The organism is Anabaena lutea FACHB-196, assembly GCF_014698305.1.
Lineage (GTDB): Bacteria > Cyanobacteriota > Cyanobacteriia > Cyanobacteriales > Nostocaceae > Anabaena > Anabaena lutea.
Genome location: NZ_JACJST010000023.1, coordinates 57,672 through 104,826, shown reverse-complemented (window position 1 = coordinate 104,826; position 47,155 = coordinate 57,672). Strand labels below are relative to the sequence as shown.

Annotated in this window: 42 protein-coding genes, 1 tRNA gene and 2 pseudogenes (1 of these 45 running past the window's edge); 18 read left to right on the top strand and 27 right to left on the bottom strand. The window is 39.0% G+C overall.

Annotated elements, in window-relative coordinates:
• Window positions 1–378 precede the first annotated feature (378 nt).
• A complete protein-coding gene (locus H6G59_RS21295; protein ID WP_190718093.1) occupies window positions 379–570 on the top strand; it encodes a DUF4089 domain-containing protein in 192 nt (63 codons plus the stop codon).
• A 7-nt stretch (window positions 571–577) separates the two neighbouring features.
• Window positions 578–1,635 (top strand): annotated as a pseudogene (locus tag H6G59_RS21290) (amidase family protein).
• Between the two features lie 3 nt (window positions 1,636–1,638).
• Here H6G59_RS21290 and H6G59_RS21285 read toward each other — a convergent pair.
• Window positions 1,639–2,145 carry a GNAT family N-acetyltransferase gene (locus H6G59_RS21285; RefSeq protein ID WP_190718074.1) on the bottom strand — a complete coding sequence of 169 codons (507 nt, stop codon included), beginning with the start codon at window positions 2,143–2,145 and terminating at the stop codon, window positions 1,639–1,641.
• A gap of 53 nt (window positions 2,146–2,198) precedes the next feature.
• On the opposite strand from H6G59_RS21285, the gene H6G59_RS21280 reads away from it, so the two are divergent.
• Window positions 2,199–3,368, top strand: coding sequence for an NAD(P)/FAD-dependent oxidoreductase (locus tag H6G59_RS21280; RefSeq protein WP_190718071.1), 1,170 nt, complete (start codon window positions 2,199–2,201; stop codon window positions 3,366–3,368).
• Here H6G59_RS21280 and H6G59_RS21275 read toward each other — a convergent pair.
• The 5 genes from H6G59_RS21275 to ilvD form a co-directional block, all read right to left on the bottom strand.
• Window positions 3,337–3,864, bottom strand: coding sequence for a hypothetical protein (locus tag H6G59_RS21275; RefSeq protein ID WP_190718068.1), 528 nt, complete (start codon window positions 3,862–3,864; stop codon window positions 3,337–3,339). The two genes, H6G59_RS21280 and H6G59_RS21275, sit on opposite strands and share 32 nt — an antisense overlap.
• Before the next feature lie 23 nt (window positions 3,865–3,887).
• Complete coding sequence (locus tag H6G59_RS21270; protein WP_190718064.1) at window positions 3,888–5,651, bottom strand: putative bifunctional diguanylate cyclase/phosphodiesterase; 1,764 nt, start codon at window positions 5,649–5,651, stop codon at window positions 3,888–3,890.
• A gap of 14 nt (window positions 5,652–5,665) precedes the next feature.
• The gene (locus tag H6G59_RS21265; RefSeq protein WP_190718061.1) at window positions 5,666–6,097 is read right to left on the bottom strand and encodes a response regulator; all 432 of its coding nucleotides are present in this window, start codon (window positions 6,095–6,097) and stop codon (window positions 5,666–5,668) included.
• 196 nt (window positions 6,098–6,293) lie between these two features.
• Window positions 6,294–9,164 (bottom strand): PAS domain-containing protein, encoded by a 2,871-nt coding sequence (locus H6G59_RS21260; RefSeq protein ID WP_190718058.1) that lies wholly within the window; start codon window positions 9,162–9,164, stop codon window positions 6,294–6,296.
• A gap of 603 nt (window positions 9,165–9,767) precedes the next feature.
• A complete protein-coding gene (gene ilvD, locus H6G59_RS21255; RefSeq protein ID WP_190718091.1) occupies window positions 9,768–11,459 on the bottom strand; it encodes a dihydroxy-acid dehydratase in 1,692 nt (563 codons plus the stop codon).
• Window positions 11,460–11,578: 119 nt separating this feature from the next.
• Between ilvD and H6G59_RS21250 the strand changes: the two genes are divergently transcribed.
• Window positions 11,579–12,460 carry a LysR family transcriptional regulator gene (locus H6G59_RS21250; RefSeq protein WP_190718054.1) on the top strand — a complete coding sequence of 294 codons (882 nt, stop codon included), beginning with the start codon at window positions 11,579–11,581 and terminating at the stop codon, window positions 12,458–12,460.
• Window positions 12,461–12,583: 123 nt separating this feature from the next.
• On the opposite strand, the gene H6G59_RS21245 is transcribed toward H6G59_RS21250, so the two are convergent.
• Window positions 12,584–13,354, bottom strand: coding sequence for a pentapeptide repeat-containing protein (locus H6G59_RS21245; protein ID WP_190718051.1), 771 nt, complete (start codon window positions 13,352–13,354; stop codon window positions 12,584–12,586).
• Between the two features lie 1,050 nt (window positions 13,355–14,404).
• Here H6G59_RS21245 and H6G59_RS21235 point away from each other — a divergent pair.
• The 4 genes from H6G59_RS21235 to H6G59_RS21220 all read left to right on the top strand — a co-directional run bounded on the left by H6G59_RS21235 (window position 14,405) and on the right by H6G59_RS21220 (window position 17,955).
• The gene (locus H6G59_RS21235) at window positions 14,405–15,640 is read left to right on the top strand and encodes a general stress protein (RefSeq protein ID WP_190718042.1); all 1,236 of its coding nucleotides are present in this window, start codon (window positions 14,405–14,407) and stop codon (window positions 15,638–15,640) included.
• Window positions 15,641–15,744: 104 nt separating this feature from the next.
• Window positions 15,745–16,209 carry a BON domain-containing protein gene (locus tag H6G59_RS21230; RefSeq protein WP_190718039.1) on the top strand — a complete coding sequence of 155 codons (465 nt, stop codon included), beginning with the start codon at window positions 15,745–15,747 and terminating at the stop codon, window positions 16,207–16,209.
• 247 nt (window positions 16,210–16,456) lie between these two features.
• A complete protein-coding gene (locus tag H6G59_RS21225) occupies window positions 16,457–16,900 on the top strand; it encodes a CAAD domain-containing protein (protein ID WP_242038942.1) in 444 nt (147 codons plus the stop codon).
• Window positions 16,901–17,466: 566 nt separating this feature from the next.
• Window positions 17,467–17,955: a CRR6 family NdhI maturation factor gene (locus H6G59_RS21220; protein ID WP_190718037.1), complete on the top strand. Its 489-nt coding sequence runs from the start codon at window positions 17,467–17,469 to the stop codon at window positions 17,953–17,955.
• 122 nt (window positions 17,956–18,077) lie between these two features.
• Here H6G59_RS21220 and H6G59_RS21215 read toward each other — a convergent pair whose 3' ends face one another.
• Window positions 18,078–19,061 (bottom strand): glycosyltransferase family 9 protein, encoded by a 984-nt coding sequence (locus H6G59_RS21215; protein WP_190718034.1) that lies wholly within the window; start codon window positions 19,059–19,061, stop codon window positions 18,078–18,080.
• A gap of 199 nt (window positions 19,062–19,260) precedes the next feature.
• Here H6G59_RS21215 and ispD point away from each other — a divergent pair, with 199 nt between their 5' ends.
• Window positions 19,261–19,938, top strand: coding sequence for a 2-C-methyl-D-erythritol 4-phosphate cytidylyltransferase (gene ispD / locus H6G59_RS21210; protein WP_190718030.1), 678 nt, complete (start codon window positions 19,261–19,263; stop codon window positions 19,936–19,938).
• A 153-nt stretch (window positions 19,939–20,091) separates the two neighbouring features.
• On the top strand, window positions 20,092–20,613 hold the full coding sequence (gene scpB, locus H6G59_RS21205; RefSeq protein ID WP_190718087.1) for an SMC-Scp complex subunit ScpB: 522 nt from the start codon (window positions 20,092–20,094) through the stop codon (window positions 20,611–20,613).
• A gap of 280 nt (window positions 20,614–20,893) precedes the next feature.
• Here the strand turns inward: scpB and H6G59_RS21200 are convergent.
• Window positions 20,894–20,975 (bottom strand) — tRNA-Leu (locus H6G59_RS21200).
• A 99-nt stretch (window positions 20,976–21,074) separates the two neighbouring features.
• Complete coding sequence (alr, locus tag H6G59_RS21195) at window positions 21,075–22,262, bottom strand: alanine racemase (RefSeq protein WP_190718025.1); 1,188 nt, start codon at window positions 22,260–22,262, stop codon at window positions 21,075–21,077.
• 663 nt (window positions 22,263–22,925) lie between these two features.
• Between alr and H6G59_RS21190 the strand changes: the two genes are divergently transcribed.
• The 3 genes from H6G59_RS21190 (at window position 22,926) to H6G59_RS21180 (ending at window position 26,537) form a co-directional block, all read left to right on the top strand.
• Window positions 22,926–23,423: an HNH endonuclease gene (locus H6G59_RS21190; protein WP_190718022.1), complete on the top strand. Its 498-nt coding sequence runs from the start codon at window positions 22,926–22,928 to the stop codon at window positions 23,421–23,423.
• An 835-nt stretch (window positions 23,424–24,258) separates the two neighbouring features.
• On the top strand, window positions 24,259–25,539 hold the full coding sequence (locus H6G59_RS21185) for a DHH family phosphoesterase (protein ID WP_190718020.1): 1,281 nt from the start codon (window positions 24,259–24,261) through the stop codon (window positions 25,537–25,539).
• A 218-nt stretch (window positions 25,540–25,757) separates the two neighbouring features.
• A complete protein-coding gene (locus H6G59_RS21180; RefSeq protein WP_190718016.1) occupies window positions 25,758–26,537 on the top strand; it encodes an ABC transporter ATP-binding protein in 780 nt (259 codons plus the stop codon).
• A 103-nt stretch (window positions 26,538–26,640) separates the two neighbouring features.
• On the opposite strand, the gene H6G59_RS21175 is transcribed toward H6G59_RS21180, so the two are convergent.
• A complete protein-coding gene (locus H6G59_RS21175; RefSeq protein WP_071187879.1) occupies window positions 26,641–27,411 on the bottom strand; it encodes a response regulator transcription factor in 771 nt (256 codons plus the stop codon).
• Window positions 27,412–28,056: 645 nt separating this feature from the next.
• Between H6G59_RS21175 and H6G59_RS21170 the strand changes: the two genes are divergently transcribed.
• The 3 genes from H6G59_RS21170 (at window position 28,057) to H6G59_RS21160 (ending at window position 31,858) form a co-directional block, all read left to right on the top strand.
• Window positions 28,057–28,311 carry a DUF6761 family protein gene (locus tag H6G59_RS21170; protein WP_190718013.1) on the top strand — a complete coding sequence of 85 codons (255 nt, stop codon included), beginning with the start codon at window positions 28,057–28,059 and terminating at the stop codon, window positions 28,309–28,311.
• Window positions 28,312–29,082: 771 nt separating this feature from the next.
• Entirely contained in the window at window positions 29,083–30,267 is a 1,185-nt protein-coding gene (locus tag H6G59_RS21165; protein WP_190718010.1) for a LeuA family protein, read from the top strand.
• A gap of 91 nt (window positions 30,268–30,358) precedes the next feature.
• Window positions 30,359–31,858: an MFS transporter gene (locus H6G59_RS21160; protein WP_190718007.1), complete on the top strand. Its 1,500-nt coding sequence runs from the start codon at window positions 30,359–30,361 to the stop codon at window positions 31,856–31,858.
• A gap of 262 nt (window positions 31,859–32,120) precedes the next feature.
• Here the strand turns inward: H6G59_RS21160 and grxD are convergent, their stop codons facing one another.
• From grxD to H6G59_RS21145, 3 genes are all read right to left on the bottom strand, one after another.
• Complete coding sequence (gene grxD, locus H6G59_RS21155) at window positions 32,121–32,444, bottom strand: Grx4 family monothiol glutaredoxin (RefSeq protein ID WP_190718004.1); 324 nt, start codon at window positions 32,442–32,444, stop codon at window positions 32,121–32,123.
• 108 nt (window positions 32,445–32,552) lie between these two features.
• Complete coding sequence (locus tag H6G59_RS21150) at window positions 32,553–32,789, bottom strand: BolA family protein (protein WP_190718001.1); 237 nt, start codon at window positions 32,787–32,789, stop codon at window positions 32,553–32,555.
• Window positions 32,790–32,951: 162 nt separating this feature from the next.
• Complete coding sequence (locus tag H6G59_RS21145) at window positions 32,952–33,533, bottom strand: hypothetical protein (protein ID WP_190717998.1); 582 nt, start codon at window positions 33,531–33,533, stop codon at window positions 32,952–32,954.
• Window positions 33,534–33,703: 170 nt separating this feature from the next.
• Between H6G59_RS21145 and H6G59_RS21140 the strand changes: the two genes are divergently transcribed.
• Window positions 33,704–35,821 carry a S8 family serine peptidase gene (locus H6G59_RS21140; protein WP_190717995.1) on the top strand — a complete coding sequence of 706 codons (2,118 nt, stop codon included), beginning with the start codon at window positions 33,704–33,706 and terminating at the stop codon, window positions 35,819–35,821.
• 20 nt (window positions 35,822–35,841) lie between these two features.
• Here the strand turns inward: H6G59_RS21140 and H6G59_RS21135 are convergent.
• Window positions 35,842–36,072: pseudogene (locus tag H6G59_RS21135) on the bottom strand (hypothetical protein); the annotation flags it as partial.
• Between the two features lie 217 nt (window positions 36,073–36,289).
• Here H6G59_RS21135 and H6G59_RS21130 point away from each other — a divergent pair.
• On the top strand, window positions 36,290–36,820 hold the full coding sequence (locus H6G59_RS21130) for an orange carotenoid protein N-terminal domain-containing protein (protein ID WP_190717992.1): 531 nt from the start codon (window positions 36,290–36,292) through the stop codon (window positions 36,818–36,820).
• A 134-nt stretch (window positions 36,821–36,954) separates the two neighbouring features.
• Here the strand turns inward: H6G59_RS21130 and arfB are convergent, their stop codons facing one another.
• The 12 genes from arfB to H6G59_RS21075 form a co-directional block, all read right to left on the bottom strand.
• Entirely contained in the window at window positions 36,955–37,368 is a 414-nt protein-coding gene (gene arfB / locus H6G59_RS21125) for an alternative ribosome rescue aminoacyl-tRNA hydrolase ArfB (RefSeq protein WP_190717989.1), read from the bottom strand.
• Between the two features lie 74 nt (window positions 37,369–37,442).
• Window positions 37,443–38,207: an ABC transporter ATP-binding protein gene (locus H6G59_RS21120; RefSeq protein ID WP_339327991.1), complete on the bottom strand. Its 765-nt coding sequence runs from the start codon at window positions 38,205–38,207 to the stop codon at window positions 37,443–37,445.
• Window positions 38,208–38,325: 118 nt separating this feature from the next.
• Window positions 38,326–38,646, bottom strand: coding sequence for a Txe/YoeB family addiction module toxin (locus H6G59_RS21115; RefSeq protein WP_190717986.1), 321 nt, complete (start codon window positions 38,644–38,646; stop codon window positions 38,326–38,328).
• Window positions 38,636–38,920, bottom strand: a complete 285-nt coding sequence (locus H6G59_RS21110; protein WP_190717983.1) for a type II toxin-antitoxin system Phd/YefM family antitoxin — start codon at window positions 38,918–38,920, stop codon at window positions 38,636–38,638. Before H6G59_RS21110 ends, H6G59_RS21115 begins: the two co-directional genes overlap by 11 nt.
• A gap of 91 nt (window positions 38,921–39,011) precedes the next feature.
• Window positions 39,012–40,229: an ABC transporter permease gene (locus H6G59_RS21105; RefSeq protein ID WP_190717980.1), complete on the bottom strand. Its 1,218-nt coding sequence runs from the start codon at window positions 40,227–40,229 to the stop codon at window positions 39,012–39,014.
• Window positions 40,229–41,698 carry an efflux RND transporter periplasmic adaptor subunit gene (locus H6G59_RS21100; RefSeq protein WP_190717977.1) on the bottom strand — a complete coding sequence of 490 codons (1,470 nt, stop codon included), beginning with the start codon at window positions 41,696–41,698 and terminating at the stop codon, window positions 40,229–40,231. Before H6G59_RS21100 ends, H6G59_RS21105 begins: the two co-directional genes overlap by 1 nt.
• Window positions 41,699–41,870: 172 nt before the next feature.
• Window positions 41,871–42,488 carry a CPBP family intramembrane glutamic endopeptidase gene (locus H6G59_RS21095; protein WP_242038941.1) on the bottom strand — a complete coding sequence of 206 codons (618 nt, stop codon included), beginning with the start codon at window positions 42,486–42,488 and terminating at the stop codon, window positions 41,871–41,873.
• Complete coding sequence (locus tag H6G59_RS27455) at window positions 42,467–42,664, bottom strand: hypothetical protein (RefSeq protein WP_242038940.1); 198 nt, start codon at window positions 42,662–42,664, stop codon at window positions 42,467–42,469. The genes H6G59_RS21095 and H6G59_RS27455 overlap by 22 nt, the downstream gene beginning before the upstream one ends.
• A 166-nt stretch (window positions 42,665–42,830) precedes the next feature.
• Window positions 42,831–43,424: a TetR/AcrR family transcriptional regulator gene (locus H6G59_RS21090; protein WP_190718082.1), complete on the bottom strand. Its 594-nt coding sequence runs from the start codon at window positions 43,422–43,424 to the stop codon at window positions 42,831–42,833.
• Window positions 43,425–43,660: 236 nt separating this feature from the next.
• On the bottom strand, window positions 43,661–45,013 hold the full coding sequence (locus H6G59_RS21085) for a TolC family protein (protein ID WP_190717974.1): 1,353 nt from the start codon (window positions 45,011–45,013) through the stop codon (window positions 43,661–43,663).
• Window positions 45,014–45,125: 112 nt separating this feature from the next.
• Window positions 45,126–45,797, bottom strand: a complete 672-nt coding sequence (locus H6G59_RS21080) for an ABC transporter ATP-binding protein (RefSeq protein WP_015214796.1) — start codon at window positions 45,795–45,797, stop codon at window positions 45,126–45,128.
• 102 nt (window positions 45,798–45,899) lie between these two features.
• Window positions 45,900–47,155, bottom strand: the 3' portion of a protein-coding gene (locus H6G59_RS21075) for an ABC transporter permease (RefSeq protein WP_190717971.1). 22 nt of this gene lie beyond the right edge of the window; 1,256 of the gene's 1,278 nt are visible here — the last part of the coding sequence; its start codon lies beyond the right edge, outside the window; the stop codon is at window positions 45,900–45,902.

The following is a 47,155-nucleotide window of genomic DNA, read 5'->3' as shown; positions in this document are numbered from 1 at the left end:
TAACAATTATATGATTCGAGTTCTCAGTTCCTGTTTCATTGACTCTACATTAGATTCCTCTCATCCCTTATGTCAAGCCTAATTGAGATGCTCTTACCCTGCCTAGTATGTGTTTTCCTGAAAATGTTTAATTTGCGTAACTTTACTGTTTTACAAATAAACCCAAATGCTATATTTATTATGGTTTATTTTAATTGAAGAGTATAAATATCAGGATGTTTATAGTTGTAAATGGGGTTGTAGTTGCGATGCTAAAGAGGTAAAAATTCCTGATTTTAAAGATATTGAAAAAATGGTTGGGGAGTAGTCAATTTAAGTTTTAATATAATTGAAGTGCATACTATTAATATATTGGTGGGCAATGCCCACCCTACTAAGATGGAAAATCAAGATTTTAATGTTCAAGAATATGTTAAACAAATGTTGATTTTATTGGATTTAGAAATAAAGAAGGATGAATATCAAGATGGTGTAATTGCGAATTTTGAAAGAATCAAATCAATAGCAGAATTAGTAAATAACTTTACTTTACCAGAATCAATAGAAATTGCACCCACTTTTGAACCATAAATAAACCATGAATGATGCTGTATCTATAGCCGAAAATGTGTTATCAGGTAAAGTTAGCGCAGTAGATATTACCCAAGCTGCATTAACCAGAATTGCTGCTAGAAATGATGAATTAAATTGTTTTACAACTATTACCGCAGAAACAGCTTTACAAGATGCAGCACGTATTGATAGAGAAATTGCTGAAGGTAAAAATTCCGGTGTTTTAGCTGGTGTACCTTTTGCAGTTAAAAACCTTTTTGATATTGCTGGTTTAACAACATTAGCAGGTGCAAAAATCAACGCCGAAAATCCGACTGCTACCCAAGACGCAACCGCAATTACTAAATTAAAACAAGCTGGTGCGGTGCTAATTGGTGCGTTAAATATGGATGAATATGCTTATGGATTTGTGACAGAAAATGCCCATTATGGTGCAACTCATAATCCCCATGATTTAAATCGTGTTGCGGGGGGTTCTTCGGGTGGTTCTGCTGCTGCGGTTGCTGGGGGGTTAGTTCCTTAGCAGCAGTACAGAAAGTGGCTGAAGCCTTAAATATCACAGAATATGTCACAATACCAGAAGCAAAAATTGCCAGGGCTGCGGCTTTCATAATTACAGCTTGTGAAGGTGCAAATTTACATTTAGATAAATTAAAAACCCGTCCCCAAGACTTTGATTTTGCTACGCGAGATCGGTTTTTGGCAGGTGCATTAATTCCTAATCATTGGTATATCCAAGCCCAACGATTTAGAAGCTGGTATAGAGATAAAGTTAGAGAAATATTTCAAAATGTAGATATAATTATCGCCCCTACAACACCAATTCCAGCCCCATTAATTGGTCAACAAACTATGATATTAGAGGATGAAGAAATTCTCGTTCGTCCTCATCTGGGTTTATTTACTCAACCATTATCTTTTATTGGTTTACCCGTTTTATCAATTCCTATAAATCAAGAAAATTATTTACCTTTAGGAGTACAATTGATAGCTGCACCCTATAATGAAGCATTAATCTTACGAGTGGCAGCAGTATTAGAAAAACAGGGTATAATTTTCAGTAATGTCATGAGTTTAATTTGAATATCAAACCCCATTAAAGGCAGGTGGATAAACAACTTTACCCTGATATTTTTTTTCATAACTTGACAATGTTTTCACCATAAAAAATTCATCCGCTACTGGAAAAGGAGACTCAATTTGATAATGAACTGATGGCTGAAAACCTAAACGGCTATAGAAAGCAGGATGACCAAGTACAATAACTATAGCGTCTCCTCTGGTATCTGCTATTTCTAAACTGGCTTTTACTAATGTGCTACCAATTTCTTGTTTTTGAAATTCTGGATGAACTGCTAAAGGTGCTAAACCAAGAACCGGTAGAATTTCTTCATTCACTAAATCAATATAGCTGTAAAGAATATGACCCACTATCTTACCTTGAATTTCTGCAACTAAGGATAATTCGGGAATATATCTGTCGGAAGAACGAATTTTTTCAATAAGTTTAGCTTCAGTTTCACCCTGAAAAGCTAGGGTATTTACCTCAGCTATTGCTGAATAGTCTAACAGAGTTTCACAACGGATGTTCATAATATAATTCCCACTTTTCAAGTATTAGATTCAAATATTAGATTCAAAAACCTATGAAAACTTACGATTGGATTGTTGTTGGTGCGGGAATTACAGGTGCAGCACTTGCTTATGAATTAGCAAAAAAAGGCTTTTCTGTACTTTTGTTAGAACAACAAACAACACCACAAAATGCAACTCGCTATAGTTATGGTGGAATTTCTTATTGGGCAGCAACTACACCAATTACACACCAACTATATCAAGAAAGTATAGCCCGTCACCGTATTTTATCTCAAGAATTAGATGCTGATACTGAATTTTATGAATTAGATTTACTACTAACTATTCCTACTAATGCAAACCCAGAAGCAACAGCTACATCCTATGCACAGGTTAGTATTCCACCACGTTTACTCAGTATTCAAGAAGCTTGTGAATTGGAACCACTGCTAAATAAAGATGCAATATCTGGTGCTTTAACTGTTAAACACGGACATATCAACCCAGAAAAAACAGCACAAGCATACATTCAAGGTATGTTGCGTCTTGGGGGAGAAATGGAGATTTCCCAAGTATTAGAATTTTTAAATACAAAGACAGGAAAATTTACAGGTGTAAAGACAACTACTGGAATCTTCCAAACTGCTAATATTGCTATTTGTGCCGGTGGAATTAGCCGCAAATTACTAAAATCATCTGGGATTTCTATCAAGCTGTATTTTTCTCATGCAGAAATCATTGAAATACCACCTATAGAACTACGGTTAAATACTTTAGTAATGCCAGCTAATGTGCAGAGATTTCAATTGGATACTGAATCAACTCAAGTTGATGAATTATGGGATGAAGTTGGTAACGAGATAGTACCACCTATTTTAGATGCGGGTGCAGTGCAGTTTGTTGATGGTAGTTTACGTTTAGGTCAAATTAGTCGTGTTCTCACAGATCCTCATGCCCAAGTTAACTCAGAAGCAAGTGAAAGATGGTTGAGAACAAGTATCACACAAATTTTACCAGCTTTGGGAAATTTACCAGGAATTTGGCATCATTGTTTAGTGGCATTTAGCAAGGATAAATTGCCTTTGATTGGTGCTATTCCCGAATTTGAGGGAATTCATATTTTCTCAGGTTTTAGTAGTCCTTTAGTTCTTGTACTGCCATTAGCAGAACGTTTTGCTAAATTTGTATCTGGTCAGGAAGATGACATTATTAGCCAGTTATCTCCAAGTCGCTGGAATTAGCAATGATTTGATTTAATTGTAATTCTTGGATTTTGATCCCCGTTGTTTCTGAAGCTATTAGTTCGGCTGCTTCTTGCAAGAGTTGCTGTTGTTCTTCTTGAATGGTTTCTAGACGACGATAAATTTCTGTTAATCTTTGTTGTTTATGTTGATGATGAATTTTTAGAGAATTGACAGCAATTGATTCTGAATTATTATTGTTACCTGTAATAGTTTTCCAGGTAAAATTAGTCACTTTGATCAAAGATTGAATTAATTTTAATGGAAATTTCAATATTGACCAACTAGCTGTTTCAATTAAACGCACGATTCCTTTGATGATGATCCAAAGAATAGCTATCACAAAAAGCAGTATTACTAAACTGATAATGGGATGATTAACTGCCCAACCCAGTATTTGTAAAAGCCGTAAAAATATTGGTTCTTCTGTGGCAAACTTATGTAAGTAAGAGGTAATTGTATTTTGAATATATTCACCAGTTAGCCAACTATACATACAGAGATTAGATATAGATTTTATTAGGCTTTGAGGCTTAATCTACTATTATTAGGGATAATAGGTACTAAAGAAACACTGAGTTCTCTTGTGATTCTTTGAAGCCATTCCTTGACTTGAGATGCTGGCATAGGTTTAGAGAATAAATAGCCTTGTCCATAATTGCAGCCTAGCGATCGCAATTTATCACGTTGTTCAACTGTCTCTATTCCTTCGGCAACTATATCTAAGTCTAAAGTGTGGGCTAAGGTAATTATCGCTTGCAAGATTCCCAAATTTCGCTCATTTTTTTGGATACGAGATACAAAAGAGCGATCAATTTTTACAGTATTGATGGGCAAACCATGCAAATAAGATAAGGAAGAATAACCAGTACCAAAATCATCAAGGCTAATCTGAATACCCGCCGCTTGAAATGCTTCCAAACTGGAAATGATTGTTTGTGTATTATTCATCAACGTACTTTCTGTAATTTCCAGTTTCAGTTTTAGCTGATGCAGATTCAGCGATTGATATTGATGGATAATTTTTGGTACTAATTCTGGTTCATTTAATTGAACTCCTGATAAATTTACTGCCACACTCAAAGGTAGATAATCTGCTAACTGACTTTGCCAGATAGTCAACTGCCGACAAGCTGCTTCTAAAATCCAATCACCCAGGGGAATAATTAGCCCCGTTTGTTCTGCTAAGGGAATAAATTCATCGGGTGAAATCCATCCTTTTTCAGGGTGTTTCCAGCGTATTAGTGCTTCAAAACCGGCTAATTTATAAGGGTTTAGGGACAAAATTGGCTGATAGAAAAGTTGTAACTCCTGATTGCTAATCGCTTTTCTTAAATCAGTTTCCATCTGTAACCGGTTTGATGCTTCCGTTTGCATACTGCGATTGTACACAACTGTGGGATATTTTAATCCCTGTTCCTTGGCTGTGTAGTTAGCAATTTCTGCTGCTCGCAAAAATTCTTCTGCTTCTTTAAAATCCATTGAAGAATGGACTATACCAATAGTAATTGAGGCATAAATTAAGAAGCCTTCCAACTCGAAAGGAGGATCAAGTACTTGATGTATTTCGTTTCCTATGGTTTCTGCCTCGCTGACATGACTGAAATTTTTTAGCAGTAGTGCAAATTCATCTTTTCCTATTCGTGCTAAATAATCACCAGGACGTAAAGTCTCTTGCAGACGTTTTCCTACTTCAATGAGTAGTTGTTCACTTTTATTATGCCCAAAGCCATATTTAATCTTTCGATATTGGTCAATATCTAAAAAAACTACTGCAAATATATGATCATCCTGAATATATTCTTGTAATGTATTTAAGAAAGCATGGCGATTAGGTAAGTTAGTTAATTCATCATAAAAAGCCAAAAATTTGACCTTTTCCAATGCTTGCTTGTGTTCACTTCGCATTTGGGCTTCTCGCAATTCACGAGTAATAGCTGGAATCAGTCGATTTAAACTTTGCTTGAGTAAATAATCGTGCGCTCCAGATATCATTAAATCAATGGCTGTTTCCTCACCAATGGAACCAGAAACTACAATAAAAGGAATATCAAGTTGACGCTGCTTGACTAGTTCAAGTGCCTGGTTCGCACTAAATAGAGGCATGGAATAATCTGTGAGAATGACATCCCATTCATGAGTATCAAGAGCTTCTGCCATTGCTTCATATGTGTCAACCTGTTGATAGACTACTTCGTAATTTGCACGTTCCAACTCTAATACAAGCAGTTCGGCATCATCTCGGTTGTCTTCAACAATCAGAGCTTTGATTTTATTATTCATAATAATTAAGTTTATTAGGTATTGGGAGGAGGACTGTTTAAAACTAACCAGTACTTTCCTAGCTGTTGTATGACATTTACAAATTCATCATAATCAACAGGTTTGCGGATATAACTGTTGCAACCCAAACCATAGCCTTGAAGCCGATCACTCTCTTCATGAGAGGTCGTCAAAATCACAATAGGTAACAATCGAGTTCGAGAATGAGATCGAATTTGTCGGAGAACTTCCAAGCCATTGATTCGAGGTAGTTGCAAATCTAACAAAATCAAATCTGGTAAGGGATCTGCACTTGAATCATTTGAAAATAGATAGTTGATTGCTTCAACCCCATCTCTAGCAATGACAATATTTTCTTGGAGTACTGATTTTTCAAATGCTAGTAGTGTTAACTCTACATCATCAGGGTTGTCCTCAACAATAAGTAGTGTATTTGTTGCTGTCATGTTCTTTTGGATTATATCTTATGTTTTCTATTAATTCTAGAATTCACTCATTATTTTTACTCAGAGAACTACAACTGATGATTGGTAAAAAAGATTAATTGCAGTTCCATAAGCGATAAATTCGCTCAATTGAAAGGCATTAATTGAAAAAATTTCTTGAGTTTATAACTGTGATCAGGATTCTAAAACATTAAGGTTAAGGATGTAGTGTAAAGTAAAAAGTTGCTCCTTCCCCAACCAAACTTTCTGCCCATACATCACCTCTGTGACGGTGAACAATTCTTTGCACAGTTGCTAAACCGATGCCTGTGCCAGGAAATTCTTCCACCGTATGGAGACGTTGAAATGGTTGAAATAGCTTGTTAGCATAAGCGGCATCAAAGCCAACTCCATTATCACGGACAAAATAGGCTAATAAAGAAGTATTGTTTCTGTGACAGTTCATACAACTTAGCTCTATGTTTGACTGAATTTTGACTGAGGTAAATTTCCAGGCATTATTGAGGAGGTTTTCCAGAATAATCTTTAAAAGTTGATAATCGCCGCTGACAATCAAATCGGGGGAAATGAGCCAATTTACTTGGCGTTCTGGATTGCTTTCGCTGAGTTCTTGGGCGATTTCGTGAGCGATCGCACTCAGATTAACTTGAGTAAGTCGCATCTGACTACGAGTTACCCGTGAGAGTTGCAGCAAATTATCAATCAGTTCTCCCATTCGCTGTGTTCCACTACGGATACGAGTTAGATAATGCTTGCCTTTCTCATCTAATTGATCTTGGTATCGCTCTAGTAAGGCCTTGCTAAAACCATCAATACCGCGTAGAGGTGAACGTAAATCATGGGAAACAGAGTAAGAAAATGATTCTAGTTCTTTGTTAGCAGCGGTAAGTTCTGCGGTGCGTTGCTGGACTCGCATCTCTAATTGCTGATTGAGTTCCCAAATTTTCTGTTCTGCTTGTTTACGTTCGGTGATATTTGCCGCAATACCCACATGGCGTAATATTTCCCCAGCTAGGCTGTAAATAGGGAAAACACGTGCAAAAATCCAAACAATTCCCCCACTGGGACGAATAATCCGATATTCCTGCTGTAGTGGTTCACCTTGAATTAGACGGTTGCAAGCAGCGACAATGCGATCGCCATCTTCTGGGTGAATGGACTCACTCCAAGAATCCGGGTTTTGGTATAGGCTTTGGCAACTCCGTCCCCATATTTCTTCATAGGCAGGGCTGATATATAAAATCTCACTTAAGTCTGCTGAGTTGATATGAAAAACTTCATGAATATTTTCCGCTAATTCCCGAAACTTGGACTCACTCTCACGCAGTGCTTCTTCTGTCTGCTTGCGTTCAGTAATATCTGCAATTGACCCTATCATGCGAATCGGATTACCTTGTTGATCCCACTGAGCAATTGCTTGAGATGCAACCCATTTATAGCTACCATCTTGATGACGAACCCGATATTCACTGTGATATTTGGGAGTTTTGTTGAGCAAATGATTTTCCACAGACTTGATTACCCGTTCATAGTCATCGGGATGAAGACGACTAGCCCATTCTGATCTAGTCATGGTGAAACTTCGGGGTTTTTCTCCTAACAAACTAAACCAACGTTCAGAAAATGTGGTCATATTGCTGGCAGCATCCCATTCCCATATAGCATCTAGGGCGGCACTTGTTGCCAATCGCCAGCGTTCTTCACTGATACGAAGAGCTTCTTGTGTTTGTTTGAGGGATGTGATCTCAGTGATAAAGCCTTGAATTGTTTGTAATTGCCCATCAACTGCGGTGGCTATGCCTTTTTCCCATAACCATTTCTCTTCACCTAATTTGCTATGAATGCGATACTCTACTTGGTAGAAAATGTTGTCAGCGATAGCGGTTTGAATCGCCGCTGCAATTTTAGGTAAATCCTCCACCACAATCAAATTTTGAAACCTGCAATCCTCAAGACCACATAATTCTTCTTTGCTATAGCCAGTTACGGCTAAACAACCATCACTCAAATCTTGAATTGTCCAATTTACATTGGCATGACGAGAAAAAACAATTCCTGGCAAGGTATTGATTAAATTACTTAATTTAAAACGGCTTTCATTCAAAGCATTATTTGCAGCTTCTAATTGGGCTGTACGCTTTTGAACTCGTACTTCTAAATTTTCATTACTTTCTTTCAGTGCCTGTTGATATTCCTGTTGTTTTTGATCAATTGCATTCAGATATTTAGCATTCCACCAAACTACTCCACCTAGCATAAAGATATTCACAATTGCTCTGATTACAAATCCAACTTCTGGTGGAAGTAGATGGTTTCGATGGGCTAACATAAATAATGCTGTATTCAAAACAGGAGTGCCAATAATCACTGGCAAGAGGCTACGAGTAATGACTCCACCTAAGTAAGGACTCATCACCACCTTCATCCAACCTCCTTCAGGGCAAGCCAATAAAACCCCTAGCCCTAGAAATATCAAACCTACACTTGTATGTAGTGCCATAGCCGTAATCGGCATCAGGTAATAGAATGTACTAATTCCAAATACGTAGCCTAACAATCCCCACAGGGCTATTAAAAAGCTTCCTAAAGCTAACCCTTGGGCAGTGCTAATCATTCGTTTTGACAAAAAAATTAGGGCTAAACCCATCCAAAACAAGCAAAGGGCTGTACTTAGTGCCATCCTTCCTGGACTGAAAGTGGCAACAGCATTTATCGATTCCTTAATCAGTAATTCATCAATTCTTAAATTAATGTTGAAGCCATACTGAATGAGTGTCAATAAACCAATCAACGCAACAATAACTGCCAAAATCTGGGAGAGTAATTGAGGGGAAAATCGTTTTCGTTGATGAGGCTGATGCCACAACCACAGAGAAATTCCACTGAAAATAAATCCCAAAGTTGTGTTGACTTTCATTGTCACTAGTCCTGGCAGCACACTCTTGAGGACTGACAGATTAAAGAAGCATCCTAGTAAAACAGAAAAACCTAGAAAAGCCGTGATGATTCCCAGTTTGACTGAGAGTTTACGAGCTAATAAATTAAGCTTTATAGATGAACCATTCACGTCAATTCAATCCTGCTGAGGAAATGGTCATATCCGCAAATTTATAAAAATTTGTTATTTTTACTATACAATGATTGCTTATATTTCTTTCTTAACTGTCATAGCAAATATAGCCTGAGCTTAAGCTTAACTTGCAATCTATCTTTAGATATATCTTTCTTTAGATCAATACCTTAGCCAAATTCAAAAAAGTCTTGATTCGTAGGTTGGGTTGTTCGCGTTAGCGTTGCGGAGCTATCAGCATGAAACCCAACAAATACGTTGCGCTGTCGCTTAACCCAACCTACCAAAAATGGCGAAGGTATTGTTAGATATATAGCCCTGGACAGGGTGGTTAGGACATCAATTAATAATGAAACTCTCACTACAAGAGGGTTTTACTCCTGACTCCTGACTCCTGACTCCTGACTCCTGACTCCTGCTATATCTTTGGAGAATAAACAAATTTATACCATGCGGGTTGGACACTCTTGGTTTTTTATATATCCTCTTGGAGTTGGAGGAAGTTTGCAAAGTAATAAAGTTTACCGAAAAACCCCTCTCCCAACCTCTCCCCCCATAGGGAGAGAGGCTTTGAAAGGTCTATTTTTCAATCTCCTATGTCTAATTAGCAAACAAGTCCAAATCTGTGACTGCACCGACACTACTAGAAGCTACTAATTTGGCATATTTCGCCAAAACGCCTTGAGTATAACGGGGTGCGGGGGGTTTCCAGTTGGCACGACGACTAGCTAGTTCTGCGTCTGATACATTTACTTGCAATAGGCGAGCATTAGCGTCAATTGTGATACTATCACCTTCTTCTACTAAGGCAATATTTCCGCCTACTGCTGCTTCTGGGGCAACGTGTCCGACTACCATACCATAAGTCCCACCGGAAAAGCGTCCGTCGGTAATTAATCCCACTGCATCTCCTAAACCAGCACCGATAATTGCTGAGGTGGGAGCCAGCATTTCTCGCATTCCGGGGCCACCTTTGGGGCCTTCATAACGAATAATAATCACATCACCAGCTTTGATTTTATTGGCCAAAATCGCATCTAAGCAAGATTCTTCAGATTCAAATACCCTAGCTGGTCCGGTAATTGTGGGTTTTTTCACGCCTGTAATTTTGGCAACTGCGCCTTCTGTGGCTAAGTTGCCTTTGAGAATGGCTAGGTGTCCTTGGGCATACATGGGGTGATCCCAAGGACGAATTACATCTTGGTCGCTGCGTGGTTCTGCGGGTATGTCTGCTAAGATTTCGGCTACGGTTTGCCCGGAAATAGTCAGACAATCACCATGTATTAGGTTATGTTCCAGTAGCATTTTCATAACTTGGGGAATACCACCAGCTTTGTGTAAATCTGTGGCGACATATTTACCGCTAGGTTTTAAATCACACAAAACGGGTACACGTCCGCGAATAGTTTCAAAGTCGTCTAAATTTAGTTCTACACCAGCCGCGCGAGCGATCGCTAAAAAATGTAAAACTGCATTGGTAGAACCACCGACGGCCATAATTACCGAAATGGCGTTTTCAATAGATTTGCGGGTGATAATGTGCCGGGGTAATATCTGCTTACGAATGGCTTCGACTAGGACAAAGGCAGATTTTTCGGTGCTGTCGGCTTTTTCGGCATCTTCTGCGGCCATGGTGGAGGAATAAGGTAAACTCATTCCCATTGCTTCAAAGGCTGAAGACATGGTGTTAGCTGTAAACATCCCTCCGCAGGAACCAGCACCAGGACAAGCACTACGTTCAATTGCTAAAAGTTCGGTTTCGTCAATTTTGCCGGCGCTGTGTTGACCAACTGCTTCAAAGGAACTAACAACGGTTAAGTCTTTGCCGTCGTAATGTCCTGGTTTAATTGTGCCACCATAAACAAAGATAGCAGGAATGTTCATGCGAGCGATCGCTAACATTGCACCGGGCATATTTTTATCACAACCACCTATAGCCAGGACACCATCCATACTTTGCCCTGTACAGGCAGTTTCAATGGAATCAGCGATTACTTCCCGCGACACTAGGGAATATTTCATCCCTTCGGTTCCCATTGAAATCCCATCACTAATGGTAATAGTACCGAAGACTTGGGGCATTGCGCCGGCATTTTTGACGCTACTTTCTGCCCTTTGTGCTAATTTATTAATCCCCATGTTACAGGGAGTGATGGTGCTGTAACCATTAGCAATCCCGACAATAGCTTTGTTGAAATCTTCGTCTTGGAAACCAACTGCTCGCAGCATAGCCCGATTTGGCGATCGCTGTACACCTTGGGTAACAACTTTACTCTTTAAATTTTCTGGCATTGTTTTTTCACTCATTACTCTTACTCAATTAAATCTCTGTACGAGTATGATATGTATACTTTTTTGAGATGTCCAATATATATTTATTGGAAATTAAGACTTATAAAGTATCATAAAATATGGAACTACGACACCTGCGCTACTTTATCGCTGTAGCTGAGGAATTACATTTCAGTAAAGCCGCAGAAAAACTGCACATAGCTCAACCACCTCTGAGTCAACAAATCCAGCAGTTAGAGACAGAACTAGGAGTAAAACTTTTTGATCGCAAAACTAAGCGACAAGTACAGTTAACAGAAGCTGGTAAGGTATTTTTACAAGAGGCATATCAACTACTAGTGCAACTAGAAACCGCAGTAGCATTGACTCAAAGAACTGGAAGAGGTGAAACAGGTAAACTGCGAATAGGATTTACTAGTTTGGTAATTTACGACTTATTACCTTTGATTTTGCGTAAATTTCGCGAGCAATTTCTAGAAGTAAAAATAGAATTACTAGAATTAACTACAAGCCAACAGGAACAAGCACTGAGAGATTCCCTGATTCATGTCGGTTTTGCTCATCCTCCTTTGGAAGATGACACACTATCCTATGAGTGTATTCACAAGGAGACCTTAGTTGTGGCTTTGTCGTCAACTCATACATTGACTCAAAAAAATTATATCTCAGTGCGATCGCTTCTAAATGAACCTTTAATTATGTTTCCCCGCTATTTAGCACCAGGACTTTATGATCGCATCATGAGCCTTTTTCGCCAGGCAAATTTCAGCCCTAACATTACTCAGGAAGCAATTCAAATGCAAACAATTATTGGTTTAGTATCGGCTGGAATGGGCGTGGCGATTACACCATCTTCTTTACAGAACCTGCAAAGGTCTGGCGTAGTTTATCGTCCGATTTTGGAAGAAGTACCTTTAATAGAAACTGCTATCATCTGGCAGCAAGACCGTTTAACACCTATTGTAGAGAACTTTTTAAAATGTACTCAAGAGTTTATCTAATAGTTATTAGTCATCAGTCATTAGTTCTTAGTCATTGGGAATAGAGAATAAGGAACAAGCAAAAGACAAAATATAAAAGATAAATAATTCTTGCCCAGTTCCCAGTCTCCAGTTCCCAATTTTTTAAAAAGGAAGAAACTGGAGTAATACTGAACCTACACTACCGGCAAAATCCATAAAGCTGGGTTTACTAGGTTTGACGTTTTCTGTGTAAGGTGTTTTCAGTTCCAAAATAAAAGCTTGTGCTGTTAGCATTCCCTCCGCATTTTTTTGTTCTTCAAACAGCTTGGCTGCCATTTGAGCATCTTCTAAGGCATTTTTTCGGTCTAAGGCTTGGTAACTAGCTACACCACGAGATAAATATGCACCTGCGTAGTCTGGTTTTAGTGCGATCGCTTGGCTAAAATAATCAATAGCTGGTTTAAGGTTGCCTTTTTCTGCTGCTGCTACACCCCAAGCATAAAATTCTTCTGGTTTAGCAATTTGTGAAGGTATACCAACTGCACCTTGGAAGATAGTACCTTGGAGATTAGCATCATTCAATTCTGCATTCATTAAATAGGTATTTCCCAAATTAGCACCCGTGAGATTCGCACCGCTGAGTTTAGCCTCACTTAAGTTCACACCAAATAAACTAGCTCCAGTCAAGTTTGCACCCCGCAAATCTGCACCAGTTAAATTAGCGCGGCTGAGGTTTGCACCCCGCAAATCTGCACCGTTTAAATTAGCTTCTGATAGGTCAGCCATTACTAACCCAGCATTGCGGAGATTACAATTTTGACATTGTTTAGTTGCTAATAACTGTTTTATAGCTTCATAATTTGACGTTTGGGCGGTTGCGGGTAAGCTGATAGTTAGCAAAAATGCGGCTGTGTATAGAATTTGGTTTTTCATACTCAGTGTCAAAATATATCTGGTGAAAACTTAATCGTAATACATTGAGATTTATACATGATGATATTAGTAATTTGAATCAATCGACTACCGTAAGTACCAAGACAGAATTAATGACATATTGATTATTGACCAATTCTTTACCAGTCAAGGATTTCAGCCCAATTTTTGTGTAATTAATTTTGTCTAATTACTTATCTGCCTCTAATACAGATTTATCATTGGTTTGGCGACGTTGAGTCAGAGTAAAAGACTCTTGGTGGTGTGAAGTAGTTTCAGCGAGCTTATGAGTGAAAGTAAACCACCCCATATCAGTGAATAAGCTAAAACTAAACGTTAAAATAGATGCTAATAATAATTTTTCTATCATTGTCAGTTTAATCTCCCCTCAATCAGTCAATCATTACTTAAATGTTAATTTTTTATGGAAATTTATTGAAATATAGTTTACCTTTCTGCTTATAAATATAAACGATAATTTTATCATTTATCAATGATTCAAAACCAAGGCTATTGTGATCTGCATCACCTGATTTTATCTAATGATTTATTAGTTAAAGTTAATTAACAGTAAGATAAAAGCCGATAATTACTACCTTTTACCTAAAGCTATAGCTAGATTATTATTTTGAGAATTTACGCACAAATCAAGAAATAACTAACTCCATAAGAGGATGTTTGAAAAGTATCAGAATTAATCGAGATCCCCCCAACCCCCCTTACAAAGGGGGGCTAAATTCCTCAAAGTCCCCCTTGAAAAGGGGGATTTAGGGGGATCTGCGGGTGTCAGATACCACACGAAAAAGTTTTCAAACAACCTCTAAGACACAGACAAAAGGTTTAAATAAAAGGAAAAAAGTTTTTGCGTAAGTTAAATCTTGTTGTTAATGCATAGTTAATGCATAATTGAGAGTTTATCTATACCTAATGATAGAACTTTAACTTCCTCCAATAGATTGATGAAAACCTAATAAAACCATGTAGTAATTAAGTTATTGCCTGGAATAAATTCGGGAATAATTCTTTTATATTTCTGGAGGAATATTAAGTATGGTTATAGGTGTACATAGACGTGCTGTAGGTGTATTTTCCCATCGTCGTGATGCTGAACAAGCACTTCATGAATTGAAAAATTCAGGCTTTGCAATGGATAGAGTTTCTATTATCGCCAAAGATAAAGATGATAGAGACGATATTGCTGGTACACAAGTCACAGAGAAAGTTGGAGATAAGTCTGACGAAGGTGCAAAAGTTGGAGGTATTTCTGGTGGTGCTGTGGGTGGATTGACTGGCTTATTAATTGGTCTTGGGACTTTAGCAATTCCCGGAATTGGACCAATCATGCTGGCTGGAGGAATAGCAACCACTCTAGCTACAACTCTTGCTGGTGCTGGTATTGGTGCAGTAGCAGGTAGTTTAATTGGGGGTTTAATAGGTTTAGGAATTCCCGAAGAACGAGCCAGAGTTTATAACCAAAGAGTCGAAGAAGGAGCTTATTTAGTGATCATCGATGGTACAGATGCAGAACTTTCTAGAGCCAGAGAGATTCTTCATCGTCGGGGAATTGAAGACTTTGAAGTTTATGATCACCCGAATAGGGAACAGCCAACTACAGGTGTTGCTCATCACGATGTAAATGTACCTGTTGTACCTGTGCAAACTACCAGAAGAGCAATAGGAGTATTTTCTCGTCAGCGAGATGCGGAATCAGCATTAACAGAATTAAGGAATGCTGGTTTTCCGATGAAGCAAGTTTCTCTGATTGCTAAAGATGGAAATATCCATGAGAAAACAGGGTTAGGTAATAAAGCAGACGAGGGGCTAAAAGCTGGTGCTGCTACAGGTGGTGCTTTAGGCGGATTAGGTGGGTTATTAGTTGGCCTTGGGGCTTTAGCAATTCCTGGAGTAGGACCCGTAATCGCAGGTGGTGCAGTAGCTACAGCTTTGGCCACAACCCTAACTGGTGGTGCTGTTGGTGCAGCAGTTGGGGGTATTGCTGGGGGACTTGTTGGTTTAGGAATTCCGGAAGAACGGGCGCGAATATATAGCGATCGCTTTCAAAGAGGTGATTACTTATTAATTGTTGATGGTACCGAAGCCCAAATACATCAAGCCCAAAGTATTCTCCAACGGCTAGGAATTGAAGAATTTGCCATTTATGATGCCCGTGATGTCGGCCAACATCAACCCAGATTCGAGTCAGTACAACAGACTGAAACTCTTCCTAGTCATCACCCTGGAGAACCCGCCGTAATTGTGGTTGATCATCGGACAAAAGCGGTTTAATTCCGATTCTATTTAGGAGCAAGATCATGAAAATTTTGCTCTTATTTCCTATCTAGTTCACTCCAAGAATTCACATTTTCACCTTTATATCAAGACCTAAACAAATGAAAAGGCTAACTTCATTCTTAATTGGTTCAGTTTTACTTTTTAGTGTTGCTTGTGATAATACTTCCAAGACCAGTGTCACTGCACCTGATGCTGGAGAAGCTCCCGCAAGTCCGGCTGCACAAACTACACAAGATGCTAAAGAAGATGCCCAAAGTGAACTCCGCAGAAGACAACTCAATTCTGATATCCGCGCTCGTGAAGAGCGAAATCTAGCTACTGGCGGTGATACTGATAGAGCCGCTGCCGACTTGGCAAGTGAAGTCCGTTCTAAATTAGAAGCTAATATTCCTGGTGGTGCATTAACAGTTAATGCGACCGACGATGGTACAGTTACAGTAGCGGGAACTGTGAGCCAGCAAGAGCAGTTAGCCAAGATTGAACCTTTGGCAAAAGAAATTAAGGGAGTGAAAAATGTAGTTGTCAAAGCTAATGTTATACAACCAACAAACGGCAGCCGTTAAGACTTAGCAACACTAATTCACCTGATATCTTACACCCTTCTCTGATTGCGAAAATAAAAATCTTTCATCATGATTATTTCGTAACGTGGGCAGAGAATTACCCTAATTGAGAAGGTGCAAGATGTAAGCCAGAGAGCTTAACTAAAGTTCTCTGTCCAAAAAGAAATATTTTGGACTTGGGTATTGTGAGTCTAGCTGGTATATTAATGTAAGTCTAGTTACTTATCAAAACTGTTGTGGCCGCCAAATGGCAAACATTATGGAAACTCAACAACAGCAACCAGAATCAGTTAATTCAGTTTCTTCTCAAGATTTGTTAGCTCTTGAGGGTGTAGAAACGGCAAATTTGCCAAAGCTTCCTCCCGCGAAGGAACCTGAAGCCCAATGGCAGCGAGTTAGCAGACAAATGTTAGAGTTTTTAGAGCAACTACCTGATTATTTAGGTAGTGTTTTGAACAACAACAAGCAGGCTCTACTCACCCTTGTTTTAATATTATCTGCCCTTGTGACAGTCAAAGTAGCTCTAGCAATGCTAGATGCTATTGATGATGTACCCTTGTTAGCACCCATTTTTGAGATAGTTGGTTTAGGTTATACCATCTGGTTTACTTTCCGTTATCTGATCAAATCTGAAACACGGCAAGAATTATCTCAGAAAGTGAGTTCGCTAAAACAACAACTTTTAGGTTAATATTTTTCATAACCCTGAAGATAAATCTATTAGCTAATTTAAGGTAGGGTAGGCATCGTCTACCCTATATTTTTTACCCTGTTATTTTTATAATTAAAATAAACAAAATGATTGACCAAATAATTACTAATTCTTAATTCGTAATTAAAGAGGGTACAGACACCCATTTGTAACTACGAATTACGTTGGCGGTAGCCTGCGGTCGGCATTGTTATAAATTAAGAATTATGTTGACTCAGATTATTAAATCTAGCTCTTTTAAGTTGGTGAAATACTTAGTAAAAAGAGGAGATTTTCAATTTTGATTTCCATCAAAATATAACATATCGATTCATATTTATGAATAATTGTAGGTTGGGTATAAGGATAGAGAAACCCAACATTTTCTGGATTTTGTTGGGTTGTATTCCATTGCTACGCAGACGCGAATAAACCTACCTAATTTAAGGGTTTTGGCTCTAAAAGTATAAAATAGGCTACAGATGCTCTAGCATCAATTGCAAAAAGCTGTTACTGTGGATTCTCGATTCTACTTTTGAGCAATTAAAAAAGCGACCAATCAGTCAATGACAATCACAATCAGCCTCAATAACGACTCTATTAACAATCTGGATTTGTCACCTGCATTAATGGTCATTGAACCACTACTAGAAGACAAAGCCATTCCCTCTAATGAACAGCTACTTTCCTTTGAAATTAACTATATACGGGAAAAAAATGATCCACGGGAGCTTTCAGAAATTCCAGAAGTGCGCTTGTGGTTTGTGCGGCTCGATGCCAAGTATCCCTGGTTACCATTTTTATTAGATTGGAAAGGGGGAGAATTAGCCCGTTACGCGGCGATGTTAGTACCCCATCAATTTAGTTCTAAAGAGGGCATACAGTACAATCCTGAAGCCTTAGAAATCTTTTTGATGCACAAAATTTTTATTTTAAGTGATTGGCTGAAAGAGCAAGGTATCCCGACCCAATTTCGGCTCAAGTCTCTAGCACAAATTCTTGGTTATGAGTTAGATGATGCTTTCTTTGAGATGATTGAAAAAATTAATTTTTAATAGTGCCAACCTCAGGTGATGCCAAAGTAAGTAATTGGGAGTAGGAAATAGATTATGAAAAGTTTGGATTTTAGATCTTTGATTGAATCCAAAATCCAAAATCTAAAATCTAAAATGGGTAGTCAACCACCCCAGATTTTTTCTAATACGGTTGCAGGTAAAATATCGGCTGTTTTACCAGTAGGGGATTTAATCGCCAGAAATTTATCACTTTTTGGTAACAACTCTGTTGGATCGATAGAACCCAGTAAAGCGATAGTATAAGTTTGAACAGCCACACTTAGTTGTAGTGGTGTGCTGTCGATAGATATCATTAAACTCGCTCCGCCAATTATGGCAGTCAACTTGCCAATATTATCGGGGGAAGTAACCTTGATATCTGGACAAGATTCTAGAAGGGATGGCGTTACGCCCAACTTGGGTGAACGCACAAATTTATCATCGTCAGCCTCTTTAATCACCACCACTGGTAACTGTGGCTGTTTTTGTTGGCAATCTTGAATAATTTGCTGCCAACTTGCTACAGGATAGCTTGTATCTGAATTATTAATTTGGGATAACTGGCCAGAACCAGCATAGATGAGGATGTAACCTGTTTCATGAATTCCTAGGCGTTTTTGCTCTTGTTGCGCCCATTCAATATCTGATTTGGGTACATTTACTGCTAACTCTGGGCATGGTGTGTCAATTCCCAAAGGTTGCAACAGGCCATGATACATCGCTGCCGTATATTGGGATGTGTTCATTGATATCGTGTTGGTGAAAAAACCAGCACCCTTACCTTTGTAACCAATACGTGTGGGAATTCCCGTTAACCAGAGAAACAAACTTACTAACCAGCTTTGTCCAACAGCAATGGCGACATCATATTCGCGATCGCGGATCGTGCCAACCAAGTTACCCCAATCTGCTAGACTGTTACGGTCTTTGTAATCAAAGGTCAATACCTCGTGAACTGACTTGCTCACTCGATATGCAGCCTTTGACCGGGGTTCCACAATGACATCTATCTGAGCGTTCGGGTAATAACGCTTCAGGTCATCTAAAGTGGCAAAAAAGAGAATCTGGTTGCCAATTGAGCCAGGTACAAGGGCTACTACACGCATAATATTTATGGAAGCTTACTCGCTCCTTATTTTAGGGGAATATAGGTAATGGATAGTTGATAATTCGTAATTCATAATTCGTAATTGGTTAATCCCTTAGCAAAAGCAGTCTCCATGAGGCAGAAGTTCGCTGGAAATTGGAAATTGGAAATTGGAATTGATTTGTCCCTAGTCCCCAGTTTTAAAATTTAGGAAAGTTGTGTATTTACTAATTCCATCTGCTGGCACCGGCAAACGAATGGGTGCTAATCGCAATAAACTTTTACTACAGTTACGCTCGCAACCAATTATTGCCTGGACAATGCTGGCCGCAGAAGCAGCAAGCTCTATTAGTTGGATAGGAATTATTTCCCAACCTCATGACTGGGAAGACTTAAAAGCAATTATGGCTGATTTAAAACTAACTAAACCCATAAAATTAATTGCTGGTGGTTCCACCCGGCAAGAGTCAGTATACAATGGTTTGCAGGCATTACCAGCAGATGCTAAACAAGTATTAATTCATGATGGCGCTCGTTGTCTAGCTACACCCGATTTACTCAATGCTTGTGCTGAAGCTATTCGCCATTGTTCTGGGTTAATTGCTGCTGTACCTGTAAAAGACACAATTAAAGTTGTGAATGAAAGTGGCATAATTCAAAGTACACCAGAGCGAAGTCAACTTTGGGCGGCTCAAACTCCTCAAGGTTTTGATGTGGAGTTGTTAAAACAATGCCATGCTGAGGGTGTACGTCAAGGTTGGGAAGTTACGGATGATGCAGCTTTGTTTGAGAAATGCGGTATTGAAGTGCGTATAGTACCAGGAGAGGAGACTAATTTGAAAGTTACCACTCCCCAAGATTTAGCGATCGCAGAATTTATCCTCAGTAATAGGTAATAGAGGAGGATTGAGGAGATGGGGAGATGGGGAGATGGGGAGATGGGGAGACGCGGGGACGCACAGATGGGGAGAAATAATTACCTCCTGCCTCCTGCACCCTGTACCTTGCCCCTTGCACCCTGCACCCTGCACAATAGCTCTTGGTTAAAAATGCCTAAAAATATATCTATAGCAATCAAAATAGAAGCAATTCTCTATTTAAAGGGTAAACCTTTGTCCTTAAGTGAAATTGCCGAGTATGCTGGGTGCGATCGCTCTACAGCCGAAGAAGGCATAATTGAACTCATGGATAATTATGCCCGTCGAGATAGTGCTTTGGAAGTTGTCGAAACCTCCGATGGTTACAGTTTGCAAGTGCGGTCAGATTTTCATGATTTAGTACAAACTTTGATACCTGTGGAATTAGGTGTAGGCGCTTTACGGACTTTAGCAGCGATCGCTCTCCATAGTCCCATACTCCAAACTGACTTAATTAACTTACGCGGTTCAGGAGTATATCAACACGTTCCCGAACTTGTGGAATTGGGTTTTGTCCGCAAACGTCGAGACAGCGATTCTCGTTCATACTCGTTACAAGTCACACCCAAATTTCACCAGTACTTCCAAATTGATCAACTTCCCCAAATCTTCCCCACGCCAGAGAACGAACAACAATTAGAACTAGAACTATAAGCTAATGTACATAAAATCCCATAACTTACGCACTTTAAAAATTAGTCATGGAATGAATTACCAAAATAGCTAGTTTCAGACTTTGATTAATTATTCTGTTGATGGTGAATTGACTGAATATTGCAGGGTTTTAGCAGTGCTAAACCCTTACGAAAGATGTAGTTTTATCGCTACCCATATTCAGTTTTTTTGTCAATACGTAGTTTCTAAATCCTATTTCTAGCAAATAAGATCTATATGAGCAAAGTCTTCACTTTACCTAAGACTATTTATTTATAAATGCGGATGAAAGGACTTGAACCTTCACTCCTTTCGGAACTAGAACCTAAATCTAGCGCGTCTGCCAATTTCGCCACATCCGCATCAGAAATTTATAATAGCATAGTAAATCATAGATGGCAATAGGTAATTGGTGACAGTTATCAGTAAACAGTGAAGAGACTGATAACTGATCACTGATGCTACATGACCGCTACACGGGGTAAACGATGCTTGAAGCCGCAGAGAATTTCCCAAGAAATGGTGTTTAACTGATTTGCCCAATCATCTGCTGATATTTGTTCTTTTCCCTGTTCTCCCAGTAGAGTGACTATTTCACCTTCTTGCAGATCGGGTATGGAACTCACATCTAACATGATTTGATCCATTGTAATTGTGCCAATTTGTGGTATGCGCTGACCACGAATTAATACTTCCATTTGATTGGAAAGACTGCGGGGAACTCCATCAGCATAACCAATACCGACAACAGCAATACGCATTTCTCTGGGTGCAATAAACTGATGACCATAGCTGACACCAGTTCCAGGGGCTATGGTTTTAACTTGGGTAACTCGTGCTTTGAGTTGTAAAACAGGTTGAAGTTGGATTTTGTTTTTTAAATGGGTTGCGGGGTAGAGTCCGTAAATAGCTAAACCTGCACGCACCAGATCATAGTGTAATTTTGGATCTGCAAGAGTAGCGGCTGAGTTTGCTAAATGCAAACTAGGAATTTTAATTTCTCTGGCTTTGATTTGTGTAATTGCTTCCTCAAATCGTCTATGCTGCTCTTGCATGACTGTAGCGTCAGGACTATCGGCTGTTGCTAGGTGAGAATAAATGCTGGCAATATCAAGAAGAGGCAATCCCTGTACCAACTGTACAAAATCAGCAGCTTCTTGCCAATTTGTGCCTAATCTAGACATTCCTGTATCTAATTTGATGTGTACAGGTAGTGGAGAATTATAGTTTATGGCTTCAAGTGTATTAGAAAATATTAAAGCTTGTTTAGGGTTGCATAGTGTCGGTTGCAGTTTCCAGTGAGCGATCGCATGAATTTGTTCTTTTGTATTAATTGCCCCTAGAATCAAAATTGGGGCTTTTATGCCACCTTCCCGTAATTGGATGCCCTCAGGAACTGTAGCTACTCCCAACCAACTTGCACCCGCTTCCAATACAGTTTTTGCAACTGTTACCGACCCATGTCCATAGGCATCAGCTTTTACTACTGCCATTAACTGGGTACGTGGTGATAAAAACTTTACTAACTGCTTAACATTATAGGACAACGCCCCCAAATCAATTTCTACCCAAGCCCGTTGGGAAAACCAAGCATAGGTATCACGTTCCTGACTATCAGCAAAAGTAGGGGTTTGCTTGCTACTAAACATTACACTTCACTCCTATCACACCACTGCAAAGCTTCCAGATTATCTAATGATTCTGGCTTGCTACCCTGCAAAGCCATATCAATTTAATCAGGAAAGTTTACCGCTGATCCGGGAGCTTGTACAAGATGGTGGTGAGTCTTGAATTATGAGTTTCCATACGTAGGTTTAGCAAAGCTCATCACCTACTTCATCACTCTAAAATCTCTTCTCAACAACTATTTAGATTAGATAGTTCTTCCTTGTCAGGTTCATGATAGCAAATTCAAAATTGAAAGTCAACACCAAAAACTACTTCTATTCTGGTTTTGTGGCTAATTTGCCGCTTTTGGAACTATGCCAGGTAAAGGATACGGGAAACCGAGAATTGTTTACAAACTAATGCTTTGGGAATTATTTTAGTTGAGATTAATTATATTTTCAAACTCCTGTTAATCGTATTTACAGCAGATTGCAGATCAATGAGGTACAGAATCTAAATTGAAACCTAGACACATTCGCCAGTTTTACTCCTGACTCCTGAACCGGAGGTCTGCGAAGCGTCTCCTGACTCCTGACTCCTATCACTTGCCAGCAAATTATTTAGGAAGTATAAATTATTCTCATCTCCCCAGGAAGGTATATCTGTGTTAAAATATCAAAAACTAATACCTTGAGCTAACATCAATGGGGAAGGTTTTAGTCCTAAACGCCTCTTACGAACCTCTCAACATCACGAGTTGGCGACGTGCCATAGTTTTGTTGATTAAAGGCAAAGCAGAACACGTAGAACATAACGGCAAATTCATATACTCGGATTTTCCATTGCCAACCGTCATTAGGTTGCGTCATTACGTGCGTGTTCCCTATACAGAAATTCCACTTACTCGCCGGAATATATTGCATCGTGACAGTCATACTTGTCAATACTGTGGCTACACAGGAGATGAGTTGACCTTAGATCATGTGATGCCGCGATCGCGTGGAGGAGGTGACACATGGGAGAACATTGTTACTGCCTGTGTACGCTGCAACGTCAAAAAAGGCTGTCGCACACCGCAAGAAGCCCGGATGCCTTTGCGCCATCTACCTCGTCAACCTCATAGCAGCCTGTATTTCGAGGTGACAAAACATCTGAAGAGTGGACTTCACCAAGAGTGGCAAAAATATGTAATAGGACTTTGACGTTACACATAATCAATTCAGACCTCAGGAGAATTCAGTCTTCATCTGTAGGTGTTATTGTTTGACGTTGGTCAACACATTACACCACAATTCTTCGATGACTCAGCTTGGAGATTTCTTATCTTACAGCTTGCCGGTGACGTTCCTAAAAGCTGGAATATTCAGTTTCCCAGAATTCAGGCTATTTAACACACCGATTCTTGATCATACCTTATTTTCTTAAGGTATAGATTATTTATGAGTAAATTTATAAAAATTACCAAAGAGTTAGGCTCAAAGGCAGATTTTCCTGAAAAAGAGTTGTTTAATGTTCATTAAACATAATAAAAATGTATTAGGAGTAGCAAGTGTGAAATTTAAAACTAGTGTGAAATAAGAGCTTTTTATTATCCCCTAAGTCAGACAAATATTCAAGGCTTTTATGAGCTTTTAATAAAAATCTGCTGATTTATCCCGTAAAAGACGAGAAAAAGATGATGAAATTGAATCAAGTTGGAGCAGTCAGATGTAATTGAGTCCAGTTTACATACACAGTCTAGGCTGATTTAACAATCCCTTGACAGACTACTAGTCCAGTGCGGCAAAAATGAGCCAATACTTCAAAATTGCTGAAAAACTCTTGTTAAATCAGCCTTTGGAATTTTGTATCCCCAGCCGGTGAGACTATTTTAAATTCTGCCAAGTTGTACTGATAACAAAAAATAAACTGCCACACGCAGTGTAAAGAATCTAGTTTTTTGCCAAGATCATAGATGTGTGGCAAAACCAGTGATGCACCGATGGGAATATCTCTGAAGGCATAATACGAGCCATCACGCTTCAACCAAAATTCCTTATGTACTTGAATTCTTCACTGACTCAATTTGAGAATTTGTCATTAGAACCGAACCCGGAGGAAGTTGAAATAGATAAAGAATCAATTGAACTTCCACTACTTACCCGACCGTCCTTACCACTGTCGTCGAATGGTGAAGGAAGTATCTATTTAGCTCAACGTGGTAATTCCCTCGCTGCTCAGAAATCAGAAGAGTTGCAAAAGACACTTCTTGGACATAGACATGAGCGTCAGTTAGTAATTTTACAAGATTTTCCTGATCCTGACGCGCTTTCTTGTGCTTGGGCTTACCAGTTAATTGCTCAACAATACGATATCAAGTGCGAAATTATTTATGCGGGGACTTTAAGCCACCAAGAGAACATAGCGTTAGTTAAGCTGACGACCTTACCGGCTCAACGCTGGACAATGCAAACCCTGAAAACTAAAGATTTGTCATCTTATCAAGGTTTTGTATTGATTGATAACCAGGGAACTACGTCGCAACTATTACCAGCAGTACAACAGGCTGGAATTCCGCTAGTAGTGCTGGTTGATCATCATAGTTTGCAGGGGGAACTCAAAGCCGAGTTTTTCGATGTCCGTCCTTATGTGCGCGCAACTGCAACTATTTTTACCCAGTATTTACAAGCGGGGATACTAAAATTAGATAGCAGTGTTAGCCAACACGTTAAATGTGCAACTGCTTTGATGCATGGCTTGCGTTCTGATACAAATCGGTTAATGCAAGCGCAAGAAGAAGATTTTATGGCAGCTGCGTATTTGAGCCGATTTTATGACGCTCAGTTGCTCAATGCCATTTTACAGGCGAATCGTTCTAAGCGGGTGATGGATGTGATCGAGCGATCGCTCAAAAACCGCATTGTCCAAAATAACTTTTCCATAGCCGGCGTTGGTTATTTACGCTACGACGATAGGGACGCAATTCCCCAAGCGGCTGATTTTCTGGTGACAGAAGAAAACGTCCACACAGCTGTAGTGTACGGGATAGTTCACGATGAAGATGACGAACTAGAAGTAGTCATAGGTTCCCTGAGAACCACAAAACTTACTTTAGACCCTGATGAATTTATCAAAGAAGCCTTTGGACAAGATAGTGCTGGGAGGTTTTTTGGTGGTGGACGCACTGGTGCTGGTGGCTTTGAAATTCCAATGGGTTTCTTATCTGGGGGAAATGAAAATTCTACTTATGCGAAAATGAAATGGGAAGTTTTCGATTCGCAAATTAAGCAAAAGTTGCTGAGGTTGGTAAATCCTAGAGATAACCCTATTCAGTCTTAGAATATTAAGTAGCGCTCAATCACAAGTTTGAGCGCTTACAATACTTATAAAATTGCGAGTCGAGAGACCATTGAATCTAGTTTATTTGTTTACAGCAGATTGCAGATCAATGAGGTTCAGAATCTAAGTTGAAACCTAGACACCAAGCCAGTTTTACTCCTGACTGCTGACTGCTGCTGTAATTTCTTTAATTTTTTCCAAACGTCCTTTTAGAAAACTTGGATAATTTGACTGCAAAAACCGTACTTAGGCTAGAGCAAGTTAATCTGTTTACAAAGCTGAAAAGTCAGGTTCAGAGCAATTTGCCAGGATATCCAATTTTACAGGATATTTGCTTTGAGGTGTTTTCAGGCGATCGCATTACCATTGTCGGTACTGCTGGTGCTGGTAAAACTTCCTTACTGCGTCTCATTAACCGCTTAAGTGAACCAAGTAGCGGTAAAATTTATCTGGAAAATCAAGAATATCGCCAAATTCCGATTATTCAGCTACGTCAAGAGGTGACGCTGTTACAGCAAGAATTTAAGCTGTTGGGGATGACAGTTGGGGAAGCCTTGGCTTATCCTTTAGTTTTGCGTGGTTTGTCTAAGCTGAAAATTCAGGAACGAATCAGTTACTGGCAAGAACAACTGCAAATTCCTGATGAATGGTTAGGACGAACCGAAGTACAACTTTCAGCCGGACAAAGACAGTTAGTTGCGATCGCTCGTACTTTAGTCATCCAACCCAAAATTTTACTGTTAGACGAGCCTGTGAGCGCCTTAGACCCTGGTAAAGCTTCACGTTTGATCAACATCATCACCCAACTAACTCAACCCCCTACAACAGCGATTTTGATGGTAAACCACCAACTTGACCTAGCCCAAGAATTTAGCACCCGGTTATTACATCTCCAGCAAGGTCAATTATTGGCAAACCAACCAACCTCTGAGATAGACTGGGAGGACTTAAAAGCCCGCTTGATACAAGCTGAAATTCAAGCATCTGAGGAGTGGTAATTGGTCATTGGTAATGGGTAATTGGTAATTTTCTCCGCGTCTTTGCGTCCCCGTGTCTCCCCATCTTCTCCTTCCCATTCCCCAATCCCCAGTTCCCATTACCCTAAGAGATTTGAGTAGCAAGGGTAGAACGTGGATTACTGAATCTCTCTTTCGCTAACTTTGTTTGTGATTGCGGAACATTAGCATTCAAAGTTTCTATGTTAAATCGGTATCCCACATTGCGGATAGTTTGGATTAAGCTGGGTTGACGCGGATCAAGTTCCACCTTTTTCCGCAGTGATAAAACGTGAGTATCAATGGTTCGCGGATTATCAATAGCGTCAGGCCAAGCACGACGTAATAATTCCGACCTACTCAAAGGTACTCCCCCAGCTTGCGCCAAAACATACAGCAAACTAAATTCTTGGGGTGTAAGATCGATAAACTCCCCTTGAAAGCGGACACGGCGCTGAACCAAATCGATTTGCAAAGTGCCATAATCCAAGTAAGCTGGTGCAGTAGGTGTACGGTTGCGACGAATCAGTGCCTCTACCCTAGCCAAAAACTCTTGCATTCCAAAAGGTTTGCTCAAGTAATCATCTGCTCCTGCTTTTAAGCCTGCAACAATATCAGCTTCATTATTACGGGCAGAAAGCATTAAAATTAGAGGCTGTTGTTGACGATTTAACCAACGACAAAACTCGATTCCATCACCATCTGGCAAATCCGCATCTAGAATGACTAGTGTCGGTTGATGACTTAAAAACACTTCCCTTGCTTGATAAATGCTGGCGGCTTGATGTACTCGGTATTCCAGTTGTTGCAAGTGCCAACCAAGCAACGACCTCAGATGGGGATTCCCCTCAACGATTTCAATACAAACCGAACCCACAGTGGCAAGACCCCTTAGCGTCGATGACTCTCAAATTAACAATCTCAAGCTCAACGTTTTGTAGCCTTTGTTACTTCAACTGCTATAATCTTTACATTTACTCCTATAAAACCTTGCAATAAATTTAATTTTCCCTTTGTCTACCGCATTCCTTAAGGACTTCCGAATAAAAATATCTTATCGCTGTTTGGGCAGGGGAGCGATCTGGCAGAGGGAGGAAAAATCGTTTTGATCCTGTGAAATCGGATGATTTGTGTTTTGGAGTTCCTCAAGTAAATATCTTAATTTTGGTCTGAGTCTTTTGAAAACTTTTTACTAGTTAGTGGAAAAGCTCTGTTGAAGAAATCACGCTTAACTTGAAATATATATCAGCCTGGGACTACTTACCCTAATTTGTAGTTATTGTAAACCGTGACAATAAAGTATCAAACAAGGCTGAAAAATAAATAAAATCGTAAACAAAACTTACCAAATAACCATATTTTAGCTTTTTTGGATTAGGATGTAATAAGTTTTTAGCTGCTGGGGGGTCTCACCCAACGTCAAAATATTAACTTTAGGTTAATACTTAAGAAGGAAGTCATACTTCACTTTTGAGTGTAGATCATTTACAATTCTCATTCCCAAGAGATAAACACAGCAGTTATGCTCCAAGACACACAAACCATCCGTTATTACCAAAGACTGACTGACGCCTTCGTCGAGCTATGGAATCGCGGTTATCGCATTGATGATATGCGGATGTATTTGGATGGATATCTAGCCGCACTGAGACAGGGTAATGCCATTGAGCCTTATCTGATTCACCGCCTAGAAGAAGAAGCTAGCCGCTATTTGTACGATGCATCAAACTTTGCTATGACACAACCAGAGCCGGAAAAACAACACGGCTACTACTAAACACCAACAATGGTATGAGTAGCAACTTGTAGATTGCCGCAGATAATTGTAGCACAATTTCTGCGTTGGTCAACGGGGTGCAGCTGTATGAAATTTTGTAAATATTGTATTCTTGAAGAACATCCCCTCAGTCGCGTAACACTGAGGGGACTTTTGGCTAGTTCTTTCCAGATGTCAACGCAATTGATTGCGACTTCACCAGCTATTGTCAAGGCAGGGTATTGTAGTTCTACTTCCGAGACTTATGTCAAATAACGATAAATGAGCATATAGAAATTTGCTCATTTAAATATTTATGTGCATAATACTGATATTATTTTTATATTTAAATTTGACATCCATTCTGTGTATATGCATATTTTCTGAGCAGGAATTCAGCTAATCATTTGTTGGTTGTTTAATTTTCCATAAAACTGTGAAGTAAGCTCAAGTTTCTCATGTTAGGGTAACGATGAATTAATCGTGTCTTAACTATTCTTTGTGTTGTGGTATGGCATATTAAGATAATGTTTGAACAGTGATTAATAAGATATTAAAAACTCTTATATTTTCTTCAAACCACGCTACTGGCTTTAGGACTGGAAACCCTTCCACCGCAGTATATACCTTAAAAAGAGAGATTTAAAAAAATTTATTCCCTCGTTGATAGGGGGGGAATAATGAACTTATGGAGACAACCTAATATGTGACAAACATTTGCCAAGATATGCGTCTAATTCACCTAAGTCTTAGTAAAGGCTTAGATCTAAATTCTCTAAATTGATCGTAGCTATGATTAAAATCCTTGATTCTACTCTTAGAGAAGGAGAACAAACTCCTGGAGTTTATTTTTCTCCTGAAAAAAAATTGGTAATTGCCCACTTTTTAGATCAAATCGGAATTGATATTATTGAAGTAGGTAATCCAGCAGTTGATAGCGATATTGCTTTAGCTATTAATCTAATTTCTCAAGCAGGCTTAAAAGCGAAAATAGGCGCTCATTCACTTTGTAAAATAGATAATGTTCAAAAAGCATTAGATTGTGGGATAGATTTTTTAGGTGTCTTTTTTAGTGTTTCCAAAAAGCGATTGTACCAAGACTACAACATTAGTTTAGAAGCAGCAATTGAGAAAATTGTGGAAGTAATAAATTTCGCAAGAGAGCAAAAAAATGATTTATTGATTAGGTATACACCAGAAGATACAGTTCGCTCACCTATAGAAAATGTGATTGCAGCAGCCAGCGCGGCAGTCAAAGCAGGAGTTAATATAATTAGCATAGCGGATACGACAGGCTATACAAATCCTTTTCATCCCCAACGCAGTATTTTTAATTATGTTAAAACTCTGAAAGAAGAACTCAAAAAACAGGATTTATATCCGCAAATAGAGGTTCATTGCCACAACGATAAAGGTTTGGCTTTAGCAAATGCACTGGATGCTTATAGAGCCGGGGCTGACATTATTGATGTTAGTGTCATGGGACTAGGAGAAAGAGCAGGTATTGTAGACTTAGGAGAATTACTCATAAATTTAAGAGAAATGGGTGAAGAAGGAAATCATTGGCAACTAGGCTATTTACAAGATTTATACAATTTTGTCAGTGAACATTCTCATATTTCAATTCCTCCGCATCAACCAATAACAGGTAAAAATGCCTTTACACACTATGCCGGGGTTCATGTAAAAGCTGTAGCCAAAGATGAGATGCTTTATCAAAGCTTAAATCCACAAATTCTAGGAAAAAAAAGTAGCTTGGCATTAGGGATGCAATCAGGATACACTGCTGTAGAACTAGCTATGAAGCAAATTGGCAGAGCAGAATTGGCTGAAAACAAAGATTTGGTGGCTAAGATTCTCCAAGAAATTAAAGCGATTGCTAAAAGGGGTACTCCGATTGATATTGAAAAAGAACTACCAGAAATTGTAGAACGCTGTAATATTGAGCAGCTGATGACTAAGATGATTTCAGGTTAATGAGCAAAAATTTGAGATCTTTAGTTGGAAAACTAAAGTCTAAAATAGAAAAGCTGGAGAATAATGCAGGTAATTTGGTTAACAAGAGGAAATGGTAGTAATTTCAAAACCCCAGGAAGATAAATCTCAGGAGTTCAGCCAAAAAACAAAATCGTCTGGAAAATGGTGGGCGATACTAGGTATTAGTATTGGTGTGTTTATTTTTGCTTTGGATGTCTACATAATCAACTTGGCTTTGCCAATTATGGTGGAATCACTCCACACGAGTTTTGCGACTATTCAATGGGTGGTATTAAGTTATCTGTTAGCGATCGCTATTTTTGTGCTTAGTGCCGCTAAATTGGGTGATATGTGGAGCAAAAAGCAGCTTTACATAATGGGACTAATAGTATTCACCGTTAGTTCATTACTGTGCGGACTAGCCCCCAACGTAGGCTTTTTGATAGCTTTTCGCGCCCTCCAGGGATTAGGTGCTGCGTTTATCTCTGGACTGGGAACAGCAATGATTGTAGAAATATTTCCACCAGAAGAACGAGGACTAGGCTTAGGTATCAGAGCCGGAGTTTTTGGACTGGGAATTATGCTAGGGCCAACAGTGGGAGGAGTGCTAATTAGTTGGGGTGACTGGCCATTGATCTTTTTAATCAATGTACCGATTGGGATTATTGCCTGTTTGATTGTGGCTTATCTTGTCCCACCTTCTTCAGTCAGCGGGACTAAACAGAAATTTGATGTTATTGGCACATTAATTCTGACTCTAACGTTGACTTGTTTTACTCTTGGCATCACGTTTTTACAAAGTGAAGGATTTGGTTCTCATATAGCCTTGAAGTTGCTAGTTTTATCTGCAATTAGTTTTGGTTGTTTTTTAGTAGCAGAAGCACGGTTATCAGAGCCAATGCTAGAATTGAGCATTTTTCAATCTCTAGATTTCAGCCTAGGGTTAGTGCTGAGGTTTTTGGGTAATTTTGTGATGGCAGGTGTGATCTTGATACTGCCTTTCTTTTTGAAATTAGTTAAGCAATATCCCACTGAACAGGCAGGTTTATTACTTGCAGTACCGCCAATTATAATTGTGTTGACAGCACCAATTGCGGGAATTCTTTCTGATCGCTACGGCTCACGGATAATTAGTTTAATCGGACTAGTATTAATGGCAATGGGCTGCTTAGTAGTCAGCACATTTAATACTGAATTAACTTTATCAAACTATATTATCGGGATTATTCCCTATGGTTTAGGTGTGGGAATGTTTCAATCTCCCAACAATAGTGCGATTATGGGAGCCGCACCACAAGATCGCTTAGGTATTGCTTCTGGTTTATTATCTTTATCACGAATTTTAGGGCAAACAGCAGGTGTGCCACTAGTGGGGGCTGCGTTTTCTTTTTTTACCATTAACAGTACTAATCTTCAACCAACTATGGATGTCACAAATGCACCTGTTGAGGCATTAGTTTTAGGTATACAGATTACCTTTCGCGTTGTCGCTGCCCTTTTGTTGCTTTCCACAATTTTTGCATCTGGGGTATGGTGGCTAGAGAAAAAGAATTTTATTTTTTCATACCCAAATCCACAAAAAAGCCCCTGAAAATGGGTATGCGCCAATTTTTCAAGGGCTATAAAAACAGAACAGAGTCAAATTAATTCGTAATTTATAATGCATAATTCGTAATTCGTAATTCGTAATTATCACCTCATATCTAAAGCCAGTGGCTTGAACCAAGGAATAAATTTTTGCATCATAACTAAAGTTAGTTGCTTTGTAACCTTGAATTACGAATTACGTATCTCTAGCGGGACTGTAAGCACTATTATGAATTACGAATTATTCGGTCATATGGTGGAAAATATTAGGAAGCTAGAGCAACTTCCACTTTTTGCTGCAATTCACCACTTTGATACAGTGTAATCAAAATATCAGAACCACCAACGAATTCACCATTGATATATACTTGGGGAATTGTGGGCCAGTTAGAATATTCTTTAATTCCCTGACGAATATCTTGATCGGAGAGAACGTCAACTGTCTCAAAAGGAACTCCCAATGTATTGAGAATCTGGACTACATTGTTGGAGAAACCACATTGAGGCATCAACTTGTTTCCCTTCATGAAAACCATAATCTTGTTTTCTTTTACCAAGTTATCAATTTTCTCTTTAACTTCTGGAGTCATGGTTTTTTGTTTCCTTTGTTGTTGAGGTTCACAAGTCAAGCGTCAATACAATTTTAGATTGTGAATTGAGAAGAAAAAATCTCACAGCTAAAATCAGTGTTTTGCTAGTCAAGCTTGGGGAGTAGATGTTTTGAGAGCCAAGGCATGAATTGCTTCGGTTGACATAGCTTGCTGCAACGCACCATAAACCAACTGGTGTTGTTGCACCAGTCCCTTACCTGCAAAATGCGATGAAACTACTGTCACCTGATAGTGATCACCACCACCAGTCAAGTCCTGTACCTGAACTTGGGCATCTGGCAGTTCCGCCTTAATCATTGCCTCAACTTGCTGCGGAGTAATCATCGCCATTCCTGAAAAAACTTACTTCTCTATTATTAACAGATATTGAGCAAATGCCTTGGGGAGATGGGGGAATGGGGAGATGGGGTGACGTGGTAACGCGGAGATGGGAAGAAATAACTATCTACTGCACCCTGCACCCTGCGTTCTGTCACCTGTCACCTATTACTTAGTGCCTTGTCGAGGATAAGCTATATCGACAAAACCCAATTCCAATAACTGTTGATAGGCTTTCTTGCCTAATTCTCGTGTGGGATTTTGACTTTTAATAATTTGAATTAACAAAGGAACGGCTAATTCTGGCTGATTTAGCGCCCGATGGACTAGTGCTAGGCGATAGGTGGCATCATCTCTGAGTTGGGCGGTGTCTAGGGCTTTTTTGCGCTGGGAATCGGATACTCTGATATCAATTCCCGAAAAGCTAGAGTTGAGATCCTGATAAAAATTAGATAGTTGATTAAAAACTTGACGTGCTTCCTGGAGTTTCTTAGCAGCTACGTCATATTTTTGAGCAGAAACGGCCTCGTCTGACTCTTTTAAAAGCCGCTGTCCTCCTTCAATGCTCAAGATGCTGTTGCTTTTACTGGTGGGACGCAGGGTATTAGGATCGTTAGGATCAAGAGGTTGTGCTTGAAGATTATTGGCGGGTTGCTGTATTACCTGAGCATGAACAGGTGATAGCAGGCTCATAAAGGTAATGAGAGAGAGGGAAGTGAACCGAATTAAGGAAGCAGCAGCAAGGTTCATGGGGTCAATTAGTGCAACAAGTCTATAGAAAATGTATGGAAACTTCGGGTATCTTAACTCTGTTTGTGCCTCAGATACAGTAAAACCGCACAATAAGTTTCTCTGGTTTAGACGGGAAACTTGTTGAATAGAGTTCCCTATCCCCTACTCATATACCAAAAATATTCCCTATGAGCGATTCCTTTGATTCTCAACCTACAGATTTACCTGCCAGCAACCTGGAAGTGACTTTACAACGCGGTGGAGAAGAGTTAATTCTAGAAAAAGCTCTGTATAGCTTCACCATTCGTCCAAATGCTGACTTTTCTCGTGAGCAATTATCTCAGGTTGCTTGGGGTGTTTGGCAGCGTAGTATCCCCAATGCCAACCTGGAACTATTCACTGTTGAATCTGGCCAGTTAGAGATGGGGATGTCTCAAGCAAGGGCTGACGAAAATGTGGCTTTTGCCAGTCATGTATACAAATTTAAAGATAATCCTGGAACTTACGTTTATCTGAGTGACCAAATCACTATTCAATTTGCTACTTGGGTAGACGCTGCCAAAATTAATGTTATTGCTACCACATTTAGCTTAGTCGAAGATCAAACAGTTTTGGGTATACCGAATACCTTTGTATTTCTTGTCAGCAAACAAGCCACAGAAAACCCTCTCAAAATTACCAATCAGTTACAAAAACTTCCAGAAGTTTTAGCTGCTGAACCAAATATTTTTATCCAACAGGAACCACATTATAAACCTAGTGATTCCCTTTATTCCCAGCAATGGTATCTCAATCATAATGGTGGTAATCAGTTGGGAATGGGTTCTCATATTGCTGTGGAACAAGCTTGGGATATAACTCGCGGTGTGCGTTCTGTGGTGGTAGCTGTGGTGGATGATTCTTTTGATTTGAATCACCCAGATTTTCAAGGTATGGGTAAAGTTGTTGCTCCGAGAGATTTGAAGGAAAATGATTTTTTACCTTTACCTGGGGAAAAAGAGACTAGTCATGGTACTGCTTGCGCGGGGATAGCTGTGGCTGAAGAAAATGGTGCGGGAATTGTCGGGGTTGCTCCTGGTTGTGCATTAATGCCGATTCGCACGACAGGATTTTTAGATGATCAAGCTATTGAAGATATATTTAATTGGGCAATTGATCAGGGAGCTAGTGTAATTTCTTGTAGTTGGGGAGCGTCTGCTGTTTATTTCCCTCTATCTTTGCGCCAAAAGGTAGCTATTACCCGCGCTGCAACAATGGGGCGTAATGGTAAGGGATGTGTGATTGTGTTTGCTGCGGGCAATGCTAATCGTCCAATTGACGGTAGTGTAAATGAGCAAAATTGGCCGAAGAATATTCTACAAGGTAAAACGGCTTGGTTAAGTGGTTTTGCTATTCATCCAGATGTGATTGCTGTGTCGGCTTCTACGAGTTTGAATAAAAAAGCTGCATATAGTAATTGGGGCGCGAATATTTCTGTGTGTGCGCCTAGTAATAATGCACCACCGGGAATGTGGTTTCAGGAAATGGGTTTTGTTTACACACAACCAACTATCACAACTTCTATTTCTGGTTTGGGAATTTTTACGACGGATCAAGTGGGTGCTGCGGGTTATGACTCTGGTAATTTTACCAACAACTTTGGTGGTACTTCTAGTGCAACTCCTGTGGTTGCTGGGGTAGCAGCGTTGATTTTGTCAGCTAATTCTAATTTGACGGCTCAACAAGTGAACCGCATTTTGCAAGAAACTACGGATAAAATTGTTGATACTGAACCAGATCCGCAATTGGGTTTGCGTGGGGGTAGTTATGATAGTAACGGTCATTGCATTTGGTTTGGCTATGGTAAGGTAAATGCTGCTAAGGCTGTACGTGCAGCGCAGCAGTTGCAGACAGTGGTATCCAGTGTTAGCAAGAAAGTACGGGGTGAGAATAAAGCCCAAATTACTATTCCTGACTATGAGAAACGAGGGGTGAAAAGTGCGATCGCTATACTCGCCGAAGGCATCGCTCTGAATGAGGCTGTAACTATTGCAGATATTCAGGTGACGGTTAATATCACTCACGAGTTTTTAGGAGATTTGGAAGTTTATTTGATTGCTCCCAATCATCAACAAGTTTTATTACAGAGTCGGAGTTTAGGTAGACGGACTCAGTTACAAAATACTTATACAGTGCGATCGCATCCCGTTCTTAAACAATTACTTTCCCTTCCTGCTAAAGGACTTTGGCAATTACAAGTTATTGATTATTCACCCCAAGATGTAGGAAAACTCAATAGTTGGGAATTGCTTATAGGCTATGAGTAGTAAAAGTCTGGCAATTAAGTTGTCTTTTCTGGTTCAGGGATTTCATATTTAGGTGCAGTGGCAGCTTCAGCAGCAGTTTTTCCTTCTTCTGTACGGTCAATTTCACTGACACTGAATTGCTGTGCAGCAGCATAATCAGCTTCAAAATCTACTTTTGGTGCTTTTTCTTGCCCACTAACTATTTGTTCGGCAGCTAATTGTGCATCATGGGTGGTAGCTTCATTGGGATTAGGCTGCACTTTATCAGACATAACTAAAACCTTAATTCATTTTTACTTTGCTGGGGCAAGTTTATCAAAATAATTTACTCAACTCTTGTTCCACAAGAGAGATATTACCCTCTATTACAAGGTAGATCAGAGATCAGTTATTTAATTAACAAACATCTTTCTCTTGGAGGTAGACCATAATTATAAAAATTTGATAATCCTGTAAGTCTTAACTGTTAAATTATTCGAGGGATGAATTATGACCACTAGTTACAATAAAAATGTTGCTCAAGCTCAGAGCCAGACAACTCGAAATGTAGTGGAAGAGTTTAATGGTTTAGATACTGATGCCAAATTAGCTTGGTTATATTTCGTTTATGAAAAAATGGGTGATACCATTACTCCAGCTGCTCCCTCAGCCGCAGAACCAGAATTAGCTCCTATGTTGGTAGGAGACTATTTGCAATTATCGGATGAAGAACAACTAGAAATTATGCGGGATATAGTTGACTGTAAGGATACAGCTTATTCTCGTGCTTATGGGGCATTAAAAGAAAATAACCAGTTGTTCATTTGGTATGTTTGGGCAGAAGCAATGGGTGATACAGTGGTGGGAATGCCAGATAATTATGAGTCAACTGAGGCAATTAATGATTTACTTGCTCAAATTGAAGAAATAGATTTTGAAGGTCAAATTTCTATTTTGCGGACAATTGCTGGTGAGATGGGTTATAGCGATGTCAAACCGATTCCAACGCAGGCAGAAACAGGAAAAACATCGAGTTTATAATTAATAATTCAAAATTCAAAATTATGAATTTTGAGTTGGGAATTAACAAGTTGTAAGTTGATTTAAATTTGATTTAACTCTGCTGGGGTGAAGTGAGGTATATCACTTCACCTGAAATGTATTAGTTGCGCCGCTCATTCTGTAATTTTTCCTCGTAGGGCTTTAATTTCGCCGCGTTTGGTTTTGCTGTCAATGCGTTTATTTTTAGCGCTGCGCGTGGGTTTTGTAGGCTTGCGTTTTGGGGAAATGACAGTGACGCTTTTGATTAAGGTTTGGAGACGTTCGAGCGCGTCTTCTTTATTCTGTTCTTGAGTACGATGCTGCTGGGCTTTGATAACTATTGTCCCTTCTTTGGTAATACGTTGATCTCCTAAATTGAGCAGACGTTCTTTGTAAAGCGGTGATAGGGAAGAGGCATTAATATCAAAGCGCAGATGAATGGCTGTAGCAACTTTATTGACATTTTGACCACCTGCGCCTTGAGAACGGATTGCACTAATACTGATTTCGCTGAGAGGGATGATGGTTTTGTCGGTAATTTGCAGCATGGTGGTTTTTTAATAGCTTTGATATTTATCCCGCTTTTATTCTAATCCTTAGATTTGACTGTCGATATTCTGAATCAAGAAACTACAAGCTGATGTAACTCACTTGGTGTAAGGTGAGAATGTAGCACTTCACCATCACGAAACCAAACAATGCGTTTAGTTTGACGTGCAACTTCAGTTTCGTGAGTCACCATGACAACTGTAATCCCACTGCTATTTAATTCACCAAAAATATCTAAAACTTCTTGGGTTGTGCGGGAATCAAGTGCGCCGGTGGGTTCGTCAGCAAGGAGAACAACGGGACGGTTGACAATGGCGCGAGCGATCGCTACTCTTTGTTGTTGTCCCCCTGATAATTGGGTAGGTTTATTATTGAGGCGTTTTTCTAAACCTACTTTTATCAATGCTTCAATCGCCCGTTCTTTTCTTTCCCCAGGCTTAACACCAGCATACACCATTGGCAGCATCACATTTTCCATTGCTGTCAATTGGTTTAATAAATGGAATTGTTGAAATACAAATCCTAGCTTTTTATTGCGAATATGCGCTAATTCTGTATCACCGATTTGGGCTACATTCAGATTATCTAAATAATAATTTCCCGAACTAGGACGATCTAAACAGCCGATTATATTCATAGCTGTAGATTTACCAGACCCAGAAGGTCCCATAATCGCACAATATTCGCCTTCTTCTATAACTAAGTTGATATCATTTAGTGCTTTTACTTCGGTTTCACCACTACCATAAATTTTAAAGATGTTCTCTAAACAAATAATTCCCGATTTTGGTGGTAAATTGGGAATGTTTGAATTGGTAATAGTAAGAGTATTTGCCACAAGAATTATATCCTTTATTTTCAAACTATGAATTGCATAAAATCATGTAATCAAATAAATTAGCTGTTTTTGAGTTTATATATAGCAAAAAAAAGAGTGCTATGGATTTATTTTGATTTTAAGCTGATTCATAATGATAACGAGCTTGTAAAAAATAAACTTTATTTTCTGTGACTTTATAAACTAAACGATGTTCTAAATCAATGCGTCGTGACCAAGTATCAGCAGCAATATATTTAAGAGGTTCTGGTTTACCTAAACCTGTAAATGGTTTACCATCAAGAATATCCGCTACTAAATCCAAAATCTTATCGCCTTTTTTGGAATCGTGACTATACCACCAAGCTAAATCTGCTTTAAAATCGGGACTGAAAATAGGAATATAACCAGATGGTTGTTTTACCTCATTCTCATCTGGCTTTTTTTGCTTACGATTCAATTCCTAACTCCTCTTTTAATTCAGACAATGTTTGAGGAGTTTCCGTTGCTGTTTCAGACCATTCTAAAGCACGAAATAAACGTTTGGCATTTTCAGGTGATCTTAATAAATAAACACACTCTAATAAACTTGAAAGTTCATCCTCTGCAATTAACGCGACATTCTTATGATTACGACGCTTAATTACCATAATTTCACTCTGATCACACACCTGATCTAAAATACTTGCTAAATTCAATCTGGCTTGAGAGTAAGTAGTTTCTTTGCTCAACATTATTTTTTTAGAAAGTTGTACAACAATATTGTACAATAAAGTATTGACTTTGTCAAAAATTGCGATATCAATATCATTATTTTTGAATTATTTACGCGCTTCTTAATGCCACAATTGGGTCAAGTTGAGCCGCACGGCGGGCAGGAACTACGCCAAAAAATAAACCAATTCCACCAGATATACCAACAGCCATTGTAATTGAAACGATGGAAATACTCGCTTCTAAAGGAGTTATTGCTGATACTAATATTATGCAACCAACTCCAACTGTAGTTCCTACTAAACCGCCAATTACAGAAACAATTACTGCTTCAATAATAAACTGAAGCAAAATGTCTTGCTGGGTAGCGCCAATTGCTTTTCTTAAGCCAATTTCTTGAGTGCGTTCGGTGACAGAAACGAGCATAATATTCATAATACCAATGCCGCCAACAAATAAAGAAATACCTGCGATCGCAGCCAGCATAGTTGTCAACGCACTGGAAATTTGACCTACTGTTTCTAAAGCATTCTTTTGTGTGCTAATAGTAAAATCATCTTCACCCACTAATTTATGTCGTTGTCGTAGTAAATTGGTAATTTGAAATTCTGCTGCATCTACACTATCGGCATCTTTTGCAGAAGCAACAATATAGGTTACTTCTAATCCATAGGGAGAGGTTTTTCCTACTAAACGATTTGCTGATGTGAGAATCGGGACTAATGCTGAATCATCGTAACTTATACCCAAATTTGAACCTTTAGCCGTTAGCACTCCAATTACTTGAAAACTGGCATTTTTGATTCTTATTTGCTGACTAACGGGATTAGTATTACCAAAAAGTTTTTCTTTCAATTTTGCACCTAGCACCACAACTTGATTGCTGCGCTTCATATCTATGTCGGTGAAAAACCTTCCTGTGGCTACTTCAAAATCACGCACTGTCAAAAAGCTGGGAGTTGTACCAATAATATTGACATCCGTGTTTCTGTTTTTATAAGTAACCACCTGTCTACTATTCAATTCCGCTGTAGTTGCTGCTATTGTAGGAACTTGAGTTGCGATCGCATTCGCATCTTCTAAAACTAAAGTCCTGGTAACATCTCTAGAAACCCGTTGAGTTTCTTCATTACCAGGAATTACAAATAAGACATTTGGACCAAAGGAATTTAGTTGATTATCTACAAATTTTTGACCCCCTTCTCCAATGCCAATCATGGCAATTACTGACCCATTACCAATGATAATACCCAACATTGTCAGGGCGCTACGTAACTTGTTAGCAAGCAAAGTTTTACCCGCCATTTGCATATGTTCTAAAAAATTCATTATTTTTTCTCTTCTTTAGCTTTTTGAATTTTGTACTCTTTGGGTGGACTTACAAATATCAAATCACCCTTTTTTAGTCCCTCTAAAACTTGAGTTTCGTTTTTGATTTGCGCTCCAATTGTGATTTCTCGAAACAGAGGTTTATTATTCGCATCTGGTATGAGTACGCCAGTTTTGCCATTTTCGGTGAGAATTGCGACTGTGGGTAAGGTTATAGCATCGTTAATGCGATCGCCCAAAAACGTCACATCTACATTTAAACCAGAACGCAGTTTATCTGCACCACTATCAATCACCACCCGCACCTGAAACGATGTCACACCTTGCTCTATTACCGCTTCAGGAGCAATCAGACGTACACGTCCTTTAAATACTTGATCTGGATAAGCATCAGCGATAATTTCTACCTGCTGTCCTTGCTTAATTCTACCAATATCAGCTTCGGGAACTTGAGCTAAAACTTCTAAACCTGTCGCTAAAGCCACAATTGAACTAGAAGTTGCTGATGTACTCGTAGAAGCCGAAGTTGTTGGTGTCACAAAAGCCCCTATATTCGCGTATTTTTGAGTTACTATTCCCGCAAAAGGAGCGCGAATAATGGTATCTTCCAACTGCACTTGCTGCTGATTTAACTGAGCTACAGCCGATGCTACAGAGGCTTTAAGTCGAGCAATTTCTTCGATTCGACTACCATTTTCTAACTTTCGTAATGCTTCCCGTTCTTGAATAACTACGGCTTCTTGACTTTTGATATCTTCGTTGCGATTCCCAGCTTTTTGCAGTGATAATCGCCGTTGAGCTTCTTCTAAACTGGCTTTTGCTCTTTTATCTTCACTAATATATTGTTCTAGAGAATCTTGAGCAATTGCTCCTTCTTTTGCTAACCCCTGATAACGTCTTACCCTAGCTTGGGTTAATTCTACCTGCGCTTTAGCTGAGTCTACAGCGGCTCTAGCTTGATCAATTTCCTGAGAACGATTCCCCGCACGAATGATAGCTAACTGAGCCTCAGCTTGGGCTACACGGGCTTTAGCTTGGGCAATTTCTTCGGGACGACTCCCCGCTTGACTCTCCGCTAATTGTGCTTTGGCTTGATCTAAGTTCGCTTGAAATTGGATAATTCGCATTTTAATTTCGGAGTTATCCATACGAGCAATAATTTGCCCTTTCTGGACTGTTTCTCCCTGTTCAATATCTAAATCGGTGATAATTCCCGGATTTTTGGGACTAATATTCACGCTTTGTACTGGTTGCACTTTCCCACTAGCGGTAATCCGCACTGTGACACTTTTTGCTGCAACTGGAACAGTGAGTTTAGTAATGTCTTGTTTACTATTTGCTTGATTCGCTACTTTTAAGGCTGTGGTTGTACCAACTATCAAAATACCAGATGCCATCAACCCCATTAACCAGCGCAATGGGTACTTGATTTTTTTGCCAATTAGCGGAATTTCTATGTGAGTTGTCATATGATTTTGCGGTAATTACTAAAATTGAAAGTTGTGAATTTTTTGAACTAAATACTAAAGAATACTGTTGATGAAAAGCATCAATCAAATCACTACATTGTTGATTTGTCGTTTCTATTTGATACTAGCATTTAAATATAGAGTCATCACATGATTTGGTGACTTTTGCTGGTCAGCTAAAATTTAATGGAATCAGACCTAGTTTACCTTGAGTTTTTTGAATTAAAAAGATACTTACTACAATCATGGGCAGCACTAAATTTATTTCAGTGACTTGTTGAGCAATAAAACTTTCTGATAAAACTTTACCTCCCAGTCTAACTGAATCATTTGATAAACCGTGCATGACAATAGCTATTATGGTAGTCTGCCCAACCTGATTAAAAAAATAAGTCATGATTATGGAAATCAAGATAAATTTGCAGGTAAGAATGAAAAACATAGATAAAAAATTTATTATTCCATAATCGAATAATAAATTTATTTTCACGGGTATATGCCACATAGACCATAAAAATCCTAGTATTATCGAAGCTTGTAGAGGTAGAAAGCGTTTTTGTAATAAAGGTAGAGCAAACCCTCGCCAGCCATTTTCTTCAAATAAACCTCCAGCATCTAGAAACATGGCAATAATCAAGCCGCTCCAAAAATTAATAGATAAAAAGTTGATATCCCAGATAAAATCTTTTTCAGGAAGTAGCCATTTATTTAATCCAGCAGAAGCCAGATTCATCAAAATAAAAACTAATATACAAATTCCCCAAATTCTCAAGGCATACTGCCAGTCCATACCTTTACTAAATCAGTATTAAATTGAATACCAGTTTTTTGGAGTGCTTGGTCTACGGCAACATCAGCACCAGTTAATAAAAAAACTGGAATAATCAGAATTACAATTAGAACTGAAATGATGTAGTACCATGTTAGTGGATACTTTTTTACATAAACCGTAAATTGTCTTAGCATAGTTATCAATATTCCGAGATTGTAAACGCTGTCATACTTAAGTATTTTTTCTACTGACAGGACAATGTTAGGTAGAATTTTTCAGATATGCTCCTAGTAAGTAAAAATAAAATGTAAGTAATCACTTATTAATTTTCTAAAAAAAAGTTTTACTTAAATTATGCAATTAATCTTGAATGGGAGCAATTCCTTGCCAGACAATATCCACGAGATTTTCAACGAATATTTTTTCATCTGTTTTTATAACTTCTCCAGGGTGCATTTGTTCTAAGAAAACAAAGTTCATTAGTGATCCTAGCAATATCATAGCAATAGTATGAGGATCACTAGGGCGAAGCCTTCCTTGTTCTATTTCTTGCGCTAGGAAGTTAGTAAATACTTTGATCTCGCGAATAGGTTTCGACTTGATCATACTTGCCGTTTCTGGAAGTAGATTACCACAAGCTTTCAACATCATCAATCGTGGCATCACTTGACGATGAAATTCTAAAGTTTGTAGACACAAATGAATGAGGTTTTGTTTGAGATTTCCTTTTCCAGATAAAGAATCAAGTTCTTGCACCCAAGGAGGTCTTTCAGGTATTCCCATTGACGCAAAAAATAGTTTTTCTTTGGTTGAGAATCGCTTGAAAATAGACGCTTCGGAAATTCCGGCTTTTTGAGCAATTTCCAAGGTTGAAGCACCAAACCCTTGTTCGAGAAAGATTTCACGGGCTGCATCTAAAATTTGTTCATTAGTGATTTTTGGTGTGCGTGCCATAAATAAGTGTGTAGTCACTTATTAATTTAATCGTTATTGATTGTAATGTCAAGAAGAAGATTTACTCAGCACTTATTTCTCGTACCCATACTCTGTATGGTAATGAATTCTATAAGGCTCTATCTTCTTTGTAGAGAGAAGAGTCAGAGCCTCTTTGATAGCATTCCCAGTCAGAGACTGGGAACGAGATAAACTCACTACTCACTACTCGGTACTCACTACTCGGTACTCAATACTCATTTCTGATTACTGGATCTTTGTAAATTAGCTAAAGCGCGGTTGTAGTTCAAAATAGCAGTGACTCGATTACCTTCAGCTATTGTGAGGTCATTTTCAGCAGAAATTACCTCAGTTTGAGTACCGACACCAGCTTGAAACCTGAGTCTAGCTATACTTAAAGCTTCCTTGGCTTGATTTATAGCCACGCTAGAAGTTTGCACATTATCCAAATTGGACTGTAACTGCAAATAGTATTGTTCAACATCAAAGCGAATTTGGTTGCGCTGGCTAGAAAATTGAGTTTCTGCGATCGCAATATTAGCTTTTGATTGAGCCGCACGCGCTCTTGCGGCACCCCCATCAAACAAATTTAGACTTGCTTGCAGTCCCAACGAATAGCCATCACTAACGCTAACACTGTCGTTATAACGATCTAGTAAACTGTAGCTGGCATTTAAACTAATTTGTGGCCCTAGTTGTGAAAGTGCTTGTCGTCTTTGTTGCTCACTAATATTGCGTTGTGCCAAAACTTGTTGTAATTCTGGACGGTTTTGAAAAGCTTGAATAATGGTTTCTTCTAATGGTTGCTGCCAAAGACCAGCTAATTCTACAGGATCTGCTGCACTGATATTAATTGACTGTGGCAAACTTAATCGAGTTGCTAATCGACGACGAGCAATTTGTTGTTGTGAAATAGAATTAGTGAGATTTTGGAGAGAATTTGCTAAATTAACTTGAGTTTGCAAAACATCAAATCTTGTTCCCACTCCAGCCTGTTGTCGAGCTTGAGCATCTCGCAAACTAGCCTGGGAATTTTCCACAGATGACTGATTAATTCTGACTTGTTCATCTGCTTGTTGTAAATCATAGTATTCAGTTGACACATTTAACCGAATTTCTAATAATCGGTTTTCCACATCTAATTCATCTATTCTTAATTGTTCCTCAGCCGCTCGAATACTAGCTTCCCGATTGCCAGAGGTATAAAGGTTATAACTTAGTTGTGCTTGACTATTGAAAGAAGTACTAGGTGAAGATGAATTATTCAGAAAACCATCACCATTGTTAGTTACACTTCCATTAACACCAAGGCTAGGAAATAAAGCAGATTGAGCTTCCTTTAATGCAGAACGACTGCGTTCTAATTCTAATTTCACTACCTGTAGTTCTTGATTATTGCGTTGTGCTAATTCTAAAGCTTGTATTAAAGTAATTGGTACATTTTCCTGAATTTTAACTTCCTCTGGACGGGTAGGAAATAATAAAGGATTGGGATTGGAGTTAGGGATGGGGAGCGTTTCTGCAATTGCAAAATTTGGGATGAGAGCGATAAATATTCCAATCCAGGTAGAATGCATTTTAAATAACATAATTTTCACACTTAGTAATAACAGCTATTTTTGAAAACGAACCGCAGAGGCGCAGATGACACAGAGAAAATCAAGAGAAATTTGTCTATTTTACATAAATATTATTCCAATATTAATTAACTATTAAACCATCTTGAACTCGGATGATTCTTTGCGTTTGAGCAGCGATATCTGGTTCGTGAGTAACAATCACAATTGTGATGCCTTGCTGATTAAGTTCTGTGAGCAAATTCATCACTTCGTAGGAAGTCTCAGTATCTAAAGCTCCTGTGGGTTCATCTGCTAGAACTAAAGCAGGTTTGTTAACCAAAGCCCGTGCGATCGCAACTCGTTGTTGTTGACCCCCTGAGAGTTGACTAGGACGGTTAGCAATGCGATCGCCCAATCCCACCTTTTCTAGGGCAGCCAAAGCCCTTTGGCGGCGTTTTTGCTTGGGTAAATTGGCGTAAACCATCGGTAACATCACGTTTTCTAAAGCTGTTGAACGTGCCAAAAGGTTAAATTGTTGGAAAACAAAACCTATTCTTTGATTGCGAATATAAGCCAATTCATCATCATCAAAAGTAGTTAGATTTCTACCTTCAAAAATATAGTTTCCTCCCGTCGGACGATCTAAACATCCTAAAATATTCATCAGGGTAGATTTACCCGAACCGGATGCACCCATAATCGATACATATTCTCCTTCTTCAATTGAGAGTTCAATTCCTTTAAGTATGGGAACATCGACTTCTCCTAAATGGTAGGTTTTGGTAATGGATTCCAGCCAAATCATTGTTGTCATAATAGTAGTAATTAAAAATTATATCTCTCAAAATATTCCTCTCTGAGCCTCTGCGTCTCTGCGTGAAATAAATATTTTCACTTAGCAACGCCGAATCTTTATTTAATCGCTTCTTAGGGCATTAATGGGATCTAATTTGGCGGCGTTTCTTGCGGGAATTACTCCAGCAACTAAGCCAACGCTCAGTGAGAGTCCAAATCCGACAATGATTGATAAAAAAGAAATTATAAAGGGAAATTTAAAACTAGTTGCTGCTGCAAAAGCAATCACAATTCCACCTACAATGCCAATAGTTCCACCAGCAATAGAAATCACGATTGCTTCGGCTAAGAATTGATTGAGGATGGCTGAATTAGTTGCACCTACAGCTTTTCTAATGCCAATTTCTCGCGTTCGTTCCACAACAGAAACTAACATAATATTGGCAATACCAATTCCGCCAACAACCAAAGAAATTCCAGCAATTGCTACTATCATCACTGTAAATAAACCCACAACACCGGTGAATGTGTTAACAATATCTGCTTGGTTGGTGAGTCGAAAATCATCAGGTTGAGGTGGATAGATATTATGACGCAGGCGTAAGAGATTGGTAACTTGAAATTGTGCAGCTTCTAACTGTTCTTGATTAGCAGATTTGACTAAAATTCCATTGACAGAAACGCCGACTAAAGCATTGTTCCCAACTAGTCTTTTTGACATACTAGTCAGAGGAATGAAAATTTGGTCATCTCGGTCTGTTGGACCTTGAGAACCTTTAGGCTCCATCACGCCAATCACTTCATAAGCCTCTCCTTGAATCCGAATTCTTTCACCGATGACATTATTACTTTGAGTAAACAGTGTTCTTTGGACTGTAGGACCAATAATGGCAAGCTGTGAAGCATTATCTAGTTCTTCTTGGGTAAAATATCTCCCTTGCTGAGGGCGGGTATTTCTGACTTCTGGGTAGTTTAAATCCGTACCTATAACTGTTGTTGAGGTATTCTGTCCCTCATAAACAACTTGTATATTCCGCTGTAGATAAGCAGATACCAGTTGGGCTGATGGTGCTTGGGTAGCGATCGCTTTCGCATCTTCCCACGTCAAGGTGCTACTAGAACCTACTCCTTGGCGAATATTACCGCTTCTGGCCGCACCAGCCAAGATTTGTAGCACATCCGTACCCAAGGCTTGAATCTGTTGCTCAACACCCTTTTGCACCCCCTGACCGATAGAAGTAATAGCAATAACTGAAGAAATGCCAATAATTACCCCTAGCATCGTTAGACCTGTGCGTAATTTATTACTCCACAGTGTCTCTACCGCCATTAAAAATATTTCTAATAATGGCACTGTGCGGGTGTTCTTAGCTTTAT

What these genes read in the sequence shown, in the direction of transcription:
- alr (WP_190718025.1), bottom strand. Translation starts at nt 22,262, where the DNA reads ATGTTTAGTAGCAAGCAAACCCCTACTTTTGCTGATAGTCAGGAACGT.
- H6G59_RS21145 (WP_190717998.1), bottom strand. Translation starts at nt 33,533, where the DNA reads ATGAACCTTGCTGCTGCTTCCTTAATTCGGTTCACTTCCCTCTCTCTC.
- H6G59_RS27455 (WP_242038940.1), bottom strand. Translation starts at nt 42,664, where the DNA reads ATGCTAAGACAATTTACGGTTTATGTAAAAAAGTATCCACTAACATGG.
- H6G59_RS21100 (WP_190717977.1), bottom strand. Translation starts at nt 41,698, where the DNA reads ATGACAACTCACATAGAAATTCCGCTAATTGGCAAAAAAATCAAGTAC.
- scpB (WP_190718087.1), top strand. Translation starts at nt 20,092, where the DNA reads ATGCCTAAAAATATATCTATAGCAATCAAAATAGAAGCAATTCTCTAT.
- H6G59_RS21165 (WP_190718010.1), top strand. Translation starts at nt 29,083, where the DNA reads ATGATTAAAATCCTTGATTCTACTCTTAGAGAAGGAGAACAAACTCCT.
- grxD (WP_190718004.1), bottom strand. Translation starts at nt 32,444, where the DNA reads ATGACTCCAGAAGTTAAAGAGAAAATTGATAACTTGGTAAAAGAAAAC.
- H6G59_RS21220 (WP_190718037.1), top strand. Translation starts at nt 17,467, where the DNA reads ATGACAATCACAATCAGCCTCAATAACGACTCTATTAACAATCTGGAT.
- H6G59_RS21160 (WP_190718007.1), top strand. Translation starts at nt 30,359, where the DNA reads ATGGTAGTAATTTCAAAACCCCAGGAAGATAAATCTCAGGAGTTCAGC.
- H6G59_RS21095 (WP_242038941.1), bottom strand. Translation starts at nt 42,488, where the DNA reads ATGGACTGGCAGTATGCCTTGAGAATTTGGGGAATTTGTATATTAGTT.
- H6G59_RS21110 (WP_190717983.1), bottom strand. Translation starts at nt 38,920, where the DNA reads ATGTTGAGCAAAGAAACTACTTACTCTCAAGCCAGATTGAATTTAGCA.
- H6G59_RS21190 (WP_190718022.1), top strand. Translation starts at nt 22,926, where the DNA reads ATGGGGAAGGTTTTAGTCCTAAACGCCTCTTACGAACCTCTCAACATC.
- H6G59_RS21185 (WP_190718020.1), top strand. Translation starts at nt 24,259, where the DNA reads ATGTACTTGAATTCTTCACTGACTCAATTTGAGAATTTGTCATTAGAA.
- arfB (WP_190717989.1), bottom strand. Translation starts at nt 37,368, where the DNA reads ATGCTGCAAATTACCGACAAAACCATCATCCCTCTCAGCGAAATCAGT.
- H6G59_RS21170 (WP_190718013.1), top strand. Translation starts at nt 28,057, where the DNA reads ATGCTCCAAGACACACAAACCATCCGTTATTACCAAAGACTGACTGAC.
- H6G59_RS21285 (WP_190718074.1), bottom strand. Translation starts at nt 2,145, where the DNA reads ATGAACATCCGTTGTGAAACTCTGTTAGACTATTCAGCAATAGCTGAG.
- H6G59_RS21275 (WP_190718068.1), bottom strand. Translation starts at nt 3,864, where the DNA reads ATGTATAGTTGGCTAACTGGTGAATATATTCAAAATACAATTACCTCT.
- H6G59_RS21280 (WP_190718071.1), top strand. Translation starts at nt 2,199, where the DNA reads ATGAAAACTTACGATTGGATTGTTGTTGGTGCGGGAATTACAGGTGCA.
- H6G59_RS21090 (WP_190718082.1), bottom strand. Translation starts at nt 43,424, where the DNA reads ATGGCACGCACACCAAAAATCACTAATGAACAAATTTTAGATGCAGCC.
- H6G59_RS21150 (WP_190718001.1), bottom strand. Translation starts at nt 32,789, where the DNA reads ATGATTACTCCGCAGCAAGTTGAGGCAATGATTAAGGCGGAACTGCCA.
- H6G59_RS21295 (WP_190718093.1), top strand. Translation starts at nt 379, where the DNA reads ATGGAAAATCAAGATTTTAATGTTCAAGAATATGTTAAACAAATGTTG.
- H6G59_RS21270 (WP_190718064.1), bottom strand. Translation starts at nt 5,651, where the DNA reads ATGAATAATAAAATCAAAGCTCTGATTGTTGAAGACAACCGAGATGAT.
- H6G59_RS21130 (WP_190717992.1), top strand. Translation starts at nt 36,290, where the DNA reads ATGACCACTAGTTACAATAAAAATGTTGCTCAAGCTCAGAGCCAGACA.
- ilvD (WP_190718091.1), bottom strand. Translation starts at nt 11,459, where the DNA reads ATGCCAGAAAATTTAAAGAGTAAAGTTGTTACCCAAGGTGTACAGCGA.
- H6G59_RS21265 (WP_190718061.1), bottom strand. Translation starts at nt 6,097, where the DNA reads ATGACAGCAACAAATACACTACTTATTGTTGAGGACAACCCTGATGAT.
- H6G59_RS21225 (WP_242038942.1), top strand. Translation starts at nt 16,457, where the DNA reads ATGGCAAACATTATGGAAACTCAACAACAGCAACCAGAATCAGTTAAT.
- H6G59_RS21235 (WP_190718042.1), top strand. Translation starts at nt 14,405, where the DNA reads ATGGTTATAGGTGTACATAGACGTGCTGTAGGTGTATTTTCCCATCGT.
- H6G59_RS21085 (WP_190717974.1), bottom strand. Translation starts at nt 45,013, where the DNA reads ATGTTATTTAAAATGCATTCTACCTGGATTGGAATATTTATCGCTCTC.
- H6G59_RS21230 (WP_190718039.1), top strand. Translation starts at nt 15,745, where the DNA reads ATGAAAAGGCTAACTTCATTCTTAATTGGTTCAGTTTTACTTTTTAGT.
- H6G59_RS21250 (WP_190718054.1), top strand. Translation starts at nt 11,579, where the DNA reads ATGGAACTACGACACCTGCGCTACTTTATCGCTGTAGCTGAGGAATTA.
- H6G59_RS21080 (WP_015214796.1), bottom strand. Translation starts at nt 45,797, where the DNA reads ATGACAACAATGATTTGGCTGGAATCCATTACCAAAACCTACCATTTA.
- H6G59_RS21105 (WP_190717980.1), bottom strand. Translation starts at nt 40,229, where the DNA reads ATGAATTTTTTAGAACATATGCAAATGGCGGGTAAAACTTTGCTTGCT.
- H6G59_RS21245 (WP_190718051.1), bottom strand. Translation starts at nt 13,354, where the DNA reads ATGAAAAACCAAATTCTATACACAGCCGCATTTTTGCTAACTATCAGC.
- H6G59_RS21215 (WP_190718034.1), bottom strand. Translation starts at nt 19,061, where the DNA reads ATGCGTGTAGTAGCCCTTGTACCTGGCTCAATTGGCAACCAGATTCTC.
- H6G59_RS21140 (WP_190717995.1), top strand. Translation starts at nt 33,704, where the DNA reads ATGAGCGATTCCTTTGATTCTCAACCTACAGATTTACCTGCCAGCAAC.